Origin of the sequence: Pseudomonas sp. MONT-RG-20F-20-E-7-02, from assembly GCF_022662395.1 — a bacterium.
GTDB lineage: Bacteria > Pseudomonadota > Gammaproteobacteria > Pseudomonadales > Pseudomonadaceae > Aquipseudomonas.
The window spans coordinates 399,710-456,697 of sequence record NZ_JAKNQN010000001.1; the positions used below are offsets into that span (position 1 = coordinate 399,710).

General features: G+C 61.8%; 57 protein-coding genes (2 of these 57 only partly in view). 44 read left to right on the top strand and 13 right to left on the bottom strand.

From position 1 onward, the window contains the following. From L8I05_RS01800 to L8I05_RS01910, 23 genes are all read left to right on the top strand, one after another. On the top strand, positions 1-178 hold the end of the coding sequence (locus L8I05_RS01800; RefSeq protein WP_177018992.1) for a sigma-54 dependent transcriptional regulator. The gene continues 1,202 nt to the left of window position 1, outside the view; 178 of the gene's 1,380 nt are visible here — the last part of the coding sequence; its start codon lies beyond the left edge, outside the window; it ends in the stop codon at positions 176-178. 131 nt (positions 179-309) lie between these two features. Continuing rightward, positions 310-639 (top strand): flagellar hook-basal body complex protein FliE, encoded by a 330-nt coding sequence (gene fliE, locus L8I05_RS01805; protein WP_016972029.1) that lies wholly within the window; start codon positions 310-312, stop codon positions 637-639. Between the two features lie 16 nt (positions 640-655). Continuing rightward, entirely contained in the window at positions 656-2,431 is a 1,776-nt protein-coding gene (gene fliF / locus L8I05_RS01810) for a flagellar basal-body MS-ring/collar protein FliF (RefSeq protein WP_242167009.1), read from the top strand. After that, the gene (gene fliG, locus L8I05_RS01815; RefSeq protein ID WP_053257308.1) at positions 2,424-3,440 is read left to right on the top strand and encodes a flagellar motor switch protein FliG; all 1,017 of its coding nucleotides are present in this window, start codon (positions 2,424-2,426) and stop codon (positions 3,438-3,440) included. Before fliF ends, fliG begins: the two co-directional genes overlap by 8 nt. 10 nt (positions 3,441-3,450) lie before the next feature. Beyond that, complete coding sequence (gene fliH, locus L8I05_RS01820) at positions 3,451-4,215, top strand: flagellar assembly protein FliH (protein ID WP_159958622.1); 765 nt, start codon at positions 3,451-3,453, stop codon at positions 4,213-4,215. Continuing rightward, positions 4,205-5,563, top strand: coding sequence for a flagellar protein export ATPase FliI (fliI, locus tag L8I05_RS01825; protein ID WP_197627249.1), 1,359 nt, complete (start codon positions 4,205-4,207; stop codon positions 5,561-5,563). Before fliH ends, fliI begins: the two co-directional genes overlap by 11 nt. A 3-nt stretch (positions 5,564-5,566) precedes the next feature. Next, positions 5,567-6,016, top strand: a complete 450-nt coding sequence (gene fliJ, locus L8I05_RS01830; protein ID WP_177018994.1) for a flagellar export protein FliJ — start codon at positions 5,567-5,569, stop codon at positions 6,014-6,016. Positions 6,017-6,119: 103 nt separating this feature from the next. Further along, complete coding sequence (locus L8I05_RS01835; protein WP_242167010.1) at positions 6,120-6,425, top strand: STAS domain-containing protein; 306 nt, start codon at positions 6,120-6,122, stop codon at positions 6,423-6,425. After that, positions 6,422-8,140: a fused response regulator/phosphatase gene (locus tag L8I05_RS01840; protein ID WP_242167011.1), complete on the top strand. Its 1,719-nt coding sequence runs from the start codon at positions 6,422-6,424 to the stop codon at positions 8,138-8,140. The genes L8I05_RS01835 and L8I05_RS01840 overlap by 4 nt, the downstream gene beginning before the upstream one ends. Positions 8,141-8,170: 30 nt before the next feature. Further along, the gene (locus L8I05_RS01845) at positions 8,171-8,515 is read left to right on the top strand and encodes an Hpt domain-containing protein (protein ID WP_197627252.1); all 345 of its coding nucleotides are present in this window, start codon (positions 8,171-8,173) and stop codon (positions 8,513-8,515) included. 222 nt (positions 8,516-8,737) lie between these two features. Beyond that, complete coding sequence (locus tag L8I05_RS01850) at positions 8,738-10,090, top strand: flagellar hook-length control protein FliK (RefSeq protein WP_242167012.1); 1,353 nt, start codon at positions 8,738-8,740, stop codon at positions 10,088-10,090. Between the two features lie 221 nt (positions 10,091-10,311). Continuing rightward, on the top strand, positions 10,312-10,815 hold the full coding sequence (gene fliL, locus L8I05_RS01855; RefSeq protein ID WP_242167013.1) for a flagellar basal body-associated protein FliL: 504 nt from the start codon (positions 10,312-10,314) through the stop codon (positions 10,813-10,815). Between the two features lie 9 nt (positions 10,816-10,824). Then, entirely contained in the window at positions 10,825-11,793 is a 969-nt protein-coding gene (gene fliM, locus L8I05_RS01860; protein ID WP_017735217.1) for a flagellar motor switch protein FliM, read from the top strand. Between the two features lie 34 nt (positions 11,794-11,827). Beyond that, positions 11,828-12,295, top strand: coding sequence for a flagellar motor switch protein FliN (fliN, locus tag L8I05_RS01865; protein ID WP_033900765.1), 468 nt, complete (start codon positions 11,828-11,830; stop codon positions 12,293-12,295). Position 12,296: 1 nt separating this feature from the next. After that, positions 12,297-12,737, top strand: coding sequence for a flagellar biosynthetic protein FliO (gene fliO, locus L8I05_RS01870; RefSeq protein WP_064453452.1), 441 nt, complete (start codon positions 12,297-12,299; stop codon positions 12,735-12,737). Next, positions 12,737-13,480, top strand: coding sequence for a flagellar type III secretion system pore protein FliP (gene fliP / locus L8I05_RS01875; protein ID WP_017134948.1), 744 nt, complete (start codon positions 12,737-12,739; stop codon positions 13,478-13,480). The genes fliO and fliP overlap by 1 nt, the downstream gene beginning before the upstream one ends. Positions 13,481-13,484: 4 nt before the next feature. Then, positions 13,485-13,754: a flagellar biosynthesis protein FliQ gene (gene fliQ, locus L8I05_RS01880; RefSeq protein WP_003214552.1), complete on the top strand. Its 270-nt coding sequence runs from the start codon at positions 13,485-13,487 to the stop codon at positions 13,752-13,754. Between the two features lie 4 nt (positions 13,755-13,758). Beyond that, on the top strand, positions 13,759-14,544 hold the full coding sequence (gene fliR / locus L8I05_RS01885; protein ID WP_071486514.1) for a flagellar biosynthetic protein FliR: 786 nt from the start codon (positions 13,759-13,761) through the stop codon (positions 14,542-14,544). A gap of 3 nt (positions 14,545-14,547) precedes the next feature. Further along, positions 14,548-15,684: a flagellar biosynthesis protein FlhB gene (gene flhB / locus L8I05_RS01890; RefSeq protein WP_106576466.1), complete on the top strand. Its 1,137-nt coding sequence runs from the start codon at positions 14,548-14,550 to the stop codon at positions 15,682-15,684. 497 nt (positions 15,685-16,181) lie between these two features. Beyond that, positions 16,182-16,382, top strand: a complete 201-nt coding sequence (locus L8I05_RS01895) for a cold-shock protein (RefSeq protein ID WP_159958602.1) — start codon at positions 16,182-16,184, stop codon at positions 16,380-16,382. 44 nt (positions 16,383-16,426) lie between these two features. Next, positions 16,427-16,630 (top strand): cold-shock protein, encoded by a 204-nt coding sequence (locus L8I05_RS01900; protein ID WP_242167014.1) that lies wholly within the window; start codon positions 16,427-16,429, stop codon positions 16,628-16,630. A 166-nt stretch (positions 16,631-16,796) separates the two neighbouring features. Then, a complete protein-coding gene (locus L8I05_RS01905) occupies positions 16,797-17,138 on the top strand; it encodes an FKBP-type peptidyl-prolyl cis-trans isomerase (RefSeq protein ID WP_242167015.1) in 342 nt (113 codons plus the stop codon). 152 nt (positions 17,139-17,290) lie between these two features. Then, positions 17,291-17,635: an FKBP-type peptidyl-prolyl cis-trans isomerase gene (locus tag L8I05_RS01910; protein WP_347341212.1), complete on the top strand. Its 345-nt coding sequence runs from the start codon at positions 17,291-17,293 to the stop codon at positions 17,633-17,635. 138 nt (positions 17,636-17,773) lie between these two features. On the opposite strand, the gene L8I05_RS01915 is transcribed toward L8I05_RS01910, so the two are convergent. Further along, complete coding sequence (locus L8I05_RS01915) at positions 17,774-18,037, bottom strand: DUF6124 family protein (protein ID WP_242167016.1); 264 nt, start codon at positions 18,035-18,037, stop codon at positions 17,774-17,776. 675 nt (positions 18,038-18,712) lie between these two features. Here L8I05_RS01915 and flhA point away from each other — a divergent pair. The 15 genes from flhA (at position 18,713) to yegS (ending at position 34,004) form a co-directional block, all read left to right on the top strand. Further along, entirely contained in the window at positions 18,713-20,827 is a 2,115-nt protein-coding gene (gene flhA / locus L8I05_RS01920; protein ID WP_242167464.1) for a flagellar biosynthesis protein FlhA, read from the top strand. 11 nt (positions 20,828-20,838) lie between these two features. Then, positions 20,839-22,155 (top strand): flagellar biosynthesis protein FlhF, encoded by a 1,317-nt coding sequence (flhF, locus tag L8I05_RS01925; protein WP_159958596.1) that lies wholly within the window; start codon positions 20,839-20,841, stop codon positions 22,153-22,155. Between the two features lie 107 nt (positions 22,156-22,262). Next, on the top strand, positions 22,263-23,096 hold the full coding sequence (fleN, locus tag L8I05_RS01930; RefSeq protein WP_003192912.1) for a flagellar synthesis regulator FleN: 834 nt from the start codon (positions 22,263-22,265) through the stop codon (positions 23,094-23,096). After that, positions 23,093-23,833 carry an RNA polymerase sigma factor FliA gene (fliA, locus tag L8I05_RS01935; RefSeq protein WP_065909829.1) on the top strand — a complete coding sequence of 247 codons (741 nt, stop codon included), beginning with the start codon at positions 23,093-23,095 and terminating at the stop codon, positions 23,831-23,833. Before fleN ends, fliA begins: the two co-directional genes overlap by 4 nt. A 168-nt stretch (positions 23,834-24,001) precedes the next feature. Then, positions 24,002-24,376 (top strand): chemotaxis response regulator CheY, encoded by a 375-nt coding sequence (locus L8I05_RS01940; protein WP_005790040.1) that lies wholly within the window; start codon positions 24,002-24,004, stop codon positions 24,374-24,376. A gap of 18 nt (positions 24,377-24,394) precedes the next feature. Further along, complete coding sequence (locus L8I05_RS01945) at positions 24,395-25,183, top strand: protein phosphatase CheZ (protein ID WP_242167017.1); 789 nt, start codon at positions 24,395-24,397, stop codon at positions 25,181-25,183. A gap of 11 nt (positions 25,184-25,194) precedes the next feature. After that, positions 25,195-27,420 (top strand): chemotaxis protein CheA, encoded by a 2,226-nt coding sequence (locus L8I05_RS01950; RefSeq protein ID WP_242167018.1) that lies wholly within the window; start codon positions 25,195-25,197, stop codon positions 27,418-27,420. Positions 27,421-27,469: 49 nt separating this feature from the next. Beyond that, the gene (locus L8I05_RS01955) at positions 27,470-28,591 is read left to right on the top strand and encodes a chemotaxis response regulator protein-glutamate methylesterase (protein ID WP_159958590.1); all 1,122 of its coding nucleotides are present in this window, start codon (positions 27,470-27,472) and stop codon (positions 28,589-28,591) included. Further along, on the top strand, positions 28,591-29,331 hold the full coding sequence (locus L8I05_RS01960) for a flagellar motor protein (protein WP_145158855.1): 741 nt from the start codon (positions 28,591-28,593) through the stop codon (positions 29,329-29,331). The genes L8I05_RS01955 and L8I05_RS01960 overlap by 1 nt, the downstream gene beginning before the upstream one ends. 28 nt (positions 29,332-29,359) lie before the next feature. Then, on the top strand, positions 29,360-30,247 hold the full coding sequence (gene motD / locus L8I05_RS01965; protein WP_177019005.1) for a flagellar motor protein MotD: 888 nt from the start codon (positions 29,360-29,362) through the stop codon (positions 30,245-30,247). 51 nt (positions 30,248-30,298) lie between these two features. After that, positions 30,299-31,087 (top strand): ParA family protein, encoded by a 789-nt coding sequence (locus tag L8I05_RS01970; protein ID WP_014719332.1) that lies wholly within the window; start codon positions 30,299-30,301, stop codon positions 31,085-31,087. Beyond that, entirely contained in the window at positions 31,087-31,875 is a 789-nt protein-coding gene (locus L8I05_RS01975) for a CheW domain-containing protein (RefSeq protein ID WP_242167019.1), read from the top strand. The genes L8I05_RS01970 and L8I05_RS01975 overlap by 1 nt, the downstream gene beginning before the upstream one ends. 80 nt (positions 31,876-31,955) lie before the next feature. Further along, complete coding sequence (locus L8I05_RS01980) at positions 31,956-32,441, top strand: chemotaxis protein CheW (RefSeq protein WP_106576477.1); 486 nt, start codon at positions 31,956-31,958, stop codon at positions 32,439-32,441. Then, positions 32,442-32,834: a DUF2802 domain-containing protein gene (locus L8I05_RS01985; protein WP_159958582.1), complete on the top strand. Its 393-nt coding sequence runs from the start codon at positions 32,442-32,444 to the stop codon at positions 32,832-32,834. 249 nt (positions 32,835-33,083) lie between these two features. After that, entirely contained in the window at positions 33,084-34,004 is a 921-nt protein-coding gene (yegS, locus tag L8I05_RS01990; RefSeq protein WP_242167020.1) for a lipid kinase YegS, read from the top strand. Here yegS and L8I05_RS01995 read toward each other — a convergent pair. The 3 genes from L8I05_RS01995 to L8I05_RS02005 all read right to left on the bottom strand — a co-directional run bounded on the left by L8I05_RS01995 (position 33,963) and on the right by L8I05_RS02005 (position 36,314). Further along, a complete protein-coding gene (locus L8I05_RS01995) occupies positions 33,963-34,622 on the bottom strand; it encodes a response regulator transcription factor (RefSeq protein ID WP_159958578.1) in 660 nt (219 codons plus the stop codon). The two genes, yegS and L8I05_RS01995, sit on opposite strands and share 42 nt — an antisense overlap. Beyond that, positions 34,619-35,512 carry a sensor histidine kinase gene (locus L8I05_RS02000; protein ID WP_242167465.1) on the bottom strand — a complete coding sequence of 298 codons (894 nt, stop codon included), beginning with the start codon at positions 35,510-35,512 and terminating at the stop codon, positions 34,619-34,621. The genes L8I05_RS01995 and L8I05_RS02000 overlap by 4 nt, the downstream gene beginning before the upstream one ends. A gap of 352 nt (positions 35,513-35,864) precedes the next feature. Continuing rightward, a complete protein-coding gene (locus L8I05_RS02005; protein WP_174245645.1) occupies positions 35,865-36,314 on the bottom strand; it encodes a hypothetical protein in 450 nt (149 codons plus the stop codon). A 535-nt stretch (positions 36,315-36,849) separates the two neighbouring features. On the opposite strand from L8I05_RS02005, the gene L8I05_RS02010 reads away from it, so the two are divergent. Both L8I05_RS02010 and L8I05_RS02015 read left to right on the top strand, forming a co-directional pair. Next, positions 36,850-37,785: a chemotaxis protein CheV gene (locus L8I05_RS02010; protein WP_017134971.1), complete on the top strand. Its 936-nt coding sequence runs from the start codon at positions 36,850-36,852 to the stop codon at positions 37,783-37,785. A 38-nt stretch (positions 37,786-37,823) separates the two neighbouring features. Continuing rightward, entirely contained in the window at positions 37,824-38,630 is an 807-nt protein-coding gene (locus L8I05_RS02015; RefSeq protein ID WP_242167021.1) for an MOSC domain-containing protein, read from the top strand. A 64-nt stretch (positions 38,631-38,694) separates the two neighbouring features. On the opposite strand, the gene L8I05_RS02020 is transcribed toward L8I05_RS02015, so the two are convergent. From L8I05_RS02020 to L8I05_RS02055, 8 genes are all read right to left on the bottom strand, one after another. Then, complete coding sequence (locus tag L8I05_RS02020; RefSeq protein ID WP_094950776.1) at positions 38,695-38,979, bottom strand: pyrimidine/purine nucleoside phosphorylase; 285 nt, start codon at positions 38,977-38,979, stop codon at positions 38,695-38,697. A gap of 63 nt (positions 38,980-39,042) precedes the next feature. Beyond that, the gene (locus tag L8I05_RS02025; RefSeq protein ID WP_159958574.1) at positions 39,043-39,585 is read right to left on the bottom strand and encodes an exonuclease domain-containing protein; all 543 of its coding nucleotides are present in this window, start codon (positions 39,583-39,585) and stop codon (positions 39,043-39,045) included. Between the two features lie 66 nt (positions 39,586-39,651). After that, positions 39,652-41,580 (bottom strand): acetyl/propionyl/methylcrotonyl-CoA carboxylase subunit alpha, encoded by a 1,929-nt coding sequence (locus L8I05_RS02030; protein WP_242167022.1) that lies wholly within the window; start codon positions 41,578-41,580, stop codon positions 39,652-39,654. Positions 41,581-41,679: 99 nt separating this feature from the next. Beyond that, positions 41,680-42,441: an enoyl-CoA hydratase-related protein gene (locus L8I05_RS02035; RefSeq protein WP_242167023.1), complete on the bottom strand. Its 762-nt coding sequence runs from the start codon at positions 42,439-42,441 to the stop codon at positions 41,680-41,682. Next, positions 42,438-43,595 carry a citronellyl-CoA dehydrogenase gene (gene atuD / locus L8I05_RS02040; RefSeq protein WP_159958568.1) on the bottom strand — a complete coding sequence of 386 codons (1,158 nt, stop codon included), beginning with the start codon at positions 43,593-43,595 and terminating at the stop codon, positions 42,438-42,440. The genes L8I05_RS02035 and atuD overlap by 4 nt, the downstream gene beginning before the upstream one ends. Before the next feature lie 67 nt (positions 43,596-43,662). After that, the gene (locus L8I05_RS02045) at positions 43,663-45,276 is read right to left on the bottom strand and encodes an acyl-CoA carboxylase subunit beta (RefSeq protein WP_242167024.1); all 1,614 of its coding nucleotides are present in this window, start codon (positions 45,274-45,276) and stop codon (positions 43,663-43,665) included. Positions 45,277-45,279: 3 nt separating this feature from the next. Beyond that, on the bottom strand, positions 45,280-46,152 hold the full coding sequence (locus L8I05_RS02050) for an SDR family oxidoreductase (RefSeq protein ID WP_242167025.1): 873 nt from the start codon (positions 46,150-46,152) through the stop codon (positions 45,280-45,282). Between the two features lie 12 nt (positions 46,153-46,164). After that, positions 46,165-47,943, bottom strand: a complete 1,779-nt coding sequence (locus L8I05_RS02055; protein WP_242167026.1) for an acyclic terpene utilization AtuA family protein — start codon at positions 47,941-47,943, stop codon at positions 46,165-46,167. Positions 47,944-48,096: 153 nt separating this feature from the next. On the opposite strand from L8I05_RS02055, the gene L8I05_RS02060 reads away from it, so the two are divergent. Next, the gene (locus L8I05_RS02060) at positions 48,097-48,720 is read left to right on the top strand and encodes a TetR/AcrR family transcriptional regulator (RefSeq protein WP_242167027.1); all 624 of its coding nucleotides are present in this window, start codon (positions 48,097-48,099) and stop codon (positions 48,718-48,720) included. A gap of 93 nt (positions 48,721-48,813) precedes the next feature. Beyond that, positions 48,814-49,602, top strand: a complete 789-nt coding sequence (locus L8I05_RS02065) for a transporter substrate-binding domain-containing protein (protein ID WP_242167028.1) — start codon at positions 48,814-48,816, stop codon at positions 49,600-49,602. Positions 49,603-49,852: 250 nt separating this feature from the next. On the opposite strand, the gene L8I05_RS02070 is transcribed toward L8I05_RS02065, so the two are convergent. Then, positions 49,853-50,404: an RNA polymerase factor sigma-70 gene (locus L8I05_RS02070; protein ID WP_005789991.1), complete on the bottom strand. Its 552-nt coding sequence runs from the start codon at positions 50,402-50,404 to the stop codon at positions 49,853-49,855. A 301-nt stretch (positions 50,405-50,705) separates the two neighbouring features. On the opposite strand from L8I05_RS02070, the gene L8I05_RS02075 reads away from it, so the two are divergent. Continuing rightward, positions 50,706-51,458 (top strand): alpha/beta fold hydrolase, encoded by a 753-nt coding sequence (locus L8I05_RS02075; protein WP_242167029.1) that lies wholly within the window; start codon positions 50,706-50,708, stop codon positions 51,456-51,458. 51 nt (positions 51,459-51,509) lie between these two features. Further along, positions 51,510-56,988: the beginning of a non-ribosomal peptide synthetase gene (locus L8I05_RS02080; RefSeq protein ID WP_242167030.1), read on the top strand. It continues 7,418 nt past the right edge of the window; 5,479 of the gene's 12,897 nt are visible here — the first part of the coding sequence; it begins with the start codon at positions 51,510-51,512; its stop codon lies off the right edge, out of view.

Here is a 56,988-nt window from a genome sequence, read left to right on the forward strand (position 1 = left end):
GGGCGACGACCTGCGTCGCCGCGAATTCCAGATGATCATCGACACCCTGCGTGCCGAGCGCGGCCGCCGCAAAGAAGCAGCCGAGCGCTTGGGGATAAGCCCGCGCACCTTGCGCTACAAGCTGGCGCAGATGCGTGACGCGGGAATGGACGTGGAAGCCTACCTCTTCGCCACCTGAAAAAGCATCGGGCCGACAGGGTTTGTCGCCTTTTCTTACGAATCGCCACGGAGCTGGCACCCTTGTTGCTACCACCCCTAGTAACCGCTACGTAGTGTCAAAAAATTGCGGGTCGTCGGAGAGAGAAGGTCATGAGCCAGGGTATTGAGTTCAATCGGTTGATGTTGGATATGCGCTCCATGCAAATGGATGCCATGGCTCAACCGAAATCCGTCGCGCCAGCGCCGGAATTGGGCCAAAGCAGTTTTGCCGACATGCTCGGTCAGGCAATCAATAAAGTCAGTGATACCCAGCAAGCCTCGAATCAGTTGGCCACCGCCTTCGAAATCGGCAAAAGCGGCGTAGACCTCACCGACGTGATGGTGGCCTCGCAGAAGGCCAGCGTTTCCTTTCAAGCCTTGACCCAAGTGCGTAACAAGTTGGTCCAGGCTTATCAAGACATCATGCAGATGCCGGTTTAAGGACGAGATTTAAGTCATGGCAGAAGCAGTCGTGGACAACGTACCCGCCAAGGCAGACGGCAAGCCGCCGCTGTTTGGCCTGTCGTTCCTGGAAAACCTTTCCGAAATGACCATGTTGCGTCAGGTGGGCCTGATGGTCGGCCTGGCTGCCAGCGTGGCGATTGGTTTTGCCGTGGTGCTGTGGTCGCAGCAACCTGATTACCGCCCGTTGTACGGCAGCCTGGGCGGCATGGATTCCAAGCAGATCATGGAAACCCTGGCCGCCGCCGACATCGCTTACACCGTGGAGCCCAACTCTGGCGCGCTGCTGGTCAAGGCCGACGACGTGGCCCGTGCGCGGATGAAATTGGCCGCGGCTGGCGTTACGCCGTCCGACAGCAATATCGGTTTTGAAATTCTCGACAAGGACCAGGGCCTGGGCACCAGCCAGTTCATGGAAGCCACGCGCTATCGTCGTGGTCTGGAAGGCGAACTGGCGCGCACCATCTCCAGCTTGAATAACGTCAAGGGCGCCCGTGTGCACCTGGCGATTCCGAAAAGCTCGGTGTTTGTACGTGACGAACGCAAGCCAAGTGCCTCGGTATTGGTCGAACTGTTTTCCGGCCGCTCCCTGGAGCCTGGCCAGGTGCTGGCGATTATCAATCTGGTGGCCACCAGCGTTCCCGAATTGAGCAAGTCGCAAATCACCGTGGTCGACCAGAAGGGCAACCTGCTCTCCGACCTGGCCGAGAACTCCGCGCTGACCCAGGCCGGCAAGCAGTTCGACTACAGCCGCCGCATGGAAAGCATGCTCACCCAGCGTGTGCACAACATTCTGCAACCAGTGCTGGGCAACGACCGCTACAAGGCTGAAGTGTCCGCCGATGTGGATTTCAGCGCCGTCGAGTCGACCTCCGAGCAGTTCAATCCGGATCAGCCGGCCCTGCGCAGCGAGCAGTCCACCAGCGAACAACGCACCGCCAGCAATGGCCCGCAAGGTGTGCCGGGTGCCCTGAGCAACCAGCCGCCAGCTCCCGCTTCGGCACCGCAAACCACCGGTGGCGCTGCCGCAACCGCGGGTGCGATTCAGCCTGGCCAGCCACTGCTGGACGCCAACGGCCAGCAGATCATGGACCCGGCCACCGGCCAGCCGATGCTCGCGCCGTACCCGGCCGACAAGCGTAACCAGTCGACCAAGAACTTCGAACTCGACCGTTCCATCAGCCACACCAAGCAGCAACAGGGCAAAATCAATCGCCTGTCGGTGTCGGTGGTGGTCGATGACCAGGTCAAGGTCAATGCCGCTGACGGTGCTGTGACCCGTGCGCCCTGGAGCGCCGATGAATTGGCGCGCTTCACCCGCCTGGTGCAGGACGCGGTCGGTTTCGACGCCAGCCGTGGCGACAGCGTCAGCGTGATCAACATGCCGTTCTCCGCCGAGCGTGGCGAAGTGATCGCCGACCCGTCGTTCTACACGCAGCCGTGGTTCTGGGACATCGTCAAGCAAGTGCTGGGTGTGTTGTTCATCCTGGTGCTGGTGTTCGGCGTGCTGCGCCCGGTGCTCAACAACATCACCGGTCATGGCAAGAAACAGCTGGCCCTGGCTGGCGGCGACGTCGAGTTGGGTGGCATGGGCGGCCTTGACGGCGAACTGGCCAACGACCGCGTCAGCCTTGGCGGCCCGCAAAGCATTCTGTTGCCAAGCCCGAGCGAAGGCTACGACGCTCAGTTGAACGCAATCAAGAGTTTGGTGGCAGAAGACCCGGGCCGTGTGGCCCAGGTCGTGAAAGAGTGGATTAACGCAGATGAATGATCGAGCCGCTGTTGCCAAGCTCACCAAAGTCGACAAAGCCGCAGTGCTGCTGCTGTCCCTGGGTGAGACCGACGCCGCACAAGTGCTGCGCCACATGGGCCCCAAAGAGGTTCAACGCGTGGGCGTGGCCATGGCGCAAATGCGCAATGTGCACCGCGAGCAAGTCGAGCAGGTGATGAGCGAGTTCGTCGAGATCGTCGGCGACCAGACCAGCCTGGGCGTCGGCTCCGACAGCTATATCCGCAAAATGCTCACCTCGGCGTTGGGCGAAGACAAGGCCAACGGCCTGATCGACCGTATCCTGCTGGGCGGCAACACGAGTGGCCTGGACAGCCTTAAATGGATGGAGCCGCGTGCCGTCGCCGACGTGATCCGCTACGAGCACCCGCAGATCCAGGCCATCGTCGTCGCCTATCTCGACCCCGACCAGGCCGGTGAAGTGCTCGGCCACTTCGACCATAAAGTGCGCCTGGACATCATCCTGCGCGTATCGTCGCTGAACACCGTGCAGCCGGCCGCCCTGAAAGAACTCAACACGATTCTCGAGAAGCAGTTCTCGGGCAACTCGAACGCCTCGCGTACCACCTTGGGTGGCATCAAGCGCGCGGCCGACATCATGAACTTCCTCGACAGCTCGGTCGAAGGCCAGTTGATGGACTCGATCCGCGAGATCGACGACACCCTGTCCGGCCAGATCGAAGACCTCATGTTCGTGTTCAACAACCTCTCCGATGTCGACGACCGTGGCATCCAGGCGCTGCTGCGCGAGGTGTCTTCCGACGTGTTGGTGCTGGCCCTCAAAGGCTCGGACGAAGGCGTCAAAGAGAAGATCTTCAAGAACATGTCCAAGCGTGCTTCCGAACTGTTGCGCGACGACCTGGAAGCCAAGGGCCCGGTGCGCGTCAGCGACGTGGAAACCGCCCAGAAGGAAATCCTCACCATTGCCCGCCGTATGGCCGAAGCCGGAGAAATCGTTCTCGGCGGGAAGGGCGGCGAAGAAATGATCTAAGGCGCCATCCATGTCGAACAAAGATGAGACGCCCAGCGATCTGATTCGCGCGCGGGATGTCGGCGGGTTCGACATCTGGTCGTTGCCCAGCTTCGACCCGCATGTGCCGGAGCCCGAGCCTGAGCCGGTGGTGGAAACACCGGCGGAAATGGAAGAAGTGCCGCTGGATGAAGTCCAGCCACTGACCCTCGAAGAATTGGAAGCCATCCGCCAGGAGGCCTACAACGAGGGCTTCGCGGCGGGTGAAAAAGACGGTTTTCGCAGCACCACCCTGAAAGTTCGCCAAGAGGCCGAGGAGGCGCTGAGCGTCAAGCTGGCCAGCCTGGAACGCTTGATGGGCAGCCTGTTCGACCCGATCGCCGAACAGGATTCGCAGCTGGAAAAATCCATGGTCGGCCTGGTCGAGCACATTGCCCGCCAGGTGATCCAGCGTGAACTGGTGCTTGATTCCAGCCACATCGAAAGCGTGATGCGCGAAGCCCTCAAGCTGCTGCCGTTGGGCGTCGGCAATGTGCGGCTGTACATCAACCCGCAGGATTTCGAGCAGGTCAAAGCCCTGCGCGAGCGCCATGAAGAAACCTGGCGCATCGTCGAAGACGCGGCGCTGCTGCCCGGTGGTTGCCGCGTCGAAACCGAACACAGCCGTATCGATGCCACGGTGGAAACCCGTATCACCCAGATCATGGCCAAGCTCTTCGACCAGTTGCACGAACAAGCCTTGCACCCGGCCGAGCCTGACCTGAGCGTCGACCTGGACGCCGCCGATGCGCCTTGATCGCACCAGCTTCGCCAAGCGCCTGAGCGGTTACGCCGAGGCCACGGTGTTGCCCGGCCAGCCGATCCTCGAAGGGCGCCTGTTGCGCATGGTCGGCCTGACCCTTGAAGCCGAAGGCCTGCGCGCCGCCATGGGCAGCCGTTGCCTGGTGATCAACGACGACAGCTACCACCCGGTGCAGGTCGAAGCTGAAGTGATGGGCTTTTCCGGCAGCAAGATTTTCCTCATGCCAGTGGGCAGCCTGGCGGGCATTGCCCCCGGCGCACGCGTGGTGCCACTTGCCGACACCGGCCGCCTGCCGATGGGCATGAGCATGCTCGGCCGCGTACTCGACGGCGCCGGTCGTGCGTTGGACGGCAAGGGCGGCATGAAGGCCGAAGATTGGGTGCCGATGGACGGCCCGACGATCAACCCGCTCAACCGCAACCCCATCAGCGTGCCGCTGGACGTGGGCATTCGCAGCATCAACGGTTTATTGACGGTCGGTCGCGGCCAGCGTCTGGGCCTGTTCGCCGGTACGGGTGTGGGTAAATCGGTGTTGCTGGGCATGATGACGCGCTTCACCGAAGCCGACATTATCGTGGTCGGGCTGATCGGCGAGCGGGGCCGTGAGGTGAAGGAGTTCATCGAGCACAGCCTCGGTGAAGAAGGCCTCAAGCGCTCGGTGGTGGTGGCTTCGCCAGCGGACGATGCGCCGCTGATGCGTTTGCGCGCCGCCATGTACTGCACGCGCATCGCTGAATATTTTCGCGACAAGGGCAAGAACGTCCTGTTGCTGATGGACTCGCTTACGCGTTTCGCCCAGGCCCAGCGGGAAATCGCCCTGGCCATCGGCGAACCGCCCGCCACCAAAGGCTACCCGCCGTCGGTGTTCGCCAAACTGCCCAAGCTGGTCGAGCGCGCCGGTAATGCCGAGGCCGGTGGCGGTTCGATCACCGCGTTCTACACCGTGCTGTCCGAAGGCGATGACCAGCAAGATCCAATTGCCGACTCGGCGCGGGGCGTGCTCGACGGCCACATCGTACTGTCGCGGCGCCTGGCCGAAGAAGGGCACTACCCGGCCATCGACATCGAAGCCTCGATCAGCCGGGTGATGCCGGCGGTGGTCACGCCGGAACACATGGCCCGTGCGCAACATTTCAAGCAACTGTGGTCGCGTTATCAGCAGAGCCGCGACCTGATTAGCGTCGGCGCCTATGTAGCCGGTGGCGATCGTGAAACCGACTTGGCAATTGCCCTGCAACCGCAACTGGTGACCTATCTGCGCCAGGGCCTCAACGACAAGATCAGCATGGGCGAAAGCGAAGCCCACCTGGGCTCGATCTTCGCCCCGGCGCCAGGCGGTTAAGCCATGGCCAGCACGCGCTCTTCACGCCTGGCCCCAGTGGTGGACATGGCCGAAAAGGCCGAAAAAGCCGCAGTGCAGCGCCTGGGTTATTTCCAGGGCCAGGTGCGCCTGGCCGAAAGCAAGCTCGGCGACCTGGAGCGCTTTCGCGGCGAGTACCAGCAGCAGTGGATCGAACGCGGCAGCAAGGGCGTGTCCGGCCAATGGCTGATGGGCTACCAGGGCTTTCTCAACCAGCTTGAGACGGCCGTCGGCCAACAGCGCCAAAGCCTGGCCTGGCACCAGAACAACCTCGATAAAGCCCGCGAGGCCTGGCAGGCGGCGTTCGCCCGGGTCGAAGGTTTGCGCAAGTTGGTGCAGCGTTATATCGACGAAGCGCGGGCGATTGAAGACAAGCGCGAGCAGAAGCTGCTGGATGAGCTGTCACAACGCCTTCCGCGCCAATCACAGTATTAAGTGTGGGAGCGCGCCCGCTCCCACATTTCATTTGCTGTGTTGCCCATACCTCAATCAGCTGCTAAACCTTGTTGCATATTGCCAATGACAAGGAAGCAGTCACATGTCAGTTGTGTCAGAAGTATCCCTGGATGGGACGAAGTTGACGATTACAGTCAAGGGGCGATTCGATTTCGGTAGCCACCAAGCCTTTCGTGATGCCTACGAGCGGTTCTACAAGGTGCCCGAGATCTACGTGGTGGACTTGAAGGAAACCACCTACATGGACAGCTCGGCCCTGGGCATGCTCCTGCTGTTACGCGACCATGCCGGTGGTGATAACGCCGAAGTGCAGGTGATCAACAGCAACTCCGATGTGCGCAAGATCCTCGCCATTTCCAACTTCGACAAACTGTTCGATCTCAGTTGAGCAGCCTGGCCCCGGTCCTTGAGCCGCTGACGGTGCTGATCGCCGAAGACAGCGCGGCGGATTTACTGCTGTTGTCCACGATCATTCGGCGCCAGGGGCATCAGGTGCTCACCGCCACCAACGGCGCGCAAGCCGTCGAGGTGTTCACGCGCGAGCGTCCGCAACTGGTGTTGATGGACGCCTTGATGCCGGTGATGGACGGCTTTGAAGCGGCGCGTCAGATCAAGCAGCTGGCGGGCGAAGCGCTGGTGCCGATTATCTTTCTGACGTCCCTGCGTGAGAGCGAAGCCCTCGCCCAGTGCCTGGATGCGGGAGGCGATGACTTCCTGCCCAAGCCTTACAATCAGCTGATCCTGGCGGCGAAAATCAACGCCATGGATCGCCTGCGCCGCCTGCAGGCCACGGTGTTGCAGCAGCGTGACCTGATCGCACGGCACCACGATTACCTGTTGCATGAGCAGCGCGCGGCCAAGGCGGTGTTCGACAAGGTCGCGCATTCTGGCTGTATCAACGCGGCGCCGAACATTCGCTATCTGCAATCGCCCTATGCGCTGTTCAATGGCGACCTGCTGCTGGCGGCCTATACACCCTCGGGTGACATGCACGTGCTGCTCGGCGATTTCACCGGCCACGGGCTGCCGGCCGCCGTCGGCGCGATGCCGCTGGCGGAAGTGTTTTATGGCATGACGGCCAAGGGCTACGGCCTGGCGCAAACCCTGCGGGAGATGAATGCCAAGCTCAAACGCATCCTGCCGGTGGACATGTTCTGCTGCGCCACCCTGATGTGCCTGAGTGGCCAGCGGCGCGTGGTGGAAGTGTGGAACGGCGGCATGCCCGAGGGTTATGTGCATGAAGTCGCCACGGGCAAGCGCACGCCGTTGGTGTCGCGGCATCTGCCGTTAGGCGTGCTCTCGGCCGAGACGTTTGATGACAGCACCGAGGTCTGGCCCATGGCCCTCGGTGATCGTGTCTTTTTGCTTTCCGATGGCGTGCTGGACACCGCCGATGCCAATGACCAGTTGTTCGGCGCCGAGCGTTTGCAGCAGGTGTTCGCGGCCAACCGTGAACCTGATCGCCTGTTCGAAGACATCGAAAAGGCCCTGGCAGCGTTTCGTGGCCAGGCGCGGGACGACGTCAGCATGGTTGAGATCACCTTGCAGGACGGCCAGCCGTTGCGCGCAGCCGAGGCACTGTATGCCGACAGTGGGCAGTCGTGCCCGCTGGACTGGTCGGTGAGTTTTGAGTTCCGCGCGCAGACCCTCAAAAGCTACAACCCGCTGCCGTATCTGCTGCAATTGCTGCTGGAGATCCACGGCCTGCGCAAGCAGAGCGGGGCGCTTTACAGTGTGATGGCCGAGTTGTATTCGAATGCGCTGGAGCATGGCGTGTTGGGCCTGGATTCGAAGCTCAAGCGTGATGCGCAGGGGTTTGCCCACTATTACCGCCTGCGCAATGAGCGACTGGCGCAGTTGAACAGCGGCTATGTGCGTGTGCATGTGCAAGTGGTGCCGACGGCCACGGGCGGCAAAATGACGTTGCGCGTTGAAGACAGCGGCCCTGGGTTTGACGTGGAACAGGTGCTGGCGCGGCCGCTGGATGTCGACCGTCTGTCTGGCCGCGGCTTGAGCCTGGTGCGGCAACTGAGCAGCGATGTACGCTGGTCCGATGGCGGGCGCAGTGTGTGCGTGGAGTTTTGCTGGGGGGCTCTGGCATAATCCGCCGATTCTTGATCAAGGAGCGAGCAAGTGGCTGAGATTCATCTGGACCCCGACGTGTTGTCGGGTTTGCAGGAAGTAATGGAGGGCGAGTATCCCAAGTTGCTCGATACCTTCCTTGAGGATTCAAAGAAACGCATCGATGCGTTGCGCGGTGCGCGTAATGATGCCAAGGCGTTGGGGCGGATTGCGCATAGCTTTAAAGGCAGCAGTGGCAACCTTGGGGCGGTGCAATTGGCGCAGTTGTGCCAGCGCCTGGAGGTGGAGTCGGTTAAATCGACAGCGGACCTTGGGGCGTTGGTTGATCAGATTGATCGTGAGTTTGCTTTGGTTCGGCCATTGTATGAGTCGGAAAGGCAGCGGTTCAGCCTCTGAGTCGCCTGTGTAATACCTATATGACAACCCAACTGTGGGAGCTGGCTTGCCTGCGATGCGGTGAGTCAGTCAACTCATTCGTCACTGTTACACCGCTATCGCAGGCAAGCCAGCTCCCACATTGAGCGGGTGATTTGCCCGCAAAATACAAACCTGGCCCAACTCTTGCTCTACCTCCCAATACTGCATCCCCGATCCCCAATGCAGTGGAGACCTTTACCTATGCCAGTCGCCCCGAATTCGCTCCTTCAGGCTGCCCCCGCGGCCAAGCCTCAAGCGCCGGCCGCCACCCCTGCGGTAGCGGCTGCGGACCCGCGGGACAAGGCCCAGGGCTTTGCTCAGGTGTTCGCCAGCCAGGGCTCGAAACCCACGGTAAAAACCGACGACACTCCGGCTAAACCCGCGAATAACAAGCCTTCCGACGCCAGCGCCAAGCCTGCAAACAGCAACGACAAGCCTGCCGCCAGCACGCCAGCGGTTGCCGATAGCGGCAATCCCTTGCCTGCCAAGCCACCGGCCACGTCCGACGACAGCACCAGCAGTGACGACGACAAACCCACTGACCCGTCCCTGGTGCAGCAACCGCCGGTTGACCCGGTGGTCGACCCGGCCTTGATTGCCACCGTCACCCCGGTTGCCGTTCCGGTGCCCGTCGAAACCCCGGCCCCGGTTGCCGCGACCCAGGACGACAAGGCCCAGCCGGTCGTCGCCGCACCGGTCGCTGCCACCGATGAAGCCAAACAGCCCGCCTTCGACCCGGCAGCCGACCCGCTGGATTCGATGCCGGCCGTGCGCCTGGCGATGGAGCAGGGCGGTCACGTCTCGGCCAGCAGCCAGGCGCCGCAGAAAGCTGCACCCGCGCCGACCCAGGATCAGCCGACCGCTGCGCAGAACTTTGCCGCCGGCCTGGCCAATATGGTCGACCAGCAAGCCACCAAAGACAGCACTGACCAGGGCGGCGACAAAGCCTTCAGTGGCTTGATCGAAGGCGGCCTCAAAGATTTGAAAGACGCCAGCAGCGACACCCGCGTCGATGACTTCGCCAACCGCCTGGCCGCGCTGACCCAGGCCGCCACGCCGAAAACCGCGAATGCCTTGCCACCCGTTGCGAATGCCCCGTTGGCCATGCATCAGAGCGGTTGGACCGAGGAAGTGGTCAACCGCGTGATGTACCTGTCCAGCGCCAACCTCAAGTCGGCCGAGATCCAGTTGCAGCCGGCCGAGCTGGGGCGCCTGGATATCAAGGTCAACATGACCGCGGACCAACAAGCCCAGGTCACTTTCATGAGTGGTCACGCGGTGGTGCGTGAAGCGCTGGAAACCCAGTCCGGCCGTTTGCGCGAGATGTTTGCCCAGCAGGGCATGGGGCAGGTCGACGTTAACGTCTCCGACCAGTCCCGTGGCTGGCAGGGGCAGGGCCAGGAGCAACAACAGCAGAACCAGGCGCGCGGCGTGAGTGGCAGCGGCGGGCGCGGAGAGGGCGGTGATGCTGGTGATCACGCTGAAGTGGCGGCGGCGGTCGCGCCGGTGAGCCAGACGGTGATCGGCTCCAGCGCTGTTGATTACTACGCCTGACCTGAGCCTTATGAAGATCAAAATGTGGGAGCTGGCTTGCCTGCGATAGCGGTGTATCAGTGACAGAAATGCCAACTGACCCACCGCCATCGCAGGCAAGCCAGCTCCCACATTTGATTTGGGGTGTTCGCTCTTACCTGATTACCAGACAACTCTGGCATAACACTTGCTCTTGCCTTTCCGTAGATCTATGAATCCCAGAATAGTGACGGATTATTGGCATGGCGAAGAGCGACGACGCAGCAGCAACTCCCCCCGCAGGCAAAGGCAAGCTCAAGCTAATCCTGTTGATCGTGCTGGGCCTGCTCCTGGCCATTGGTGCCTCCGTGGGCGGCACTTGGTACATCATGCACAGCAGTGCAAGCAAACCGGCACCCGCCGCCGAAACCGCCAGTAACGTCAAGCAACCGGCAATCTTCGAACCGATGCTTCCGGCCTTTGTCGCCAACTTCAATCAGAACGGCCGTCAACGCTACCTGCAGGTGAGCATCACCTTGCTGGCGCGTAACCAGGCGGACCTGGATGCGCTCAAAGTGCATATGCCAGTGATCCGCAACAACCTGGTGATGCTGTTCTCCGGGCAGAGCTTCGACAGCCTGGCCAGCCCGGTCGGCCAGGAAATGTTGCGCCAGAAGGTCACTGCCAGCGTGCAGGAAGTGGCCCAGAAAGAGCTCGGCAAAGTCGTGGTCGAGCAGGCGCTCTTCACTAACTTCGTATTGCAGTAGGATCACGACATGGCCGTGCAAGACCTGCTGTCCCAGGATGAAATCGACGCGCTGTTGCATGGCGTCGACGATGGTCTGGTACAGACCGAAATGGCTGCCGAACCCGGCAGCGTCAAAAGTTATGACCTGACCAGCCAGGATCGCATCGTCCGTGGACGCATGCCGACGCTGGAAATGATCAACGAACGTTTCGCCCGCTACACCCGTATCAGCATGTTCAACATGCTGCGCCGTTCGGCGGACGTGGCGGTGGGCGGCGTGCAGGTGATGAAGTTCGGCGAATACGTGCACTCGCTGTACGTGCCCACCAGCCTCAATCTGGTCAAGATCAAGCCGTTGCGCGGCACCGCGCTGTTCATCCTCGACGCCAAACTGGTGTTCAAACTGGTGGACAACTTCTTCGGCGGCGACGGCCGTCACGCCAAGATCGAAGGCCGCGAATTCACCCCGACCGAACTGCGCGTGGTGCGCATGGTGCTGGAGCAGGCCTTCATCGACTTGAAGGAAGCCTGGCAGGCGATCATGGAAGTCAATTTCGAGTACATCAACTCGGAAGTGAACCCGGCCATGGCCAATATCGTCGGCCCCAGCGAAGCCATTGTGGTCTCCACCTTCCACATCGAACTCGATGGCGGTGGCGGCGACCTGCACGTGACCATGCCGTACTCGATGATCGAGCCGGTGCGCGAGATGCTCGACGCCGGTTTCCAGTCCGACCTGGACGACCAGGACGAGCGCTGGGTCAAGGCCTTGCGCGAAGACCTGCTCGACGTCGACGTACCTTTGAGCGCCACTGTGGCCCGTCGCCAGTTGCGTTTGCGCGATATTTTGCACATGCAGCCCGGCGATGTGATTCCCGTGGAATTGCCGGAAGAAATGATCATGCGTGCCAACGGCGTGCCGTCGTTCAAGGTCAAGCTGGGTTCGCACAAAGGCAACCTGGCGTTGCAAGTGATCGAACCGATCAACCGTCGCTGATCAACAATAATTTTTGCTTCGCCGAGGACATGTAATGGCTACCGAACACGAAAACACTTCCGCCGAAGACCAGGCCCTGGCTGACGAGTGGGCTGCGGCCCTGGAAGAAACCGGCGATGTTGGCCAGGACGACATCGACGCGCTGCTGGCCGCCGACGCCGCCACCGCGCCGGCCGGCAACCGCCTGCCGATGGAAGAATTCGGCAGCGTGCCGAAGAACAACGACCCGGTGACCCTCGACGGCCCGAACCTGGATGTGATCCTCGACATCCCGGTGTCGATTTCCATGGAAGTGGGCAGCACCGAAATCAACATCCGCAACCTGCTGCAGCTCAACCAGGGTTCGGTGATCGAGCTCGACCGCCTGGCCGGTGAGCCGCTGGACGTGCTGGTCAACGGCACGCTGATCGCCCATGGCGAAGTGGTGGTGGTCAACGAGAAGTTCGGCATCCGCCTGACCGACGTGATCAGCCCGAGCGAACGCATCAAGAAGTTGCGCTGATATGAAGTATTCGATGGCGGGACTGTTTCTGGCGCTGCCATTGAGCGCCCTGGCGGCTGAGCCGGTCGCACAAGCGGCGGCTGCGGCGCCCGTAGTCAGCAGTGGCATCGGCGGGCAACTGACCCAGTTGGTGCTGGGCCTGTTGCTGGTGGTGGGTTTGATTTTTGTGCTGGCCTGGTTGATGCGCCGCGTGCAGCGCATTGGCCCGGGCAATGGCCAGGTCATCGAGATGATCGGCTCGCGCGCCCTCGGCCCGCGTGATCGTCTGGTGCTGGTGCAAGTCGGCGAGGAACAGATTCTGCTGGGTATTACGCCCGGCCGCATCACTCCGCTGCACGTGCTCAAGTCGCCGGTAGAAGTGGCCAGGACCGAGGCCGCCACGCCAGAATTCGCCCAGCGCCTGATGGAGTTGCTGGGCAAGGATCAGAAGGATAAGAAGTAATGCGCGTTTTATTGACGCTCATGCTGTTGCTGGCCGCGCCGTTGGCGTTGGCGGCCGACCCGTTGTCGATCCCGGCGATCACGCTGGGCACCAACGCTGCCGGCGCCCAGGAATATTCGGTCAGCCTGCAGATCCTGCTGATCATGACCGCGCTGAGTTTTATCCCGGCGTTCGTGATGCTGATGACCAGCTTCACGCGGATCATCATCGTGTTCTCGATTCTGCGTCAGGCCCTGGGCCTGCAACAGACACCGTCGAACCAGATCCTCACCGGCATGGCGCTGTTTTTGACGCTGTTCATCATGGCGCCGGTGTTCGACAAGGTGAACCAGCAAGCCCTGCAACCGTACCTGGCGGAAAAACTCACGGCCCAGGACGCGATCGACAAGGCCCAAGGCCCGATCAAGGACTTCATGCTGTCGCAAACCCGCTCCAGCGACCTTGAGCTGTTTATGCGTTTGTCCAAGCGCACCGACATTGCCACGCCGGATCAGGCGCCACTGACCATCCTGGTGCCGGCGTTCGTCACCTCAGAATTGAAAACCGCGTTCCAGATCGGCTTCATGATTTTCATCCCGTTCCTGATCATCGACCTGGTGGTGGCGAGCGTGCTGATGGCCATGGGGATGATGATGCTGTCGCCGCTGATTATTTCGCTGCCGTTCAAGATCATGCTGTTTGTGCTGGTGGATGGCTGGGCGCTGATTATCGGCACGCTGGCCAGCAGTTTCGGCGGAGTGTAGCGCCATGACCCCAGAAGTAGCGGTCGACCTGTTTCGTGAAGCGCTGTGGCTGACCACCATGATGGTCGCCGTGCTGGTGGTGCCGAGCCTGTTGGTCGGCCTGCTGGTGGCGATGTTCCAGGCCGCGACCCAGATCAACGAACAAACCTTGAGCTTCCTCCCGCGTTTGCTGGTGATGCTGATCACCTTGATCGTCGCCGGCCCGTGGCTGGTGCAAACCTTTATGGAATACATCCTGCAGCTGTACGGCAGTATTCCGCAGTTGATCGGCTGACCGCATGCAATCTGTGCTGGCCTTGACCGACACCCAGATCAGCACCTGGGTGGCGTCGTTCATCCTGCCGATGTTCCGCGTCACGGCGGTGCTGATGACCATGCCGGTGTTCGGCACCACCTTGGTTCCGCGGCGCATTCGCCTGTATTTCGCCTTCGCCATCACTGTGGTCATCGTGCCCGGTTTGCCGCCGATGCCGCCTGTGAATGCCCTGGACTTGAGTGCGTTGCTGCTGATTGCCGAGCAGATTTTGATCGGCGCGCTGCTGGGCTTCTCGCTGACGTTGTTCTTCCAGGCGTTTGTGATCGCCGGGCAAATCATCTCGATTCAGATGGGCATGGGCTTCGCATCCATGGTCGACCCCACCAACGGCGTGTCGGTGGCGGTGATCGGGCAGTTCCTGACCATGTTGGTGACCTTGCTGTTCCTGGCCATGAACGGCCACTTGGTGGTGTTCGAGGTGATGACCGAAAGTTTCACCACCTTGCCGGTGGGCTCGGGGCTGGTGGTCAATCACTTCTGGGAACTGGTGGGGCGCCTGAGCTGGGTGCTGGGCGCGTCGCTGTTGCTGGTGTTGCCGGCAATCACCGCGCTGCTGGTGGTCAACATCGCCTTTGGCGTGATGACCCGCGCGGCGCCGCAGCTGAACATTTTCTCGATTGGTTTCCCGTTGACCTTGGTGTTGGGCATGGGGATTTTCTGGATCGGCATGGCCGACATTCTCAATCAGTATCAACCGCTGGCGACCGACGCCTTGCAGTTCTTACGTGATCTGGCACGGGCGCGTTGAGCCATGGCCGAGAGCGAGAGTGGTCAGGACAAAACAGAAGACCCCACGGAGAAACGTAAAAAGGACTCCAGGGAAAAGGGCGAGATTGCGCGCTCCAAAGAGCTCAACACCCTCGCCGTGATGCTCGCCGGCTCCGGTGGCCTGTTGATTTACGGCGGTGGTTTGGCGCTGGACATGATGGAGTTGATGAAACTCAACTTCTCCTTGCCCCGCGAAGTGCTGCTCAGCCCCGGCGCCATGGGCCAGTACCTGCTGCACTCGGGCAAGATCGCAATTCTGGCGGTGCAGCCGGTGCTGATCACCCTGCTGTTGGCGGCCTTGATCGGGCCTGTGTCCCTTGGCGGCTGGCTGTTCGCCGCCGGCAGCATGGCGCCCAAGTTCAGCCGCATGAACCCCGGGCCTGGGCTCAAGCGCATGTTTTCCACCAAGGCGTTGGTGGAGCTGCTCAAGGCGCTGGCGAAATTTATCCTGATTCTGTTTGTGGCGCTGACGGTGTTGTCGTCCGACATCGACGACTTGCTGCGCATCGCCCATGAGCCGCTCGAGTCGGCGATCATCCATAGCGTGCAAGTGGTGGGCTGGAGTGCGCTGTGGATGGCCTGCGGGCTGATCATCATCGCCGCCGTGGACGCGCCGATCCAGCTGTGGGAGAGCCACAAGAAGCTGCTGATGACCAAGCAGGAAGTGCGCGACGAACACAAAGACCAAGAGGGCCGCCCTGAGGTCAAACAGCGCATTCGCCAACTGCAGCGCGAAATGTCCCAGCGCAAGATGATGGCGGCGGTGCCGGATGCCGACGTGGTCATCACCAACCCGACCCACTACGCCGTGGCGCTCAAGTACGACCCGGAGAAGGGCGGCGCGCCGATGCTGCTGGCCAAGGGCAGCGACTTTACCGCGCTCAAAATCCGCGAAATCGCCGTGGCCAACGACATCCTGTTGCTGGAGTCGCCGGAGCTGGCGCGCTCGATTTTCTACTCCACGGATCTGGATCAGGAGATTCCTGCAGGGCTGTATTTGGCGGTGGCGCAGGTGTTGGCCTACGTCTATCAGATCCGCCAATACCGTGCGGGCAAGGGCAAGCGGCCTGATCCGCTTAAAGACCTGCCGATTCCACCGGACTTGCGCCGCGACTCCTGAGCCATCCTGCAGCGACGCCATCTGTCTAAAACCCGGCCTTACCTGTCAACTTTGACAGTACCCATTACACCGCCTTCACTGTTTGATAGAGCGGCGAGGCGCGCCTTTATGCGCGGCTCGGGAGAGCGGTGATGGACAGGGGCACGGTCAGGTGGTTCGACACGGTCAAGGGCATTGGTTTTATTGCCAGGGACCGCGATGGCAATGCGGTGCCCGTGCAGCCTGTGGGCGATCAATGCAGTGCAGTCGATGTGTTGCCGGCGCCGCCCAAGGCGCGAACATCTCGCCAGCGAAAAAAATAAAACCGGCCCCGGTCCGGGAGCAGCGCTTGTTGTGACAAGCCGCTCAGCACGTCCCTCGGTTTTCACCCGCCCTCTACCACCCGTCCGCAACCCCCGTCTACCTGTCAACATTGACAGTAGCCAGCCTCGCCTTCCTGCGGTTCCATGACGGCACACACTGCACACAAGTAGTTGCGAGATGCAGGGGGAGTGGTGATGGAAGCGGTGACGGGCACGATCAAATCGTACAACCAAAAAACCGGTGAAGGCTGGATTGCAGTGGATGGCGGCGAAGAGCCCGTGCGCGTGGATCGCAGGAGTCTGGGTGCGCGCCGGTTGAAAAATGGGCAGCGGGTGCAGCTCGCGAGGATTCATCGGCCCACGGGCGTTTTTGCGCTCTACATCAAGATTATCTAGCGACATGCGTGCAGGGTTTCGAGCGCGATGTCAGGAGGGCGGCAATGGCAACAGGTAAAGTGAAATGGTTTAACGCGGAAAAGGGTTTTGGGTTTATTACTCAGGATGGTGATGGGCCTGACGTTTTCGTTCACTACTCGGCAATAGAGACCGCCGGATTCAAGACGCTTGATGAGGGCGTGGAAGTGGAATTCGAGGTTTCCCAAGGTCCAAAAGGGCTACAGGCTGAACGCGTCAAGGTCCTGTAGGCACGCAGTGATTGATCGTTCCCACGCTCCCGCGTGGGAATGCTCCCCGTGACGCTCCGCGTCACCGTTGCGCAGGGCTCAAATCGGGACGCGGAGCGTCCCAGTCTGCATTCCCACGCAGAACGTGGGAACGATCACTTCAACCCCTCGGGTTAAGGAGCGGAATATGGCTACGGTAACGACTAAAAGCGGTCTTCAGTATGAGGACATAAAACAGGGCGATGGCGCAGAAGCAGTGGCAGGCAATGCCGCCTACGTTCACTACGTCGGCACACTGACGGACGGTAAGAAGTTCGACTCGAGTAGGGACCGTGACCAGCCGTTCATCATCGTGCTGGGTCGCAATAAGGCCGTCAAAGGGTTGGAGGAGGGAGTGCTGGGGATGAGGGTCGGAGGCATCCGCAAACTGACGATTCCGCCCCAGCTTGGCTATGGCGACGAGGGATGGAGTGGGGGCGTTCCGCCCGGCGCAACACTTGTTTATGAGGTGGAGTTAATAAGTGTTTGATGATCGTTCCCACGCTCCCGCGTGGGAATGCATCCCGTGACGCTCCGCGTCACCGTTGCGCAGGGCTTAAATCGGGACGCAGAGCGTCCCAGGCGTCATTCCCACGCAGAGCGCGGGAACGATCACTTGAACCCCTCTTTAAGGAGCGGAATATGGCTATGGTTACGACTGAAAGCGGTCTCCAATATGGAGATAAAAAAGAGGGCGATGGTGCAGAAGCAGTGGCTGGCCAGACCGTCACCGTTCACTACACCGGCTGGCTGACGGAAGGCAGCAAGTTCGACTCGAGTAAGGACCGTAATGACCCGTTCGAATTTGTGCTGGGTGGCGGTTCGGTTATCAAGGGATGGGACGAAGGGGTGCAGGGGATGAAGGTTGGGGGCGTCCGCGAGCTGACAGTTCCGCCCGCGCTTGGGTATGGCGCAAGGGGGGCGGGTGGGGTGATTCCGCCGAATGCAACACTTGTTTTTGAGGTGGAGTTACTGAGTATTCGATGATCGTTCCCACGCTCCCGCGTGGGAATGCATCCCGTGACGCTCCGCGTCACCGTTGCGCAGGGCTCAAATCGGGACGCGGAGCGTCCTAGGCGGCATTCCCACGCAGAGCGTGGGAACGATCGGTGTTGGCTTTTGGGTCTAGGGGTTGCCCTGCGTTGCTGCGCATGACGGTTCTCGCTCATCCAGCAGTCGATCAGCCAGTAACTTCGCTACCTCAATCAACTGCGCTATGCCCAGCGCGCCTTCTCGCTGTGAACCTTTTAGATCAAAGGCGAAATCGCAGGTCAGTGCGTGGGTGGAAGCCAGGGTTTCGGTGAGGTTGACCAGCAGGTCTTCGGTGCTGATGCCGTCGATGAGGGTGAAGAGCACGGTGGGCGGGGGATTTGGGGTGGGTTTGATCATTGTGAGGTTCCTAAAAGGTGGAGCCGCCACTGATCGCCGCGACGCGATGGGGGGTGGCAGCTGTACGCAGGTTCGCGGACCGGTCTAGGAACAACAACCCGGCATACCCGAAGGTATCCCGCGCACAGCCGCCATAGCGCCGCACAGTAGACGATAAAAAACCGCTCACTGAAAGGGATATGGTGCTTCTGTTCCGTAGTAAACCGGGCCGCGACGCCCGACCACTGCATTTGCAGCGGTGTGCGGAGACTAGGGAGCCCGGTTCCTAGGGGCAACCCGAAAACCGTGTCGGAAATTTCCTCAATGGCAGCAGATGTACACAGTTCCAACTGTGAAGATCGTTCCCACGCTCCCGCGTGGGAATGCCTCCCGTGACGCTCTGCGTCACCGTTGCGCAGGGCTCAAGTTGGGACGCGGAGCGTCCCTGGCTGCATTCCCACGCAGAGCGTGGGAACGATCATTCAAAACAGTTCTAACTGAACCACCGCCTTCGCGAGCAAGCCCCCTCCCACATTTGAATGGATTTACACCCGGTAGGCGCGGTCGCTTGTGCGGTCATCTGAGTCTCAGAGCAAAAGTTGGAAGGCTTCTTGCAATACCGCCTCCAGGACGCCTCTCAGCGTCAAAACTTTGCTTCAAGGAACACGAGGAATACCGGTGGTAGATCGCTCTCAAATGCTCAACACGGCCCGTGGCACCCTGACTGACTTGTCGCGGGGCAACCTGGGTGTGCCGTTGTTGTTGCTGGTGATGCTGGCAATGATGATGTTGCCGATGCCGCCGTTCCTGCTCGATGTGTTCTTCACCTTCAACATCGCCCTGTCGGTGGTGGTGCTGCTGGTCTGCGTGTACGCCCTGCGCCCACTGGATTTCGCCGTCTTCCCCACCATCCTGCTGATTGCAACGCTGCTGCGCCTGGCGCTCAACGTGGCGTCCACGCGGGTGGTGATGCTCCACGGCCAGGACGGCCACGCCGCCGCCGGTAAGGTGATCCAGGCCTTCGGTGAGGTGGTGATCGGCGGTAACTACGTGGTCGGTATCGTGGTGTTCGCGATCCTGATGATCATCAACTTCGTGGTGGTGACAAAGGGCGCCGGGCGGATTTCCGAGGTGAGCGCGCGGTTTACCCTCGACGCCATGCCCGGCAAACAAATGGCCATCGACGCCGACCTCAACGCCGGCCTGATCGACCAGAACCAGGCCAAGTCCCGCCGTCTGGAAGTGGCACAGGAAGCCGAGTTCTACGGTTCCATGGACGGCGCGAGCAAATTCGTACGCGGTGACGCCATCGCCGGCCTGTTGATTCTGTTCATCAACCTGATCGGCGGCATGGCGGTCGGTATCTTCCAGCACGGCATGACCTTCGGCGATGCGGGCAAGGTGTACGCCTTGCTGACCATCGGTGACGGTTTAGTGGCGCAATTGCCATCACTGTTGTTATCCACAGCGGCGGCGATCATGGTGACTCGTGCTTCGGGCTCCGAAGACATGGGCAAGCAGATCAGCCGGCAGATGTTCGCCTCGCCCAAAGCGCTGGCCGTGGCGGCGGGCATCATGGCGATCATGGGCATCGTGCCGGGCATGCCGCATGTCTCGTTCCTGAGCATGGCAGCCATGGCGGCCGGTGGTGCTTACCTGTTCTGGCGCAAGCAAAACCAGGTCAAGGTCCTGGCTCAGCAGGAGATCGCCCGCCAACAAGACCTGTTGCCGTCTCCGGCCCGCGCCCAGGAAACCAAGGAGCTTGGCTGGGATGACGTGACGCCGATCGACATGATCGGCCTGGAAGTCGGCTACCGCCTGATTCCGTTGGTGGACCGCAACCAGGGCGGCCAATTGCTGGCGCGGATCAAGGGCGTGCGCAAGAAGCTGTCCCAGGACCTGGGCTTCCTGATGCCCACCGTGCATATCCGCGACAACCTCGACCTGGCGCCCAGCGCCTACCGGTTGACCCTGATGGGCGTGATCCTCGCCGAAGCCGAGATTTACCCCGACCGCGAACTGGCGATCAACCCCGGCCAGGTGTTCGGTACGCTTAACGGCATCACCGCCAAAGATCCGGCTTTTGGCCTGGAAGCGGTGTGGATCGAAGTCAGCCAGCGCAGCCAGGCGCAATCCCTCGGTTACACCGTGGTGGACGCCAGCACCGTAGTCGCCACGCACCTCAACCAGATCCTGTACAAACACTCCCACGAGCTGATCGGCCACGAGGAAGTCCAGCAATTGATGGGTTTGCTGGCCAAAGCCTCGCCAAAATTGGCCGAAGAGCTGGTGCCGGGCGTGCTGTCGCTGTCGCAGTTGCTCAAAGTGCTGCAAGCCTTGCTTGCCGAACAGGTGCCGGTACGCGACATTCGCAGCATCGCCGAGGCCATCGCCAACAATGCCGCCAAGAGTCAAGATACTGCCGCTCTGGTGGCGGCGGTGCGCGTCGGATTGTCCCGTGCAATCGTGCAAAGCATTGTAGGCATTGAGTCTGAGCTGCCTGTTATTACCTTGGAGCCAAGGTTGGAACAAATATTGCTCAATAGTATTCAGAAGGCAGGACAAGGCCAGGAAGAGGGCGTTCTGCTGGAGCCAAGCATGGCGGAAAAACTGCAGCGCTCGTTGATCGAAGCCGCGCAGCGCCAGGAAATGGCGGGTCACCCGGTGATTCTGCTGGTGGCAGGCCCGGTCCGCGCGATGTTGTCGCGGTTTGGACGCCTGGCAGTACCGAATTTGCACGTTTTGGCTTATCAGGAAATTCCTGACAACAAGCAAGTGACTATCGTCGCGACAGTAGGGCCCAACGGCTGAGGTAGTGGGTTATGCAAGTTAAGCGTTTTTTCGCCGCCGATATGCGTCAGGCCATGAAACTGGTACGTGATGAGCTGGGCGCCGATGCCGCGATTATCGGCAACCGTCGCATTGCCGGCGGTGTCGAGCTGACGGCTGCGCTGGATTACACGCCGCAGGCCTTGGCGCCGCGCGTGCCGAACATGGAGCTCGAAGACGAGCTGCGCAAGACCGCTTCGCGCATTGTCTCGGCCCAGGCTGAGCTGAGCATGCGTGGCGACAGCGATACCACCACCAATCGCCAGTTGTTCGCCGGCCTGCCGCTGACCGCCGCCGAGCCGCTGGTTGAACCGACTTTCAAAGAACCGCCACGTCCTGCAGCGCCAGCCCCGGCCGCCGCAGTCGACCAGCGCGTGTTCGATTCGATGCGCTTTGAACTCAATGGCCTGCGTGAACTGCTCGAAGTGCAGCTCGGGTCGCTTGCCTGGAACCAGTTGCAAGGCAGCAAGCCGCAACAGGCCAACCTGTGGCGCCGCCTGCAACGCATCGGCCTGTCCGGCCCGTTGTCCCGCGACCTGCTGGCGCTGACCGCCGAAGTTGAAGAACCACGCCAAGCCTGGCGCATGTTGCTGGCGCACCTGGCGCGCATGATCGTCACCCCGGAAATCGAACCGCTGGAAGAGGGCGGTGTGATTGCCATGGTCGGCCCTGCCGGCATGGGCAAGACCACCACCCTGGCCAAGCTGGCTGCGCGTTATGTGCTCAAGTACGGCGCGCAGAATATCGCGCTGGTGAGCATGGACAGCTACCGCATCGGCGCTCAGGAACAGCTCAAGACGTTGGGCCGCATTCTCAATGTGTCGGTGACCCACGTTGACCCGGGCCAGTCCCTGGCCAACGCCCTCGACCCGCTGCTGCGCAAACGCGTAGTGCTGATCGACACCGCCGGCCTGCAAGCCAGTGACCCGGCGCTGCGCATGCAGCTGGAAAGCCTGGCCGGGCGTGGCATCAAGTCGAAAAATTACCTGGTGCTTGCAACCACCAGCCAGAAACAGGTTCTTACCGCTGCCTACCACAGCTACAAACGCTGCGGCCTGGCCGGTTGCATCCTCACCAAGCTCGACGAAACCGCGAGCCTGGGCGAAGTGCTGAGCCTGGCTATCAGTCATGAATTACCGGTCGCCTACCTGACCGACGGGCCGCGGATCCCGGATGATCTTCATCTGCCGCGCCGTCATCAGTTGGTCAGCCGTGCTGTCAGTGTGCAAATGCAAGAAGAGCCTAGCGAGGAAGCGATGGCCGATATGTTCGCCGACCTTTACCACAACCCCGCCAAGCGGGTGGGTTGAGGGTCAGGATGAACACCGTGAAATGTATCTACATCGATGGTCTGCAAGCGATTCACGCGGCCAAGCCATGTAGCCTGCGTCTAAGCAAGACAAGGTAAAGAAATAAAATGGGCAGCATGCATCCCGTACAGGTGATCGCGGTGACCGGCGGCAAAGGTGGCGTCGGGAAAACTAACGTGTCAGTGAATTTGTCCCTGGCCCTGGCAGAGCTTGGCCGTCGCGTCATGCTGCTGGATGCTGACCTGGGCCTGGCGAACGTCGACGTGTTGCTGGGGCTGACACCCAAACACACCCTTGCCGATGTGATTGAAGGCCGCTGCGAGCTGCGCGATGTGCTGCTGCAAGGCCCCGGTGGCATTCGCATCGTGCCGGCCGCTTCGGGCACCCAGAGCATGGTGCACCTGAGCCCGGCGCAGCATGCCGGCCTGATCCAGGCGTTCAGCGACATCGGCGACAACCTCGACGTGCTGGTGATCGACACCGCCGCCGGCATCGGCGAGTCCGTGGTCAGCTTCGTGCGCGCCGCGCAAGAGGTGCTGCTGGTGGTCTGCGACGAACCCACCTCGATCACCGACGCCTATGCCCTGATCAAACTGCTCAACCGTGACTACGGCATGAACCGCTTCCGCGTGCTGGCCAACATGGCCCAAAGCCCGCAGGAAGGGCGAAACCTGTTCGCCAAGTTGACCAAGGTCACGGATCGCTTCCTCGATGTCGCCTTACAATACGTTGGCGCAGTTCCTTATGACGAGTGTGTGCGCAAGGCTGTGCAAAAGCAGCGTGCAGTCTACGAAGCGTTCCCTCGTTCGAAGTGCGCACTGGCGTTCAAGGCTATTGCCCAGAAGGTCGATACTTGGCCGTTGCCCGCCAACCCTCGGGGGCATCTGGAGTTTTTCGTCGAGCGATTGGTGCATCAGACGAGCGCGGGACCTGTGCTATGACATCCAGCGGCTACAACCTTTACAAAAAGTCGGCACGTGACAGCCAGGGCGAACTGATCGAGCGCTATGCGCCCCTGGTCAAGCGCATTGCCTACCACCTGCTGGCACGCCTGCCCGCCAGCGTGCAGGTCGAAGACCTGATCCAGGCCGGCATGATCGGTTTGCTCGAAGTGTCGACCAAATACGACGCGAGCAAAGGGGCGAGTTTCGAGACGTATGCGGGCATCCGTATCCGTGGCGCGATGCTCGATGAGGTGCGTAAAGGGGATTGGGCGCCGCGCTCGGTACACCGCAACACGCGAATGGTCAGTGACGCAATTCGCGCAATTGAAGCAAAAACCGGTCGTGACGCTAAAGATCATGAAGTTGCGGCCGAACTCCAATTGAGTCTCGACGATTACTACGGGATTTTGAACGATACCTTGGGCAGCCGCCTGTTCAGTTTCGACGACCTGTTGCAGGACGGCGAACACGAAGGGCTGCACGAGGACGGCGCGAGTGCTCATCTCGAACCGTCGCGCGACCTGGAAGACGAACGTTTCCAGGGCGCATTGGCGGATGCGATTGCCAATTTGCCGGAGCGTGAGCGACTGGTGTTGGCGCTGTACTACGACGAAGAGCTGAACCTCAAGGAAATCGGTGAGGTCCTGGGGGTCAGCGAATCGCGTGTCAGCCAGTTGCACAGCCAGTGCGCAGCCCGCTTGCGGGGGCGATTGGGAGAGTGGCGCGCGCGCTGACAGGCAGTGTGGGGACACTGCAGACGCTACCGCGAAGGCTTCAAGCCTTCGCGGGTTCGTTCCGTGGTGCCCTGGGCAGTCCTTTTTGTGTAACGCCTGTTGATTGAAATGGCGCGTCCAGGTGCTGGGCGCGTTTAAGACTGCTTGGAGGTCGAATTGGACAAGAACATGAAAATCCTCATCGTTGATGACTTCTCAACGATGCGGCGGATCATAAAAAACCTGTTGCGTGACCTTGGGTTCACCAACACGGTCGAGGCGGATGACGGCATTACGGCGATTCCGATCCTCAACAGCGGGAGCATCGACTTTCTGGTAACCGACTGGAACATGCCGGGCATGACCGGCATCGACTTGCTGCGTCACGTGCGCGCCGATGAAAAACTGCGCAGCTTGCCTGTGTTGATGGTGACCGCCGAAGCCAAGCGTGAACAGATCATCGAAGCCGCCCAAGCCGGGGTTAACGGTTACGTGGTCAAACCATTCACTGCGCTGGCCTTGAAAGAGAAGATCGAAAAAATCTTCGAACGCATCGGTCATTGATGCTGCCACGGGGGAGCTATGGAGCATAAAGAAACGTCACAGGGCGATTTTGAGTCGACCCTGAAAAAGCATGCTCACCAGTTGGTCGACAGCCTTGAAAGAGGCCAGTTCGGCGACGCGGTGCAGTTAATCCATGAGCTCAACCAGACCCGTGACCGCGGCCTGTACCAGGAAGTGGGCAAGCTCACACGCGAGCTGCACAGTGCGATCGTCAATTTCCAGATTGACCCGCATATGCCCCAGGCCGAAGAGATTTCGCAAATCACCGATGCTACCGAACGCCTGTCCTACGTGGTCAGGCTGACTGAGGCAGCGGCCAACCGCACCATGGACCTGGTGGAAAACGCCACGCCCCTGGTCAACGGCATGGCCACCGAAGCGCAGGCCCTCAGCGTTGACTGGGGCCGCTTCATGCGTCGGGAAGTGGGTGCGGAAGAGTTTCGTGAATTGGCGCGTCGGGTCGACGGCTTTTTGTCGCGCAGCGAGCAGGAAAACCGCACGGTTGCCAGCAACCTCAATGACATTCTGCTCGCCCAGGATTACCAGGACCTCACCGGTCAAGTGATCAAGCGCGTGACCCAATTGGTCACCGAAGTGGAAAGCAACCTGCTCAAATTGGTGCTCATGGCCGGCCAGGTTGATCGTTTTGCCGGCATCGAACATGACCGCGAAGCGATCCTCTCGGAAAAAGATCCACAAAAACATCTCGCCAAGGGTGAAGGTCCGCAGATTCATGCCGATAAACGTGAAGACGTTATGTCAGGTCAGGATGACGTAGATGACCTGTTATCCAGTTTAGGCTTCTAAGGAGCACCCACATGAGCTTCGGCGCCGATGAAGAAATCCTTCAGGATTTCCTTGTAGAGGCCGGCGAAATTTTAGAGCAACTGTCCGAACAACTGGTCGAGCTGGAAAGCCGCCCGGATGATGCGAACCTGCTCAATGCAATTTTTCGCGGTTTTCACACTGTAAAAGGGGGCGCCGGCTTCCTCCAGCTCCATGAGCTGGTGGAGTGCTGTCACATCGCCGAGAACGTGTTCGACATCCTGCGCAAGGGTGAGCGACACGTCGACTCGGAACTGATGGACGTAATTCTCGAAGCATTGGATGCGGTCAACGGCATGTTCAGCGAAGTGCGCGAACGTGCCCCGATCACGGCTGCCACCCCGGAACTGCTGGCCGCCCTGGCGCGCCTGGCCGAACCTGCCGACACCACGGCTGCGCCGGTGGTGGAAGCGGCGCCGGTGGCCGAGCCTGAAGCGGATGTGACCGACAGCGAGTTCGAACAGCTGCTCAACTCCCTCAGCGCCGTGAAGGCCGAGGCGGAAGCGCCGCAAGCACCCGCTGCGCCCGCAGCCCCGCCTGCCACGCCGACCAGCGAAGACATTACCGACGCTGAGTTCGAGTCCTTGCTCGACCAGTTGCATGGCAAAGGCCAGTTCGCCGCCGACGCAGTGGCGCCTGCTGCCGCCGAACCGCAAGCACCGGCTGCGCCTGCCAGCACCGACATTACCGACGACGAATTCGAAGCATTGCTCGACCAACTGCACGGCAAAGGCACGTTTGTGGCCGAAGCCTTGCCGGAAGTCGCCGCGACCGCCGCGACCGCCGCAGCGCCAGCCGCCAAGGCTGAACCTGCCGGCGACGGGCTGATCTCCGATCACGAATTCGAAGCCCTGCTCGACGAATTGCACGGCAAAGGCAAGTTCACCGAAGTGGCCCCGGCCGCTGCGGCTGCAACTGCCGCACCAGTGGCAGAGAAACCTGCACCGGCCAAAGCTGCCGCCAAACCTGCTCCGGCTCCAGCCCCCGCAGCTGCTCCGGCACCTGCGCGTGCCGCAGCGGCGCCGGTGGCCGAAAAGCCTGCCAGTGAAGCCGAAACCACGGTGCGCGTTGATACTGCGCGCCTGGACGACATCATGAACATGGTCGGCGAACTGGTGCTGGTGCGTAACCGCCTCGTGCGCCTGGGCCTGAACAGCGGCGACGAAGCCATGCAAAAGGCCGTGTCGAACCTCGACGTGGTCACGGCAGACTTGCAGACCGCCGTGATGAAAACGCGGATGCAGCCGATCAAGAAAGTCTTCGGCCGCTTCCCGCGCCTGGTTCGCGACCTGGCGCGCCAGCTCAAGAAAGAAATCAACCTGGAACTGGTGGGTGAAGAAACCGACCTCGACAAAAACCTTGTCGAGGCCCTGGCCGACCCGCTGGTCCACTTGGTGCGCAACGCCGTCGACCATGGCGTCGAAACCCCGGAAGAACGCGAAGCCTCGGGCAAGTCCCGCAACGGCAAAGTGATTCTGGCGGCGGAACAGGAAGGCGACCATATCCTGCTGTCGATCACCGATGACGGCAAAGGCATGGACCCGGCGATTCTGCGCAATATCGCGGTCAAGCGTGGTGTGATGGACAAGGACGCCGCCGACCGCCTGACCGACACCGAGTGCTACAACCTGATCTTCGCCCCGGGCTTCTCGACCAAGACCGAGATCTCCGATGTGTCCGGCCGTGGCGTGGGCATGGACGTGGTGAAAACCAAGATCAGCCAGCTCAACGGCTCGATCAACATTTACTCGACCAAGGGCCAGGGCTCCAAGATCGTCATCAAGGTGCCGTTGACCCTGGCGATCATGCCGACCCTGATGGTGATGCTGGGCAACCAGGCGTTCGCCTTCCCGCTGGTCAACGTCAATGAGATCTTCCACCTCGACCTGTCGCGCACCAACGTGGTGGACGGCCAGGAAGTGGTGATCGTGCGCGACAAGGCGCTTCCACTGTTCTACCTCAAGCGCTGGCTGGTGGCTTCGGCCAAGCATGAAGAGCAGCGCGAAGGCCATGTGGTGATTCTCTCCGTGGGCACTCAGCGGATCGGCTTTGTCGTCGACCAGTTGGTGGGCCAGGAAGAAGTGGTCATCAAGCCTTTGGGCAAAATGCTGCAGGGAACCCCGGGCATGTCGGGTGCGACCATCACCGGTGACGGTCGGATCGCGCTGATTCTCGATGTTCCGAGCATGCTCAAGCGTTACGCCGCACGGCGTATTTGATTCTGGTGGGGCTTGGGCGGTAATGCCCGCCCCGCCTAACGGAGTGTTTATGGCAGTCAAGGTCCTGGTGGTGGACGATTCGGGTTTCTTCCGCCGCCGCGTCTCGGAAATTCTTTCCGCCGATCCAACGATTCAGGTGGTCGGTACGGCCACCAACGGCAAAGAAGCGATTGATCAAGCCATTGCGTTGAAGCCTGACGTGATCACCATGGACTACGAGATGCCGATGATGGATGGCATCACCGCAGTTCGGCACATCATGCAGCGCTGCCCGACTCCGGTGTTGATGTTCTCCTCGCTGACGCACGAAGGCGCCCGGGTCACCCTGGATGCGCTGGATGCCGGTGCAGTGGACTTCCTGCCGAAGAATTTCGAAGACATCTCGCGCAACCCCGAGAAGGTCAAGCAGATGCTGTGCGAGAAGGTGCACAGCATTTCGCGCAGTAACCGTCGCAGCCTGTTCAGTGCGCCAGCGCCTGCACCGGCGGCAGCGCCTGCTGCGCCGACGTCGTCATTTGCACGCCCGGCGCCTGCGCCCGTGGCACGCCCTGCGGCGCCACCCGTACGTGCCGCTGCACCGAGCGCCCATTCGCCTGCGCCCAAGCGCAAAGCCTACAAGCTGGTCGCTATCGGCACGTCTACCGGCGGCCCGGTGGCCCTGCAGCGCGTGTTGACGCAATTGCCGGCCAACTTTCCCGCACCGATCGTGCTGATCCAGCACATGCCGGCGGCCTTCACCAAGGCCTTCGCCGAGCGTTTGGACAAGCTGTGCCGCATCACTGTCAAGGAAGCCGAGGATGGCGACATCCTGCGTCCTGGCCTGGCGCTGCTGGCGCCGGGTGGCAAGCAGATGATGGTGGATGGCCGTGGCACGATCAAAATTCTGCCGGGTGACGAACGTTTGAATTACAAGCCGTGCGTGGACATCACCTTCGGCTCGGCAGCCAAGTCCTACGGCGACAAAGTTCTGGCGGTGGTGCTCACCGGCATGGGCGCCGACGGCCGTGAAGGCGCGCGCCTGCTCAAGCAAGGCGGCAGCGCGATCTGGGCGCAGGACGAAGCCAGCTGCGTGATCTATGGCATGCCCATGGCCATCGTCAAGGCGGACCTGGCTGACGCTGTCTACAGCCTGGACGACATCGGCAAGCATCTGGTGGAGGCCTGCCTCTGATGGATGTCTTGAGCCTGATTGGCATCACCATGGCGTTTGTCGCGATTATCGGCGGCAACTACCTTGAAGGCGGCCACCTTGGCGCCTTGGCCAACGGCCCGGCAGCGCTGATTGTGATTGGCGGCACCGTGGGTGCCGCGTTGTTGCAGTCGCCGCTGAGTTCGTTCAAGCGTGCCATGCAGATTCTGGTGTGGATTATTTTCCCGCCGCGCGTCGACCTGCCAGGCGGCATCGACCGCGTGGTCAACTGGAGCCTAACCGCCCGCAAGGAAGGCCTGCTGGGCCTGGAAGGCGTGGCCGATGCCGAGCCCGACAGCTACGCGCGCAAAGGCCTGCAATTGCTGGTGGACGGTGCCGAACCGGAAGCGATCCGCAGCATCCTCGAAGTGGACTTCTACACCCAGGAAAGCCGCGACATCAACGCCGCCAAAGTGTTTGAAAGCATGGGCGGCTACGCGCCGACCATCGGCATCATCGGTGCGGTGATGGGCTTGATCCACGTGATGGGCAACCTGGCCGACCCGTCGCAGTTGGGCAGCGGCATTGCCGTGGCGTTTGTCGCCACCATCTACGGCGTGGCGAGTGCCAACCTGGTGTTGCTGCCGGTGGCCAGCAAGCTCAAGTCGATCGCCATGCGCCAATCCCGTTACCGCGAAATGTTGCTGGAAGGCCTCTTGTCGATTGCCGAGGGTGAGAACCCGCGCTCCATCGAATTGAAGCTCCAGGGCTTCATGGATTGATGCGCATGCTTTGTGTAGGAGGGAGTTTGTGAGCCGTCGCCGCCGCGAGCCTGAAGAGCACGTCAACCATGAACGCTGGCTGGTGTCCTACGCCGACTTCATTACCTTGCTGTTCGCGTTTTTCGTGGTCATGTACTCCATCTCGTCGATCAACGAAGGCAAGTACAAGGTGATTTCCCAGGCACTGATCGGTGTGTTCAACGACGCCGACCGCGCCCTCAAGCCGATTCCTATCGGCGAAGAGCGGCCCAAGACCGTCACCCCGGCCAAGCCGCTGGTCAACGACAGCGACGAAACCGCCGCCGGCGTGGGCGGCACCAGCGACCCACTGAAAAGCATTGCCGATGACATCAGTGCCGCGTTTGGCGACCTGATTAAATCCAACCAGATGACCGTGCGCGGCAATGAGCTGTGGGTGGAGATCGAGCTGAACTCCAGCCTGCTGTTCGCCAGCGCCGACGCGATGCCGAGCGACCAGGCCTTCACCATCATCGACAAGGTGGCGGCGATCCTCAAGCCGTTTGAAAACCCGATCCACGTGGAAGGCTTTACCGACAATTTCCCGATTGCCACCGCGCAGTACCCGACCAACTGGGAACTGTCCTCGGCGCGTGCCGCGAGCATCGTGCGCATGCTCGCCATGCAGGGCGTGAACCCTGGCCGGCTGGCGTCGGTGGGCTATGGTGAATTCCAGCCGGTGGCCAATAACGCCACCGCCGAAGGCCGCGCGCGCAACCGCCGTGTGGTGCTGGTGGTGTCGCGCAACCTGGATGTACGCCGTAGCCTCACCGGCACCGGCACGGCCAATGCCACACCGGATGCGGCACTCAAGCGGGCTGGCACACAAACTGCACCGCCAACCGTTAAGCCGCCGGTTCGTCAGAGCGCCGTCAATTCTCCGTCACCGGCTCACTAATTTTATGCACTGTCTCGGTCGCGCCAACGCCTGCCGGGAGGAACCAACCGAATGAGAGTCTGGGCAGTTGCCAATCAAAAAGGTGGAGTCGGCAAGACCACCACCTCCATCGCCTTAGCCGGCTTGCTGGCCGAGGCGGGCAAGCGTGTGGTCGTGGTCGACCTGGACCCGCATGGCTCGATGACCAGCTATTTCGGCTACGACCCGGATGCGCTGGAGCACAGCTGCTACGACTTGTTCCTGCACAAAGGCAGCGTGCCTGCCGACTTGCCTGGGCAACTGTTGCTGCCCACCAGTAACGAAAGCATCTCACTGCTGCCGTCCAGCACCGCCCTGGCCACCCTTGAGCGCCAGTCGCCGGGGCAGAGCGGCCTGGGCCTGGTGATCGCCAAGACCCTGGCGCAACTGTGGCAGGACTTCGACTACGCCATTATCGACAGCCCGCCGCTGCTGGGCGTGCTGATGGTCAACGCCTTGGCGGCCAGCCAGCAACTGGTGATCCCGGTGCAGACCGAGCACCTGGCGGTCAAAGGTCTGGAACGCATGGTCAGCACCTTGGCGATGATCAATCGCTCGCGCAAGCAAGCGCTGCCGTTCAGCATTGTGCCGACCTTGTTCGACCGCCGTACCCAGGCGTCCCTCGGTACTTTGCGGGTATTGCGCGATGCCTACCCGGACACCATTTGGAACGGCTATATCCCGGTGGACACGCGCCTGCGTGACGCCAGCCGTGCCGGGCTGACGCCGTCGCAGTTCGACGGCAAAAGCCGTGGCGTGCTGGCCTACCGCGCGTTGCTTAAGCACCTGCTGTCGCAGCAACTTGTGGCGCAGGTGGCGTGATGAACCGTCCCGTTGAACTCAAGACCCGGCCGCAACTGGCACTGGAATCCTACCTGGATGCCTTGCTGCAGGAAGCGACGGAAGAAGAACTGCCGGAACCGCTGCTGGTACTTGAACCGGCCGTTGTAGAACCCGACAGCACGTTGGATGAATTCCAGCTGGCGGTGCTTGAAGAACAAGCCCGCGACGCGCATGTTGCGCCTGTGGTTGTGCCGATTGCACCGGTCGTGGTCGCGCCGGTGGTGGTCGAGCCCGTGGTGCAAGTGCACCTGCCGCCCAGCATCACGCCGCCGCCGGTCACCGGTGATGGCCGCCCGTCATGGGCCGCCGAGCCGTTCGAATGCCTGTTGTTCGACGTCGCCGGGTTGACCCTGGCGGTGCCGCTGGTGTGCCTGGGCTCGATTTATTCGCTGGAAGGCCAGGAGCTGACGCCACTGTTCGGGCAACCGGAATGGTTCCTCGGCATCCTGCCCAGCCAGGCCGGCAACCTCAAGGTGCTGGACACTGCGCGTTGGGTGATGCCCGACCGTTACCGCGATGATTTCCGCCAGGGTTTGCAGTACGTGATCTCGGTGCAGGGCTACGAGTGGGGGCTGGCGGTGCATCAAGTCAGCCGCTCGTTGCGCCTGGACCCGAATGAAATCAAATGGCGCAGCCACCGGGGTCAACGGCCATGGTTGGCAGGCACCGTGATTGAACACATGTGCGCGTTGCTCGACGTCGCCGAACTGGCTGAGTTGATCGCCAGCGGTGCCGTAAAAGCGATGCCACAGAACAAACGCAGTTGATTGAACAATAAGGCCCGCATGCAAGTGCGGTCAGCGAAGTACATACGCCGTGTTGAGCGGCAATTGAAGGGGTCCGAGAAATGAACAAGTCAGCATCCGCACAAGGTTTGGTCGATGATCCAATCCTGCAATGGGTAACCTTCAAGCTGGACAATGAGTCCTACGGCATCAACGTGATGCGCGTGCAGGAAGTGCTGCGCTACACCGAGATCGCCCCGGTGCCAGGTGCGCCAAGCTACGTGCTGGGCATCATCAACCTGCGCGGCAACGTGGTGACGGTGATCGATACCCGCCAGCGTTTTGGCCTGGTGCCGACCGAAGTCAACGACAACACCCGTATCGTCATCATCGAAGCCGACAAGCAAGTGGTCGGGATCATGGTCGACAGCGTGGCTGAAGTGGTTTACCTGCGCCAATCGGAAGTGGAAACCGCGCCGAACGTCGGCAACGAAGAATCCGCCAAGTTCATCCAGGGCGTGTGCAACAAGAACGGCGAGCTGCTGATTCTGGTTGAGCTGGACAAGATGATGAGCGAAGAAGAATGGCAGGACCTGGAGAACATCTGATTGTTTCTTGAAGCGGCGGTGATTGTCCTGGCCCTGTTGTGGGCTGGGACGGTGGCATTCCTGCTGCGCTATATGCGCCAGCAACGGGAATTGGCCCAGCAACAGGCTGAGCGTGATGCCGTGCGTGACCGGCGCATTCTCGACCTGGTCAAGCGCGTGGATCACTTCCAGCAGAGTGCGGTGAAGGTCGGGGACGAGGTGCATGAACTGCGCGCGATCCTCGGGCCATTGCCGGACAAGTTGGCGCAGATCGAACAGCGGGACCCGTCGAGCCTGTCATTTGCCCAGGCGGCAAAGCTGGTGGGCATGGGCGCGACCGTCGATGAGCTCACGCAGTCGTGTGGGCTGACCCAGGCTGAAGCGCAGCTGATGAGCAAGTTGCACAAGAGCTGACGTGCTGATTTTGATCGTGCCCACGCTCCGCGTGGGCATGCACCCTGTGACGCTCCGCGTCACGACTTAAGAGGCAAGACGCGGAGCGTCCAATGCTGCATTCCCACGCAGAGCGTGTGAACGATCATGCTGGCGGCCATGGGATGGTTAATTTCTCGCCTGCCAAATAATTTACGACTTCGATGGCTTTTTTCTCCTCCCCAAAGGTCCACATCCTTCAAGCACCTTTGAACCAGGAGATTTCCCCCGATGAGCACCCACAAGGCACTGTTGATCCTGCATGGCAAGCAAGCCCTCAACGAGGACGTGCGCGCGGCCGTGCAGGCCCGGCGTGAACAAGGCTGGGAGCTGGCGGTGCGGGTGACGTGGGAGGGCGGCGACGCCCGGCGCCTGGTCGACGAGGCCTTGGCCGACGGTTACACCCACCTGATCGCCGGTGGCGGCGACGGCACCTTGCGCGATGTGGCCGAAGCCATGGCCTTGGCCAAGACCGACGCCAGCCTGGTGCTGATGCCACTGGGTACCGCCAATGACTTCGCCCGCGCCGCCGGCGTGCCGCTGGAGCCGGCCAAGGCACTGGCGTTGCTGGATGTGCCGCCCAAGGCTATCGACCTCGGCCAGGCGGGTGGGCAAATGTTCCTCAATATGGCCACCGGCGGTTTTGGCAGCCAGGTCACGGCCAACACTTCCGAAGACCTGAAAAAAGTGCTCGGTGGCGCTGCTTACCTGTTCACCGGCCTGACGCGCTTCAGCGAATTGAAGGCGGCCTATGGCGAGCTGGAAGGCCCAGGTTTCCATTGGAAGGGCGATTTGCTTGCGCTGGGCATCGGCAACGGTCGCCAGGCGGGCGGTGGGCATGTGCTGTGCCCCGGCGCGCTGGCCGATGATGGCTTGCTCGATATCAGCATCCTGCCCGCGCCCCAGGAAGTGGTCGGCACGCTGATGACGCTGATGAGCGACGGCTGGGGCCTGGACAATATGTTTGTGCGCGCGCGCCTGCCATGGGTAGAAATCAAGGTGGCCGAAGGGCTGTACATCAACCTCGATGGCGAGCCGTTGAAGGGCGATGACCTGCGTTTTTCCGCGCTGCCCAAGGCCCTGCGCGTGCACTTGCCGCTGGACTCGCCGTTAGTCGTCCAGGCTGATGATCTGCTCGCGAACGGCGAATAACACCAGGCCCGCCACGTCGAAAATCTGCAGGCGTTTCATGATTTGCGAGCGGTGGGCTTCCACGGTCTTGATGCTCAGGCCCAGGCCGTGGGCGATTTCGCGGGTGGACTTGCCGCGCACGATCAACCGCAGGATTTCCAATTGGCGCGCTGTGAGGTTGTGGCTGTGGGCGGCGGGAGAGGTCGGGCCCTGGCTGCGGATCAGCGCCTGATTGATCACCGTGTGGGCAATCGCCGGGCTCAGGTAGCGCTCGTTGTTGCGCAAGGCCAGCAGGGCGTGTTCCAGCTCGTTGGCGGTGGTGTCCTTGAGCAGGTAGCCATGGGCGCCAGCTTCCAGCGCGCGCATGATCAGCTCCGGGTCGGTGTGCATCGACAGGATCAACACTTTGCTTTTTGGGTAGGCCGCTTTGAGTTGCTCTAATGCGTCCAGGCCGCCCAGTTGTTTCATCGACAGGTCCAGCAGCACGATATCCGGCTGCAGGGCGCTGAATTTTTCCAGCAACTGCGCGCCATCGCTGGCCTCGCCGATCACGGTGTAACCGGGCATGTCCTGGATCAGCGCGCGTACGCCGGCCCGTATCAGTGCGTGGTCATCCACCAAGAGTAAATTGCAGATCACTCGAGAACCTTAGGGGAACTGGCCCGTTCGAGGGCGCGCGGCGCCCAGGGAAAAAGCGCGTCGATCTTAGTACCTTTGCCTGGCTGGCTGTTGACGGACAGGGTGCCGCCCAACTGATCTATCCGCTCGGACATACCGGCCATGCCCCGTTGGCCTTCCAGGCCTGGGTTGATGGCAGGCGAGAAGCCCAGGCCGTCATCGCAGATCATCAGCGACAGGCCCTCGGGCAGGCGTTGCAGGCGTACCAGCAAGTTGTGCGCCTGGGCATGACGAAGCATGTTGGTCACCGCTTCCTGGGTGATGCGAAAGGCCGCCACGGCCATTTCTTCCGGGATACCGGTCAGCCGCTGCTGGCATTCCAGGCTCCAGTGGATCGGGGTGTTTTCCAGGGTCTTGAGCAGGTGCGCGCGCAGGCTGGCCTCCAGGCCCAGGCTGGCCAGCTGCCTTGGGTTGAGAATGGCCGACACATCGCGCACCTTGGCCAGGGTTTCATTCAGCGTGTTGCACAGCACCGTGCATTGGCTTTGCAGGTCGTCCGGCAGACGGCGCTTGAGCCATTCGCTCTGCAGTTTGGCGGCGGTAAGCAGCTGGCCGATGTCGTCATGCAATTCGCGGCTGAGGCGATGGCGTTCGTTTTCCTGGACTTGCAGCAGGCGATCGGCCAATTCCTGTGGCTGGAATTTGATCGATTTGCGCGAACTCCACTGCTGCAGGCCCACCACCAGCAAGGTGGCCAGGTTGAGCAGCAGGATCAGTAATGGCAACGGTGCCGAACGGGTGTAGGCCCACACGCTGACCAGCAAAGAGCAAAGGCACAGGGCGAGAACCATCCGACGGGCATTGCTGCGGGACACGGATCTTGCGATGAGTGACTTCAGGCTGGCGTACATAGCGGATGGAGCCAATCAAGGTTCGCTGCGGGAAGACCGGTCATGGCGGCTGACAGGGCTCTGTTTGGAATGCGGTGCCGAAACATTTTTTTGTACATAGTGAAGTTGAGTCACTTCGAGCGGGGCATAGTACCACCACTATTACCGTTGGTCGCCTGGCGCCTCACTCCACTGCTTATTAGACACGCACAAACGCCCTGGGCCCTAATCCTGACATTAAGGAGTCCCAGAGTTCAAAGAGGTGGCAGTTGTATTAATTAAGTGGGTTTGTAGAGTTATAGCGTTGATGGCTAATTGATATATCGGTGTCGTTTTTAGATAACTCACCGATTGAATACGACCTGCTCAACACTCAAGACGTGTGATGCACACGCTGCTGCGGTTTATAACCGAAGTCTTTTTGTGGGATCTGCAAGGTGACCGTCGCAATCAATTTAGTTTGTTCGCTTTCATCCAGCGCCAACTCCCCGGTGCGGGCGTCAATCAGCTCCAGTTGCCAAGCCAGTAATGTCAGGCAGTCATGCAGGGCATTCAAGGCCTGGTCATGCAGTTCCATGGGGCTTGCGGCATTCGCAATCAGGTATTGAATGTGCCGGGAGAATTCGCTGATCGCCTGCAGGGCCAGGCCTTCGGCCTTTTCAGCCAGTTTGCTCAGGCTGATTTTCATGCAGTCGATGGCATCGCTGTCGTTGCGAATCAAGTGCAAGTGGTTCAAGCACTCTTCGGACTTGGCCAGGAGCGTCTCGGCTTCAAGCAAGAACTCGGGAAGAGCGGTTTGCCATTCGTTTGCGTTATTCATCATGCAAGTCTCCGCACATAAGGTCGGGTTGATGAGATGCCGCACCGGGTGAATGGCGTAAAACTACCGCTGAAATATGACTGAAATCTGTAGCCCCGTTCTGAAATTTCGGTAGGACCGATACTTGAATGATCGCAAATGCCGCGCATACGCCGCACTATCCTGGGCGATTGCACAACTTCAGTTGCCGCCACGAGTGTCTCTGGAAGACCCGTGGGCCGAGGGCTTGGGATGGCAAACAAAAGCCTGACTCCATTCATGCAATGAGAATGGCGTCACATTAATGGCTATTAGATATCGCGAATATCAGGTTGGGCCTGATTGTTCATAGGGGAATCCCTTACACAGCGGAACCTCGCGTCGATTTGAATGTCGCGCGACGTTGCTGTAGTGCCATTTGGAGAGGCCGTTGCAGTAAAGCATGATGTCAGTGTGACATCAATGAATTTACGTGGCATTTTACGGGGGTCAAGGTCTGGCGCTTGCCGCCGATAACTAGCCTTAAGTGAACAGCACAATCCCACATCAGGAGCTTTTAATGGCCGGCATTCTCGACACGGTAGATCAACGCACGCAACTGGTGGGTGAGAATCGCCTGGAGATTCTTATGTTTCGCCTGGCCGGGCGGCAGTTGTTCGCGATCAACGTGTTCAAGGTGCAGGAGGTCCTGCAACTGCCCAAGCTGACGCTGATGCCCCAGCGCCACCCGTTCGTGTGCGGCGTGGTCAACCTGCGCGGCCAGACCCTGCCGGTGATCGACCTGTCCCAGGCCATCGGCATGCGCCCGCTGGTGCCAGGCCCCAACAGCACGATTATCGTCACCGAGTACAACCGCTCGGTGCAGGCGTTTCTGGTCGGCGGCGTAGACCGCATCGTCAACATGAACTGGGAAGCCATCCTGCCGCCACCGGCCAGCGCCGGGCGCCAGCATTACCTCACGGCGATCAGCAAGGTCGATGACCAGTTGGTGGAAATCATCGACGTGGAAAAAGTCCTCGCCGAAATCGTGCCGTACAACGCCAAGGTCTCCCGGGAAAAACTCGAAGACCCGGTGCTGGAACGCGCCCGTGGTCGCGAAGTGCTGCTGGTGGACGACTCCAATGTGGCGCTGTCGCAGCTGCGCGACACCCTGGGGCAGCTCGGCGTGAAGATGCACATCGCCAGCGACGGCCTCAAGGCACTGAACATGCTCAAGGCCTGGGCCGACAGCGGCCAGGTGATGACCGACAAACTGCTGATGATTTTCACCGACGCCGAAATGCCCGAGATGGACGGCTACCGCCTGACCACCGAAATCCGCAACGACCCGCGCCTGCGTGGGCTGTACGTGGTGCTGCACACCTCGCTGTCGGGCAGCTTCAACGACTCGATGGTGAAAAAGGTTGGCTGCGATAATTTCCTGTCCAAATTCCAGCCCGACAAGCTGGTGGACGTGGTGCGTCAACGCCTGATGCTGGACGAAGTGCCTGCCTGACTTTAGGGTGACACTTTGTTTCTCAGGAATGCAGGCCCATGCTTCGTCTCAGCGCGTTGTACCGTTACCCCTTGAAGTCCGGCAAGGCCGAGACCTTGCAGCACATCGGCCTGGATAAACTCGGGCTGGCGGGGGATCGACGCTGGATGTTGGTGGACGAAGCCAGCGGACGATTTCTGACGCAGCGCGCAGTGGCGAAGATGAGCCAGTTGTCGGCGTTATGGAACAGTGCCGGCGGCTTGACCCTGAGTTCGCCCGGCCACCCGACGCTGGACGTGCCCCTGCCCGGCGGCGACGCCGAGTTGCGCGGCGTGACCATCTGGCGTGACACCCTGCGTGTGCCGGATGCCGGCGATGCCGCCGCTGCCTGGGTCAGCGAGTTTATCGGCAAGCCCACGCGGCTGGTGCAGATGCCGCTTGCGCGCGCGCGTACCACCGAGGCCGGTTTCGGCAATGATGATGACCAAGTGGCGTTTGCCGACGGTTACCCGCTGTTGCTGATCGGCCAGGGCTCCCTGGACGATCTGTCCCGGCAGGTGGGCCGGCCCATGGAAATGTTGCGTTTTCGTCCCAATCTGGTGATCGAAGGCGCTGACGCATTCGCCGAAGACGGCTGGAAGCGCCTGCGTATTGGCGATGTCGAGTTCCGCGTGGTCAAGCCATGTTCACGCTGCATTCTCACCACCATTGACCCCGCCACCGGCGAGCGCAGTGCTGACCGCGAACCTTTCGCCACGCTCGATGCGTACCGCAAGACGGAGAACGGCGCGATGTTCGGCCAGAACCTGGTCAATGATGGCGTCGGGCGCCTGGAAGTCGGCATGCCGGTGACCATTCTTGAGTAATGTGCGCCACCCATAAAAAATGCCCGTCTCCTGCGAGACGGGCATTTTTTTGACCTTGGCTGAATCAGCCGCGGTATTCGCACAGGTAAGCGGTATCTACGGCGACCTTCAGCTGGAACTTGCTGTTGGCCGGCACGTTGAACTGGCTGCCGGCGGCGAAGGTTTCCCACTCGCTGGCGTCCGGCAGTTTCACGCTCAGCGCGCCAGACACCACGTGCATGATTTCACGCTGGGCGGTGCCGAATTCGTATTCACCCGGAGCCATTACGCCGATGGTCGCCGGACCTTCTGCGGTGCCGAAAGCGATCGACTTGACGGTGCCGTCAAAGTATTCGTTGACTTTAAACATGGGTGAATCCTCGGAAAAGGGTCTGGAAAGGCTGGCCAGTATGCCCAAGCCCAGGGGAGCTGCCTAGACCGGCAGAATCAATGGCAACAGGCGTGCGGTGTTGCGCGCATCTTCCAGCGCCCGGTGTTGCTGGCCATGGAACTGCATCCCCGCCAATTGCAGGGCGCCGTTGAGCCCCAGCGGCTTGTCCAGCCGCCGGGCCTTGGCGAAACGCTGCTTGAGGTTCACATGCGGCGTGTGCGCAAGCGCGCTGGCCAGGCCATGGCGTTGCCATTCAAGCTCAAGCTGCTGGCGGTCGTAGTCACCCCAGCTGGCCCAGCCTTCCAGGCGTGCGTGATGCTGGCCCAACCAGCGTTCGAACAACGGCCACACCTCGGTCATCGCTGCCGCGCCGTCGATGTTGGCCTGGGTGATATGCGTGAGTTGCCGGCAGAAGGGCGTCAGCAACGGCCGACGCAGCGGCCGCACAAAGCGCTGGAAGTGATCCAGCTCGCGGCCCTGGCGGTTGACCAGGCTCGCGCCGATCTCGATGACTTCCATCTCCGTCACGGGCCAGCCGCCTTCATCCGTTGTGGCTTCAAGGTCAATAATCAGCCAATGAGGCATCGCGCAGGTTCCCGTACTCTTCCCTTCCAGATGGGGATAGAGCGTAGCCAAGCCTCGTAGTTCCGCCTAGGCCTTTTCAATCTCCAGCAACACCTGGCGATTACGCACCTGATCGCCGGCGCTCACTTGCACGCCTGTGATCACGCCATCTATCCCGGCCGTCAACGGGTGTTCCATTTTCATCGCTTCGAGTACCAGCAGCAATTGACCTCTGGTGACGCGCTCACCGACGCTCACCCGTACATCGACAATCGCGCCGTCCATCGGCGCCTTGACGCTGCCGCTGGCAACCTCGGCCTGGCGGCTGGCGACTTGCTGGGTACGGTTGATGACCTTCACGCCGGGCAGCCAGAGCTGGGTGTCGTCGAGATGATAGGCGCAGCGGCGGCGGATCCCGTTGATGACCACGGTCGCCCAGCGGCCGTCGCTGCTGAAGTGGCTGATATCGATGCCGTTGGCCTGCAGATGGTCGTTTGCCGGAACGCTGACGGCAACCTCGTGGGCCTCTTCGTTGATTTCCAGGCGATAGCTCCACGCCGTGCTGGCGGAGTTGCGCCAGCCGACTAAACCCTGCCGGTGAGCGCTGGCGCTGTGGTGATAAAACAGCGCGGCGGCCAAGGCGATCTGTTCGTCCGTTGCTGCCTGGTGCGGGATTTCATTGAAGTGTTCGGCGATGAGTCCGGTGCTGAAATCGCCGGCGATAAAATCCGGGTGCTTGAGCAGGTCGGCCAGCAAGCGCTGGTTGGTCGTCACGCCCAGCAACACAGTATCTTCCACCGCCCGCAGCAGTTTGCGCCGCGCCTCTTCGCGGGTGGCGCCGTGGGCGATGATCTTGCCGAGCATGGCGTCGTAGAACGGGCTGATGCGCTGGCCTTCAAGTACGCCATGGTCAACCCGCACGCCAGCGGCGGGCTCCCAGCGCAGCACGTCACCGGTTTGCGGCAGAAAGCCCTGGGCCGGGTCCTCGGCGTACAGGCGCACTTCCATGGCGTGGCCACTCAGCGTTACGTCGGCCTGTGTCAGCGGCAGCGGTTGGCCGGCGGCGATGTGCAGTTGCCAGGCCACCAGGTCGAGGCCGGTAATCAGCTCGGTGACGGGATGTTCGACTTGCAGGCGGGTATTCATTTCCAGGAAATAGAAGCGGCCACTGCGGTCGAGCAAAAATTCCACGGTGCCGGCGCCGACATAGTTGACGGCGCGCCCGGCCTTGAGCGCGGCTTCGCCCATGGCCTGGCGCAGCTCGGCTGTCATCACCGGGCAGGGCGCTTCCTCGATGACTTTTTGATGGCGGCGCTGGAGTGAACAGTCGCGTTCGCCCAAGTAGATGAGGTTGCCGTGGCTGTCGCCAAACACTTGAATTTCGACATGGCGCGGCGCGATCAGCGCTTGTTCGAGGATCAGTTCGTCACTGCCGAAGGCGTTCATGGCCTCGGAACGCGCGGTGCGCAGTTGGTCGAGCAGTTGGCCGCTGCCGTGCACCAGGCGCATACCGCGACCGCCACCACCGGCACTGGCTTTGATCATCAGCGGGTAGCCGATGCGCTGGGCTTGCTGTTGCAAAGTAGCGTCGTCCTGGGCGCTGCCTTGGTAGCCGGCGATGCACGGCACGCCAGCGTCAAGCATGGCGAGTTTGGACAGGCGCTTGCTGCCCATCAGCTTGATCGCGTCGGGGCCAGGGCCGATGAAGGTGAGCCCCGCGTGTTGGCAGGCCAGGGCGAAGTCGGGGTTTTCGGAGAGAAAACCGTAGCCGGGGTGGATGGCGTCGGCGCCGGTTTTCAGCGCGGCTTCGAGGATGGCCGGGATGTTCAGGTACGACTGGTTGACGGGCGCCGGGCCGATGTTGACGGCCTCGTCGGCCATTTGCACGTGCAGGGCCTGGGCGTCGGTGTCGCTGTAGACCGCCACGGTGCGGTAGCCCAGGGCCTGGGCGGTGCGCTGGATACGGCAGGCGATTTCGCCGCGGTTGGCGATCAGGATTTTGCTGAAATTGGGCATGGGTTTATCCCTTGGCACACTGGGTGAATGTTCTGGCCCCATCGCAGGCAAGCCAGCTCCCACAGGGAGAATGTGGGAGCTGGCTTGCCTGCGATGGCATCACTTGCACCAACTCGGCTTACGCTTCTGCACAAACGCCTGAGTCCCCTCAATCCCTTCCACTCCCGTCACCGCCTCGGCAAACCACTGCGCCCCTCGATCCAATACCTGCTCGAGCGGTTCATCAACACTGGCGAGCAACAGCGCTTTAGTCCGCCCATTTGCCCCCGGTGCACAGCGCAATACTTGCCCCAGCACCTCATCCAAACGCTCCGCCAACGCTTGCGCATCGGCCTCGACAAAATGCACCACGCCCAGCCGCTGCGCCTCAACCCCATCAAACCGCGCCGCCGTCAGCGCCAGCCGCCGTGCCTGGGTCAAGCCGATCCGCTTGACCACAAACGGCGCAATCTGCGCCGGCAACAACCCCAGGCTGGTTTCCGGCAAACCGAACTTCGCCTGATGATCGGCAATCGCAATATCACTCACACACGCCAACCCGAACCCGCCGCCCAACACCGCGCCTTGCAGCACCACGATCACCACCTGCGGCACGGCCTCGACTTCTTGCAGCAAGGTGCCAAATGCGCGGTTCAAGGCCTGCAACTGGTCGCCCGCCGTGATCATGTCCTTCACATCCGCCCCGGCGCAGAAGTGCCCGCCAGCGCCGCTGATCACCAGCGCGCGCACCTGGCTGTCGAGCTGCGCCAAAACCGCCCGCAGTTCATTGACCATCTCCAGGCTCATGGCATTGCGGCTGGCCGGGCGGTTGAGGGTGATGTGCAGCACGCCGTTGTGCGGTTCGAGCAGCAAGGTGTTCATGACTTTTTCCCCGGCAGCGTGCCCATCAGTTTGCAGATGATGCCCAGCATGATTTCGTCGGCACCGCCGCCAATCGACACCAGCCGCACGTCGCGGTAGGCGCGGGCCACCGGGTTGTCCCACATGAAGCCCATGCCGCCCCAGTATTGCAGGCAACTGTCGCTGACTTCGCGGCCCAGGCGCCCGGCCTTGAGCTTGGCCATGGAGGCCAGGCGAGTCACGTCCTGGCCTTTGATGTATTGCTCGGTGGCCTGGTAGACCAGCGCGCGCAGGCATTCGATTTCAGTGGCCAGTTCGGCCAGGCGAAAGTGGATGACCTGGTTGTCGATCAGCGCCTTGCCGAAGGTCTGGCGCTCCTTGCAGTAGTCGATGGTGCTGTCGATGCAGTACTCCAGGCCCTTGATCATGTTGGCAGCGCCGAACAGGCGTTCTTCCTGGAACTGCAGCATCTGCATCATGAACCCCGCGCCTTCGTGGCCAATGCGGTTGCGCTGCGGCACGCGTACGCCGTCGAAGAACACCTGGGCGGTCTCGGAGCTGTGCATGCCGAGTTTTTCCAGCGGCGGGCTGACGCTGATGCCGGGCGTGTTCATCGGCACCATGATCAGCGACTTGTTGATGTGCGGCTTGTCGTCGGAGGTGTTGGCCAGCAAGCAGATGAAGTCGGCGCTGGGCGAGTTGGTGATCCACATTTTGCTGCCGTTGATCACATAGTCGTCGCCGTCCTTGCGCGCATGGGTTTTCAGCCCGGCCACGTCGGAGCCGGCGCCGGTTTCCGAGACGCCGATGCAGCCCACTTGCTCGCCGCTGATGGCCGGGCGCAGGAACTCGTCGCGCAGTTCATCGCTGCCGAAGCGGGCGAGGGCGGGGGTGCACATGTCGGTCTGTACGCCGATGGACATGGGGATGCCGCCACAGCGAATGCTGCCGAACTCTTCGGCGGCGACTACGGAATAGCTGTAGTCCAGGCCCATGCCGCCGAATTTCTCCGGCTTGGAAATGCCCAGCAGGCCGAGATCGCCGGCTTTGCGGAAGATCTCGTGGATGGGAAAGCGCCCGGCTTTTTCCCATTCATCGACGTGTGGGTTGATTTCGCGGTCGACGAAGGCGCGAACGGTACGGCGCAGTTCCTGGTGTTCCTGGGTGAAGATCATTGTTGTTGTTCTCCTTTTGGGACGCGGAGCGTCCTGGGCTGCATTACCACGCGGAGCGTGGGAACGATCAGCGCGCTATGCCGAAGCTGTTGGGCTGCAACTGCCGCACCTCGGCCGCATGGCAGATATCCAGCAGCAAACCCAGCAGCGTGCGGGTATCGCGTGGGTCAATCAGCCCGTCGTCCCATAGGTTTGCGCTGCCGTACAAGGCGGTGGACTGGCTGTCGAGCTTCTGCGCGGTGACCTGTTCGAGCATGTCGAGCACCTTGGGGTCGGGCACCAGGCCGTCCTTCAATTGCTTGGCCTCGGCGACGATGCGCAGCACCTTGCCCGCTTGCGCGCCACCCATTACTGCGGTGCGGCTGTTGGGCCAGGCGAAGATAAAGCGCGGGTCGAGCCCACGGCCGCACATCGCATAGTTGCCGGCGCCGTAGGAGCCGCCGACCACAATCGTGAGTTTAGGCACGCGGGCATTGGCCACCGCCTGGATCATCTTCGCACCGTGCTTGATCACACCCTGTTGCTCCGACTCGGTGCCCACCATGAAGCCAGTGGTGTTGTGCAGGAACAGCAGCGGCGTGCGGCTCTGGTCGCACAGCTGGATAAACTGCGCGGCCTTGCTCGCGCCTTTGGGCGTGATCGGGCCGTTGTTGCCGATCACACCGACGGCGCGGCCTTGAATCTGCACATGGCCGCAGACGGTGTGGGCATCGAACTCGCCCTTGAATTCGAGGAAGTTGGAGCCGTCGGCCAGGCGCGCGAGGATTTCGCGCACGTCGTAGGGTTTTTTCGGGTCGTGAGGGATCAGCCCCAGCAGCTCTTCGATGGGATACAGCGGCTCTTTGTAATTGCGTTCGGGCGCAATCGGCATCTGCTCATCCCAGGGCAACAGGCTGACGATCTCGCGCACGATGCGCACGCCGTCGGCATCGTTTTCCGCCAGGTACTCGGCGGTGCCGGCGGTTTGCGCGTGCATCTCGGCGCCGCCCAGTTCTTCGTCGGTCGCCACTTCGCCGGTAGCCGCCTTGAGCAGCGGCGGCCCGGCGAGGAACAGCTTGGCCTTGCCGCGCACCACCACCACATAATCCGACAGCCCCGGCTGATAGGCGCCGCCCGCCGTGGCCGAGCCGTGCACCACGGTGATTTGCGGTAAGCCCATGGCCGACATGCGCGCCTGGTTGGCAAAGCTGCGCGCGCCTTCGACGAAAATCTCGGCGGCATAGTTGAGGTTGGCGCCGCCGCTTTCGGCGAGGGTCACCACCGGCAGTTTGTTTTCCATGGCGATCTGTTGCAGGCGCAGGGATTTTTTCAAGCCGGTGGGGGAAATCGTGCCGCCCTTGATCGCGCTGTTATTGGCCACCACCAGCATGCGCACGCCGCTGACGTAACCGATGCCGGCGATCAAGCCGCCACCGGCTGCGCTGCCGTCTTTGTCATCGTGGAGTCTGTAGCCGGCCAGGCTCGCGAGTTCCAGGAACGGCGCGCCAGGGTCGAGCAGCAGGTTGAGGCGTTCGCGGGGCAGCAGTTGGCCGCGTTTGTCGAACTTGGCTTTGGCCTCTTGGGCCTTGGCGAGCAGGGCGTGTTCGAGTTGGCGCAGTTGCTGGATGCTGGCCAGCATGGCTTCGCGGTTCTGGGCAAATGCCGCGCTGTGCGCGTCGATCAAGCTTTCAATTACCGGCATGGTTTAGTGCTCCGCCTTGAGCACATCGGGCAAGTACGCGCGGTGGAAACCATTGAACGGCTCGCTCGGCGATTGCGGTTTTTGTAATGGCCAGGCGCGACTGCCCAGGCTGGCGGCGCCGTCGATGCGCAAGGTGCTGCCGCTGACGAAGGCGGCAGCGGGGCTGAGTAGAAACACGATGGCCGCGCTGACTTCCGATTCAGTGCCGATACGCTTGAGCGGCACGTGTTCGCGCAAGGTCGGGATCACCGCCTTGAACGCGCCTTCGTAGGTGTCCATGCCGCTGGAGGCTATCCAGCCCGGCGCCACGGCGTTGACGCGCACGCCGGCGTAACCCCATTCGAAGGCGGCGGTCTTGGTGAAATTGTCCATGCCCGAACGCGCCGCGCCCGAGTGGCCCATGCCGGGCATGCCGCCCCACATGTCCGCAAGCATGTTGACGATGGCGCCGCCGTGTTTGCTCATCGACTGGTTGAACACTTCCCGTGCCATCAGGAAGCCGCCGACCAGATTGGTGCGCAGCACGGTTTCAAAGCCCTTTTGATTGATCGAGGCCAGGGGCGACGGGTATTGGCCGCCCGCGTTATTCACCAGGCCGTGGATCGGCCCGTGTGCGTGGATGATCTGTGTGACCAGCGCCTTCACCGCGTCTTCATCGCGAATATCGCAGGCTTGCCAGTGTGCCGCGCCGCCGTCTTCGGCAATTTCCGCCGCCACCTTTTGCAGCTTTTCCGGCTTGCGTCCTACCAGAATCACACGGGCGCCGAGGGCCGCCAGCTCATGCGCGGTGCAGCGGCCAATGCCACTGCCGCCACCGGTGACGATCACGGTTTGCCCCTGGAACAGGTCGGCTTTGAAGATTGAGTCGAAGGCCACGGCAACGCTCCTTTATATGAGTTGATCGGCGATGTGTTGCGGCACGGCGATGGGGATTTCCAGCAATTGCTGGGCGAAGGCTTTGCCTTGCGGGTCGATGCGCAGGCTGGCGATACCGCCGCCACCCAGGGCGTTTTCCAGCAGGAAATTCAGGCTGTGGCTGCCGGGCAAGTACCAGCGTTCGACGCGGCCGTGGAGGGGGTCGAGCACGTGGCTCATCCAGTCGACGATCACTTCCGGGGTCAGCACTTCGGCGATCCACGGCAGGTAGTCTGGATGGCGGGCGATCACACCGATATTGCTGTGGTTGCCCTTGTCGCCGGAGCGCGCCACGGCCAGTTTCACCAGCGGCACGCTGGCGTCGGCGCGGCCTTGGGGCTTGGGCGGGTCAATCGGCGCGGCCTGGGTGATCGGGGGCGTAGCGGTGGGCAGTTCAATGGCGTAACGCTGGCCTTGGAAGTCGACCACCGGCTCGCAGGAAGATTTATCGATCAGGAACGAAAACAGCCGAATCAGCGGATAAACCGTTGGCCGCCCGCCGACGATGCCGGTCAAGCCGGGCGCCATGCCGGTCGCCGCCTGGGCGATCTCGCGGGCGAACAGCACCAGCGCCTGTTTGCTCGGATGCCGCACCGCGAGTTTCACCACCACTTCGCGGCAATCCTGGCGCTGGGCGTGGGCGCCGTAGGTGGCTTCGCTGCCGAGCAGTTCGATGTTCACCTCGGTGTAAGGCGCCCAGCCGCGTTGGCTGAACAGCTCCGAGGTCTTGTTGATGATGGCCTGGCTGACGCGCTCGGCCTTGGCCACGGCGTCAATCCCGGCGATCAGGCAACTGGCGGTGCAGCGGAAACCGTCCGGGTAGGTGGCGCTGACCTTGTACTGGTCGGTGGGCGGCAAACCCTTGGCGCCGTGCAGGCGCACGCTGTGTTTGCCTTGTTGCTGCAATTTGACCTGGCTGAAGTCGCAGATTACATCGGGCAACAGGTAGGCGCGCGGGTCGCCGATTTCATACAGCAGCTGTTCGGCCACGCTGAGTTCGCTGATCAGCCCGCCGCTGCCGTCGACCTTGTTGACGGTGAACTGGCCGTCGGCGCTGACGTCGACGATGGGAAAACCGATGTGCTCGTAGTCCGGCACGTCACGCCAATCGGTGAAGTTGCCGCCCGTGCATTGCGCGCCGCATTCGATGATATGCCCGGCCAATGCGGCCTGGGCGAGACGGTCATAGTCCTGCCACGACCAGTTGAATTCATGCACCAAGGCCGCGCTGACCACGGCGCTGTCGACTACGCGGCCGGTGATGACGATGTCGGCGCCCAGCTCAAGCGCCTTGGCAATGCCTGGCGCGCCGAGGTAGGCGTTGGCGGACACGCACATCGGCGGCAGCGGCGCGCCGTTGAACATGTCGCTGACGCCGTGCAGGTGTTTGAGTTGTGGTTGCAGATCGTCACCGAGCAGCACGGCGATTTTCAGCGGGATGCTCGCCTTGTCGCAGGCTGCTTGCAGCGCGGCGGCGCAGGCCTGCGGGTTGATGCCGCCAGCATTGCTGATCACGCGGATGCCTTGGCGCTGGATGTCGCCCAGCAACGGCGTGAGCACGTCGACGAAGTCCGTGGCGTAGCCGGCGTGGGGATCTTTCATCCGCGCACCGGCGAGGATCGACATGGTGACTTCCGCCAAATAGTCGAACACCAGGTAATCCAGCGCGCCGCCTTGCACCAATTGGGCGGCAGCCGTGCAGGTATCACCCCAGAAGGCGCTGGCGCAGCCGATACGAACCGTCTTGCTCATGAGAAATCCTTCCTCGAATGGCTGGTGTCGAGACTACCAAGCAAGCGCTTGGTTTGTAAACTCTGCACACAAGTTTTGCCCAAGCGCTTGCTTGGTTGGCGGCCACGGCCTAAATTGCCGCCCAAGACGTCAGCACACGTGAAGGAGAGAGGCATGGATGAGCACAAAGCCCTGCGGGTCATGCGCACCATGGTCGATGCCGGCCAATTGACCGACCCCGACAGTGCCCGGGGCAAATTGCTGCAAACCGCAGCTCACCTGTTTCGCAACAAGGGCTTTGAACGCACCACCGTGCGTGACTTGGCCGGCGCGGTGGGCATTCAGTCCGGCAGCATCTTTCATCACTTCAAGAGCAAGGACGAGATCCTGCGCGCGGTGATGGAGGAAACCATCCACTACAACACTGCGATGATGCGCGCTTCACTTGAAGAAGCGAGCAGCGTGCGTGAGCGCGTGCTGGCGCTGATTCGCTGCGAATTGCAGTCGATCATGGGCGGCAGCGGCGAAGCCATGGCGGTGCTGGTCTACGAATGGCGTTCGTTGTCGGCCGACGGCCAGGCCCAGGTGCTGGCGCTGCGCGATGTGTATGAGGAAATCTGGTTGCAGGTGCTGGGCGAGGCCAAGGCTGCCGGCTACATCCGCGGCGATGTGTTTATCACCCGCCGCTTCCTCACCGGCGCGTTGTCCTGGACCACCACCTGGTTCCGCGCCCAAGGCAGCCTGACCCTGGAACAATTGGCCGAAGAAGCCCTGCTGATGGTGCTGAAGGCTGATTAAGGCGCAAGCCATTAATTTACCGACGGAAAGTTGTCTCACCTGACAAAAACGCCTAGCTTATCGCCATCAGAGTATTAAACGGTGCGTGCCTCAATGTTTTCGCCATGGCGGCTGGCTGCAGGACTAACTTTATGGGCACTGGGCACCGCAGGGTGGATGCCGGCTTCGGCTGCGCAATTGGTGAGAATCGGCGCCGCGCATTTTCCGCCCTACACCGTACGCCCCGAGCAAGGCGCCGACACCGGTTTACTGCCGCAACTGGTGGAAGCCCTGAACGCCTCGCAAGGCGACTACCAATTTGTGCTGGTGCCGACGTCGATCCCACGGCGTTTCCGCGATTTCGAGCAAGGCCGCGTCGACATGGCGATCTTCGAAAACCCGGATTGGGGTTGGCAGGACATTCCCCACACCAGCGTCGACATGGGCCTGGAAGACGCGGAAATCTTCGTCGCCCAGCGTGAGCCCGGTCGCGACCAGGGTTATTTCGCCGACCTCAAGGGCAAGCGCCTGGCCGTGTTCAGCGGTTATCACTACGCCTTCGCCAACTTCAACCCCGACCCCAAGTACATGGCCGAGCACTTCAACGCCACGTTGACCTACTCCCATGACAGCAACTTGCTGATGGTCGCGCGCGGGCGGGCCGATATCGCGCTGGTCACACGTTCGTACTTGAGTGATTTCATGGTGCGCAATGCAGACCTGGCCGGGCAGTTCCTGGTCTCGGAGCGAATTGACCAGGTGTATCACCACTACGCGTTGCTGCGGCCCAAGGCGCCGATTACCGGGGAGGCGTTTGCCGAGTTGCTCAAGCGCCTGCGCGATAACGGGCAGATGTTGAAGATTTTCGAGCCGTATCGGATTGATGTGACGGCGGTGCACTGAGGTCTGCGGGCTGAGTAGGCCTGATGTGGCAAGCAGGGCCTGTTGTGGCTACAAGGCTTGTTGTGGCGAGCAGGCTTGTCCTGCGTTGGGCTGCGAAGCGGCCCCAATAAGACCGCCGCGATTTTTCAGTTAGACCGCAGCGCCTGGTTTCAGGGCTGCTTCGCAGCCCAACGCGGGGCAAGCCCGCTCGCCACAACAAGCCCGCTCGCCACAGCAAGCCCGCTCGCCACAACAAGCTCTTTCACCACAATCAGACTCGCCGCGCAAACGTATCGCTGTGGCTGCCCGATACCTTGCGGCAATGCACCAGCGCATCCCGAATCATAAAGTTGACCAACGTCGGTGACACGCCGAGTTCCTTGGCGATGTCCTTTTGTGGCACGCCGTGCAGGCGATACATCTCGAACGCGTAGCGTGTGCGCTGCGGCAACTCCGTCAGGGCGTCGGCGATGTTTTCCAGGGTGTTGAAGTTGATATGGGAAGTTTCCGGTGATGCGCCATGAATCACCACATTCAACCCTTCCTCCTCGGTCCCGGAATATTTGAGCTCCAGGGCTTGCTTGCGGTAGTGATCGATCGCCAGGTTGCGCACGATCTGGAACAGATAACTCAATTGGGCCTTGAACGATGAGGTGATCGTCGGCGCCGATTGCAGCCGGAAGTAGGCATCCTGCACCACGTCTTCGGCACGCGAGCGGCAGCCGGTAATGCGCGCCGCGATCTTCACCAGAATCAAACGATTGTCGACGAATGCCTGGAGAAGGGGTGAGTCGCACCTGCCTGTGGATACTTGTTCCGTCATGGAAATCACCTTGTTGCAAAAGAGGTTAGGGGAGGGCGTCCTTGCTGAGGCCTCCTACACATCGGGCAACAAATTATGCTTAATGATAATGATTGTCAAATGAGAAGACGAACTAATCTTATGCCTTCCTACAAGGTGTGAACCACTTCTCCTACATCCCCTGCGACTAATTATTTGCCCGCACCGTCCGTTCTCATGGGTGACAGGTCCGTTAACAAACGGCCAAGGATCAGCGCCCGCAGGAGGACGACATGGGTTTGTTTTGTGCATACAGCGTGTTTCAGTTTGGAGGCCTCGTTTGATGGGTGCCTCAACCCGACTGCGCCTGTTTTGCCTGCCCTATTCGGGCGCCAGTGCCATGGTGTACGCACGTTGGCGTCGGGCTTTGCCGGATTGGTTGCAGGTGTGTCCGCTGGAATTGCCGGGGCGCGGCATGCGCATGGATGAGCCGTTGCAGCGCGACATCAAGGCCTTGGCAGCACAGCTGGCGGATGAAATCAGCCATGACCTGAACGGCCCCTACGCCTTGTTCGGCCACAGCCTCGGCGGCCTGTTGGCATTCGAATTGGCCCACGCCCTGCACGAGCGCGGTGTGCCTGCGCCGCTGGCGTTATTCGCCTCCGGCACGGCTGGCCCGGCGCGCCGTGATGTCAGCGAGTACGCCATCGAAAAGACCGACGCACAACTGATCGCCCGCCTGCGCGAGCTGCAAGGCACCGCCGAAGAAGCCCTGGCCAACCCTGAGTTGATGCAGTTGATGCTGCCGATCCTGCGCGCCGACTTTCTGCTCTGCGGCAGCTTCACCTACGGCCAGCGCGAGCCGTTGGGCATGCCGATCCACGTGTTCGGCGGCAAGCAAGACAGCGTGCGTGCCGAGCAGTTGCTCGACTGGCAGGCCGACACCGCCAGCGGCTTTTCCCTGGACATGTTCGACGGTCACCACTTCTTCCTCGTGCAGCACGAAAGCGCTGTGCTGCGTTGCCTGCGGCGTTACGCCGATGAGCACCTGGCCCGCTGGCGCAATGGCGCGGCGCGGCAACTGGTCGCCGGCTGAACGCTCTCTAATTCTCGATTTTCCCGTAAGCCGATTTCAGGCAGGAACCCCATGATGGACGCCTTCGAACTTCCCCGCACTCTGGTCCAGTCCCTTCAACGTCGTGCCGCGCAGACGCCGGACCAGGTATCGCTGCGCTTCCTCGCCGATTCCGCCGAGCACAACGTTGTGCTCAGCTACCGTGACCTCGACCAGCGCGCCCGCACCATCGCCGCCGCCTTGCAGGCCAATGCGGCGCTGGGCGAGCGTGCGGTGCTGTTGTTCCCCAGCGGCCCGGACTACGTCGCGGCGTTCTTTGGTTGCCTGTACGCCGGGATCATCGCGGTGCCGGCGTATCCACCTGAATCCACGCGTCGGCATCATCAGGAGCGCCTGCTGTCGATCATTGCCGATGCCGAACCGCGCCTGCTGCTGAGCATCGCCAGCCTCGCCGACGGCCTGGCGCAAATCGACAACGCGCCGCCGGTGCTGAGCGTCGATACCCTCGATGCGCAGCGCGCAGATGACTGGGTCGAACCCGAACTGCACGCCGACGACATCGCCTTCCTGCAATACACCTCCGGCTCCACCGCCTTGCCTAAAGGCGTACAAGTCAGCCACGGCAACCTGGTGGCCAACGAAGTGCTGATCCGTCGCGGCTTCGGCATCGACTTGAATCCGGATGACGTGATCGTCAGTTGGCTGCCGCTGTACCACGACATGGGCTTGATCGGCGGCCTGCTGCAGCCGATTTTCAGCGGTGTGCCGTGTGTGTTGATGTCGCCGGCGTACTTCCTCGGTCGGCCGTTGCGCTGGCTCGAAGCGATCAGCGAATACGGCGGTACCATCAGCGGCGGCCCGGATTTCGCCTACCGCCTGTGCAGCGAGCGGGTCAGTGAATCGGCCCTGGAGCGCCTGGACTTGAGCACCTGGCGCGTGGCCTATTCGGGCTCCGAGCCGATCCGCCTCGACACCCTGGAACGCTTCGCCGAGAAGTTCGCGGCCTGCGGTTTTACCTCGAATAATTTCTTCGCCTCTTACGGCCTGGCCGAGGCGACCCTGTTTGTCGCCGGCGGCACCCGTGGCCAAGGCATCCCGGCCCTGCGTGTGGATGAACAAGCGCTGGCCGCCAACCGCGCCGAACCGGGGCAGGGCAGTGCGATCATGAGCTGCGGCACCCGCCAGCCGGGACACGCCGTGTTGATCGCTGATCCGCACACGCTCAGCGAGCTGGCGGATAACCGCGTCGGCGAACTGTGGGCCACCGGCCCGAGCATCGCCCACGGCTACTGGCGCAACCCCGAAGCCACCGCCAAAACCTTCGTACAACACGCCGGCCGCACCTGGCTGCGCACCGGCGACCTGGGCTTTATCCGCGACGGCGAGGTGTACATCACCGGGCGCTTGAAAGACCTGCTGATCGTGCGCGGCCATAACCTGTACCCGCAGGACATCGAGCAGACCGTCGAGCGCGAAGTGGAAGTGGTGCGCAAGGGCCGCGTCGCCGCCTTTGCGGTGAATGACCAGGGCCTGGAAGGCATCGGCATTGCCGCGGAAATCAGCCGCAGCGTGCAGAAAATCCTGCCGCCCGAAGCGCTGATCAAAGCCATCCGCCAGGCCGTGGCCGAGGCGTATCAGCAAGCGCCGAGCGTGGTGGTATTGCTCAACCCGGGCGCCTTGCCGAAGACCTCCAGCGGCAAAGTGCAGCGCGCCGCTTGCGGCCTTCGCCACGCCGACGGCAGCCTCGACAGCTATGCGCAGTTCCCCGATCTGCAAACGCACACGAGCGATGCGGAGTTGGAATCGGAACTGCAAAGTCAGATCGCGGCGATTTGGTGCGAGCAGCTGCAGGTCGCAACCGTCGCCGCCGATGACCACTTTTTCCTGCTCGGCGGTAACTCCATCACCGCCACCCAAGTTGTGGCGCGCCTGCGCGAAACCCTGGGCCTGGAGCTGAACCTGCGCATGTTGTTCGAGGCGCCGACGCTGGCGACTTTTGCCGCCAACGTCGCGCAATTGCAGCAAGACGGTGGCGTCGCTCAAGGCGCGATCCACGCACTGTCGCGCCAGGACGACCTGCCGCAATCGCTGGCGCAAAACCGCCTGTGGATCACCTGGCAGTTGGACCCGCACAGCAGCGCCTACACCATCCCCGGCGCCCTGCGCTTGCGCGGCGAGCTGGACGAAGACGCGGTGCGCGCCAGCTTCCAGCAATTGATCCAGCGTCACGAAGCCCTGCGCACCCGCTTCTACGAGCGCGACGGCCAAGGCTTCCAGCGTGTGGACGCCAGCGTTGACTTCGACCTGCAAGTCATCGACCTCAGCGACCTGCCTGCCGCCGAGCGTGAAATGCGCGCGCAACAGATCCGCGAGGACGAAGCGCGCACCCAGTTCGACCTGGAAAAAGGCCCGCTGCTGTGGGTGACCCTGGTGCGCCTTGGCGATGAAGAGCACCAGTTGCTGGTGACGCTGCACCACATCATCGCCGACGGCTGGTCGCTGAATATCCTTATCGACGAATTCTCGCGCCTGTACGCCGCCGCGAGCCAGGGCCAAACACTGGCGCTGCCGCCACTGGCGTTGCAATACGCCGATTACGGCAGCTGGCAGCGCCAATGGCTGGCCGAAGGCGAAGGCCAGCGGCAACTGGCGTATTGGAAAGCGCAGTTGGGCGACGAACATCCGACCCTGAGCCTGGCCACCGACCACCCGCGCTCGGCCCAGCAACGCAACAGCGCCTCGCGCCATAGCGTGCACCTGGATGCAGGCCTCAGCGCAGCGATTCGCCAGACCGCGCAGGCGAATGAATCCACACCGTTCATGCTGCTGCTCGCAGCCTTCCAAAGCCTGCTCTACCGCTACAGCGGCCAGCGCGATATCCGCATCGGCGTGCCAAATGCCAACCGCCCGCGCCAGGAAACCCAAGGCCTGATCGGCTTCTTCATCAACACCCTGGTGCTGCGCGCCGAGTTGGACGGCCGCCTGCCATTCAACCAACTGCTGGCCGCCACCCGCCAGACGGCGTTGGGTGCCCAGGCCCATCAGGACTTGCCGTTCGAACAACTGCTGGAAGCCTTCCCGCAAGCCCGCGAGCAAGGCCTGTTCCAGGTCATGTTCAACCACCAGCAGCGCGATTTGAGTGCCTTGCGCCGCCTGCCGGGGATGCTCGCCGATGAACTGCCGTGGCACAGCCGCGAAGCCAAGTTCGACCTGCAACTGCACAGCGAAGAAGACCGCAACGGGCGCCTGAGCCTGGCGTTCGACTACGCCGACGAAGTGTTCAACAGCGCCACGATTCAACGCCTGGCCGAACACTACATCACCCTGCTGCACGCCGTGTGCGAGCAACCGCAACAGGCCATCGGCGACCTGAAGCTGATGCAAACCGACGAACAGCAACCGTGGAGCGAAGCGCCGTGCACGCCAGCCCGGCAGTGGTTGCCCGAACTGCTCAGCCAGCACACCTCGGAAGACACCGCGCTGGTCTGGCAGGGCGGCAGCCTGAGCTTCGCCCAGTTGCACACCCAGGCCAACCGCCTGGCCCATTACCTGCGCGACAAGGGCGTCGGCCCCGACGTATGCGTGGCCATCGCCGCCGAGCGCTCGCCGCAACTGTTGATCGGCTTGCTCGCGATTATCAAGGCCGGTGGCGCGTACGTGCCGCTGGACCCGGATTACCCCGCCGACCGCCTGGCCTACATGCTCCAGGACAGCGGCGTGCACCTGCTGCTGACCCAGACCGCGCTGCTGGAACTGTTGCCGGCGCCCGAAGGCGTGTGCGTGATTGCCATGGACAGCCTGCACCTCGACAGCTGGCCGACCCAGGCCCCGGGCCTGCATTTGCACGGCGACAACCTCGCCTACGTGATTTACACCTCCGGTTCCACCGGCCAGCCCAAGGGCGTCGGCAATACCCACGCGGCGCTGGCTGAGCGCTTGCAGTGGATGCAAGCCACCTATCAACTCAACCACACCGATGTGCTGATGCAAAAGGCGCCGATCAGTTTCGACGTGTCGGTGTGGGAGTGCTTCTGGCCATTGATCAGCGGTTGCCGCCTGGTGCTGGCAGGCCCCGGCGAGCACCGCGACCCGCACCGCATTGCGCAGTTGGTGCGGGAACACGGCGTGACCACGTTGCACTTTGTGCCGCCGCTGTTGCAGCTGTTTATCGATGAGCCGTTGGTGGCCGAATGCACCAGCCTGCGTCGGCTGTTCTCCGGTGGCGAAGCCTTGCCCGCCGAATTGCGTAACCGCGTATTGGCGCAACTGCCGGCGGTGCAACTGCACAACCGTTATGGCCCGACCGAAACCGCCATCAACGTCACCCACTGGCACTGCAAGGCTGAGGACGGTGAGCGTTCGCCGATTGGCCGCCCGCTGGGCAATGTGATTTGCCGCGTGCTGGACGAACACCTCAACCCACTGCCGGCCGGCGTGCCGGGCGAACTGTGCATTGGCGGGATCGGCCTGGCGCGCGGTTACCTCGGCCGTGCCGGGCTGACCGCCGAACGCTTCGTCGCCGACCCGCTGGGCGAGGCGGGCGCACGTCTGTATCGCACCGGCGACCGCGTGCGCTGGAGCGCTGACGGTGTACTCGAATACCTCGGCCGCCTCGATCAGCAGGTCAAACTGCGTGGCTTCCGTGTCGAGCCAGAAGAAATCGAAGCCCGCATGCTGGCCATGGACGGCATCGCCCAAGCCGTGGTGCTGGTGCGTGATCAGCAGTTGATCGGCTACTACACCGCCAGCACCGAGCTTTTCGAACAGCAGGTAAAATCCGCCCTGGCCGCCGAGCTGCCGGAGTACATGGTGCCCGCGCAACTGATACGCCTCGACGCCATGCCCCTGAGCCCCAGCGGTAAGCTGGACCGGCGCGCGCTGCCGGAGCCGGTGTGGCAAACCCGCGAGCACATCGAGCCCGAAACGCCGTTGCAGCAGCAGATAGCGGCGATCTGGCGCGAGGTCCTCGGCCTGCCACGCATTGGCCTGGGCGACGACTTTTTCGCCCTCGGCGGCCACTCGTTGCTGGCCACGCAAATCATCTCGCGCACCCGCCAGGCCTGTGACGTCGAGCTGCCGCTGCGCACCTTGTTCGAAGCCAGCGAGCTGGGCGCGTTTGCCGAGCAAGTCAGGCTGGTCCAGGCCTCCGGCCAGCGCAACCAGCAAACCGCCATCGCCAGGGTCGACCGCAGCGCGCCGGTGCCGCTGTCCTATTCGCAGCAGCGCATGTGGTTCCTCTGGCAGATGGAACCGGACAGCCCGGCCTACAACGTCGGCGGTATGGCGCGCCTGCGTGGCGTGCTGGATGTGGGGCGTTTCGAGGCGGCGTTGCAAGCCTTGATCATGCGCCACGAAACCCTGCGCACCACCTTCCCGAGCATCGACGGCGTGGCCCGGCAAAAGGTCGCCAAGCAAACCGGCCTGCGCATGGACTGGCAGGATTTCTCGGCGCTGAATGAAGCCGAGCGTCAGCTGCGTCTGCAACAGTTGGCCGACCACGAGGCGCACACGCCTTTCAATCTGGAAACCGGGCCACTGCTGCGCGCCTGCC

Bases quoted from the DNA above. Each gene is read 5' to 3' on its own strand.
- L8I05_RS01910 (WP_347341212.1), top strand. From the start codon at position 17,291: ATGGCTATGGTTACGACTGAAAGCGGTCTCCAATATGGAGATAAAAAA.
- L8I05_RS02015 (WP_242167021.1), top strand. From the start codon at position 37,824: ATGCTTCGTCTCAGCGCGTTGTACCGTTACCCCTTGAAGTCCGGCAAG.
- fliG (WP_053257308.1), top strand. From the start codon at position 2,424: ATGAATGATCGAGCCGCTGTTGCCAAGCTCACCAAAGTCGACAAAGCC.
- fliL (WP_242167013.1), top strand. From the start codon at position 10,312: ATGGCGAAGAGCGACGACGCAGCAGCAACTCCCCCCGCAGGCAAAGGC.
- flhA (WP_242167464.1), top strand. From the start codon at position 18,713: ATGCTCAACACGGCCCGTGGCACCCTGACTGACTTGTCGCGGGGCAAC.
- L8I05_RS02025 (WP_159958574.1), bottom strand. From the start codon at position 39,585: ATGCCTCATTGGCTGATTATTGACCTTGAAGCCACAACGGATGAAGGC.
- L8I05_RS01970 (WP_014719332.1), top strand. From the start codon at position 30,299: ATGAGAGTCTGGGCAGTTGCCAATCAAAAAGGTGGAGTCGGCAAGACC.
- atuD (WP_159958568.1), bottom strand. From the start codon at position 43,595: ATGATCTTCACCCAGGAACACCAGGAACTGCGCCGTACCGTTCGCGCC.
- fliH (WP_159958622.1), top strand. From the start codon at position 3,451: ATGTCGAACAAAGATGAGACGCCCAGCGATCTGATTCGCGCGCGGGAT.
- L8I05_RS02005 (WP_174245645.1), bottom strand. From the start codon at position 36,314: ATGATGAATAACGCAAACGAATGGCAAACCGCTCTTCCCGAGTTCTTG.
- L8I05_RS02010 (WP_017134971.1), top strand. From the start codon at position 36,850: ATGGCCGGCATTCTCGACACGGTAGATCAACGCACGCAACTGGTGGGT.
- L8I05_RS01940 (WP_005790040.1), top strand. From the start codon at position 24,002: ATGAAAATCCTCATCGTTGATGACTTCTCAACGATGCGGCGGATCATA.
- L8I05_RS01945 (WP_242167017.1), top strand. From the start codon at position 24,395: ATGGAGCATAAAGAAACGTCACAGGGCGATTTTGAGTCGACCCTGAAA.
- L8I05_RS01900 (WP_242167014.1), top strand. From the start codon at position 16,427: ATGGCAACAGGTAAAGTGAAATGGTTTAACGCGGAAAAGGGTTTTGGG.
- fliE (WP_016972029.1), top strand. From the start codon at position 310: ATGAGCCAGGGTATTGAGTTCAATCGGTTGATGTTGGATATGCGCTCC.
- L8I05_RS01980 (WP_106576477.1), top strand. From the start codon at position 31,956: ATGAACAAGTCAGCATCCGCACAAGGTTTGGTCGATGATCCAATCCTG.
- L8I05_RS02020 (WP_094950776.1), bottom strand. From the start codon at position 38,979: ATGTTTAAAGTCAACGAATACTTTGACGGCACCGTCAAGTCGATCGCT.
- L8I05_RS01835 (WP_242167010.1), top strand. From the start codon at position 6,120: ATGTCAGTTGTGTCAGAAGTATCCCTGGATGGGACGAAGTTGACGATT.
- L8I05_RS02075 (WP_242167029.1), top strand. From the start codon at position 50,706: ATGGGTGCCTCAACCCGACTGCGCCTGTTTTGCCTGCCCTATTCGGGC.
- fliA (WP_065909829.1), top strand. From the start codon at position 23,093: ATGACATCCAGCGGCTACAACCTTTACAAAAAGTCGGCACGTGACAGC.
- L8I05_RS02045 (WP_242167024.1), bottom strand. From the start codon at position 45,276: ATGCCGGTAATTGAAAGCTTGATCGACGCGCACAGCGCGGCATTTGCC.
- fliI (WP_197627249.1), top strand. From the start codon at position 4,205: ATGCGCCTTGATCGCACCAGCTTCGCCAAGCGCCTGAGCGGTTACGCC.
- L8I05_RS02000 (WP_242167465.1), bottom strand. From the start codon at position 35,512: ATGTACGCCAGCCTGAAGTCACTCATCGCAAGATCCGTGTCCCGCAGC.
- L8I05_RS01950 (WP_242167018.1), top strand. From the start codon at position 25,195: ATGAGCTTCGGCGCCGATGAAGAAATCCTTCAGGATTTCCTTGTAGAG.
- L8I05_RS01895 (WP_159958602.1), top strand. From the start codon at position 16,182: ATGGAAGCGGTGACGGGCACGATCAAATCGTACAACCAAAAAACCGGT.
- fliF (WP_242167009.1), top strand. From the start codon at position 656: ATGGCAGAAGCAGTCGTGGACAACGTACCCGCCAAGGCAGACGGCAAG.
- fliP (WP_017134948.1), top strand. From the start codon at position 12,737: ATGCGCGTTTTATTGACGCTCATGCTGTTGCTGGCCGCGCCGTTGGCG.
- L8I05_RS01915 (WP_242167016.1), bottom strand. From the start codon at position 18,037: ATGATCAAACCCACCCCAAATCCCCCGCCCACCGTGCTCTTCACCCTC.
- fliO (WP_064453452.1), top strand. From the start codon at position 12,297: ATGAAGTATTCGATGGCGGGACTGTTTCTGGCGCTGCCATTGAGCGCC.
- yegS (WP_242167020.1), top strand. From the start codon at position 33,084: ATGAGCACCCACAAGGCACTGTTGATCCTGCATGGCAAGCAAGCCCTC.
- L8I05_RS02035 (WP_242167023.1), bottom strand. From the start codon at position 42,441: ATGAACACCTTGCTGCTCGAACCGCACAACGGCGTGCTGCACATCACC.
- fliJ (WP_177018994.1), top strand. From the start codon at position 5,567: ATGGCCAGCACGCGCTCTTCACGCCTGGCCCCAGTGGTGGACATGGCC.
- L8I05_RS01960 (WP_145158855.1), top strand. From the start codon at position 28,591: ATGGATGTCTTGAGCCTGATTGGCATCACCATGGCGTTTGTCGCGATT.
- L8I05_RS02065 (WP_242167028.1), top strand. From the start codon at position 48,814: ATGTTTTCGCCATGGCGGCTGGCTGCAGGACTAACTTTATGGGCACTG.
- flhF (WP_159958596.1), top strand. From the start codon at position 20,839: ATGCAAGTTAAGCGTTTTTTCGCCGCCGATATGCGTCAGGCCATGAAA.
- L8I05_RS02030 (WP_242167022.1), bottom strand. From the start codon at position 41,580: ATGCCCAATTTCAGCAAAATCCTGATCGCCAACCGCGGCGAAATCGCC.
- L8I05_RS01975 (WP_242167019.1), top strand. From the start codon at position 31,087: ATGAACCGTCCCGTTGAACTCAAGACCCGGCCGCAACTGGCACTGGAA.
- L8I05_RS01850 (WP_242167012.1), top strand. From the start codon at position 8,738: ATGCCAGTCGCCCCGAATTCGCTCCTTCAGGCTGCCCCCGCGGCCAAG.
- flhB (WP_106576466.1), top strand. From the start codon at position 14,548: ATGGCCGAGAGCGAGAGTGGTCAGGACAAAACAGAAGACCCCACGGAG.
- fleN (WP_003192912.1), top strand. From the start codon at position 22,263: ATGGGCAGCATGCATCCCGTACAGGTGATCGCGGTGACCGGCGGCAAA.
- fliR (WP_071486514.1), top strand. From the start codon at position 13,759: ATGCAATCTGTGCTGGCCTTGACCGACACCCAGATCAGCACCTGGGTG.
- L8I05_RS02070 (WP_005789991.1), bottom strand. From the start codon at position 50,404: ATGACGGAACAAGTATCCACAGGCAGGTGCGACTCACCCCTTCTCCAG.
- L8I05_RS01905 (WP_242167015.1), top strand. From the start codon at position 16,797: ATGGCTACGGTAACGACTAAAAGCGGTCTTCAGTATGAGGACATAAAA.
- fliM (WP_017735217.1), top strand. From the start codon at position 10,825: ATGGCCGTGCAAGACCTGCTGTCCCAGGATGAAATCGACGCGCTGTTG.
- L8I05_RS01955 (WP_159958590.1), top strand. From the start codon at position 27,470: ATGGCAGTCAAGGTCCTGGTGGTGGACGATTCGGGTTTCTTCCGCCGC.
- fliQ (WP_003214552.1), top strand. From the start codon at position 13,485: ATGACCCCAGAAGTAGCGGTCGACCTGTTTCGTGAAGCGCTGTGGCTG.
- L8I05_RS02060 (WP_242167027.1), top strand. From the start codon at position 48,097: ATGGATGAGCACAAAGCCCTGCGGGTCATGCGCACCATGGTCGATGCC.
- fliN (WP_033900765.1), top strand. From the start codon at position 11,828: ATGGCTACCGAACACGAAAACACTTCCGCCGAAGACCAGGCCCTGGCT.
- L8I05_RS02055 (WP_242167026.1), bottom strand. From the start codon at position 47,943: ATGAGCAAGACGGTTCGTATCGGCTGCGCCAGCGCCTTCTGGGGTGAT.